Raw genomic sequence first — 48,169 nt, 5'->3', positions numbered from 1 at the left:
CTTATAACCAGGAACATTTATATCGATTGGTTGAGAAGGAGAACCAATAGAACCTGCAGGGACAGTAACTGTAACTGGAGTGTTAGGAGCGTCTTTAGCAGTACTTTGTTTAGTAAGGACAGATCCATTAACATCTTCATCGGTATTATTACCAATCAATTGAAGTGGATGTTCACTGTCGATTACGGTTTTATTACCATCGTTAGTAGTATAAGTAACAACGTTCTTACCATCAACGACATTGGTAGTAGCGATAACAGAAGTAGGCTTATAACCAGGAACATTTATATCGATTGGTTGAGAAGGAGAACCAATAGAACCTGCAGGGACAGTAACTGTAACTGGAGTGTTAGGAGCGTCTTTAGCAGTACTCTGTTTAGTAGTAACTGATCCACTTGTATTTTCAGCAATATCGTCACCGACTAAATCAATAGAAGAAGTAGAAGTACCAACAATAGTAGGATCAGTTGTTGTTGGGCTAATGAATGTTACGTCAACAGATGTTGAATCCGCATCATTCGCTAAATGATAACCAGGAACTAATGTCTTAATTTGGTCATTAGTTATGGTTGTTGATGTAGTAGTTCCAACAGTATCTGTGTCAGTAGCAGTAACGGGGATATTAATTATAGATCCATTACTTGTACTAACTTTTACGCTACCACTTTGTGCAGCTTCTAGACTGTAAGGAACAATCTCTGTGGCTGCTGTCTGAGTAAATCCTAAAGTAGCATTAACCTTTTCAACTGTAGTTGTGTAATCAGGTTTGTTGGGATCAAATGGATATGATTCTGGAACATCAACTTTAACAGAACTGCCATAGGTACCAGTTGCTTTGGCTGTGATGTCTGAGGTAATACCATCGTGAGTTGTGTGTATTGTTACTAGGTTTGTCACAACAGTATTAGCATCTGGAACGCCATTGGCTATATATAATAGACTTATAGGAGTTGATCTGCCTTCATCATTCTGTGAACCCTTTATATGGAAATCGGCATTACCATTGTATAGAAATCCTAACCCATCAGTTAGATTATTATTATCATCATACTTTGGAATACCCGAGAAGTGTTGGTTGTAAGTTGATTCAGTCCAATTAATACCCTTATTAGATGTTAGGGCTGTGTTGGAATCAAATTTCAAGCTAGAGTTGATTTTAATGGATTGAAGATTGGTTCCATCGAACATACCTTCACCCTTAAAAGAGTCACCAGTTATAGTGCCAGCAGGCCAGGCCCAAGTCGTAATATATATGGTATTCAGAGAACTATCATTTTTAAACATACCTCTTAAATCTCTAGTGCCTGGATAAGTATAAAAATCACTACTTACAATCCATGCATTTGTACTAGAAATATTATCGCCTGTGGTTCTGTCATTATTTGGACTTAAAAGTTGGGTTAATGAAATACAATTTGCAAAAGCATAACTACCATTAACTAAACTTCTAAAGACGTCTCCGGTGCGTTCGCTAGTAGTATTGTTAAGACCACCAAATTTTATTGTTGCAAGTTTAGTATCATTCTCAAACATGTGGCTAATATTATTATCTAGGGTAAAGGATACCTTAGAAAAATCTAATGCTGTTAAATTTGAGTCATTTTTAAACATACCTTGTGTATTATGTACATCACTCATATTTAAGTTATCAATGTTGACACTATTTAAAGAAGGCATATTAGCAAACATATAAGATGAATCTGTAGGAGCCGTAACTGGTGCAGATACTGTAATATTGGTGATGGTGCTTGCGTGACCATTCCAATGATCTGTATCTCCGGCCTTGAAGTCTGTTAATGGACCATTAATATCTAGATTTTTACTAGCTGAAGTATAAGTCCAACCTGTACCTTTGTCATCAACATCTGGAACAGGTACAGTAGCTACTTCAGCAACTGGTGTTGCAAGAACGTTGGTATCAGCTGCCAAATCCGTTAAATTAGCATTAAGTACATTGGCATCTGCAGGTACCATCAAAGACATTAATTTAGAATCGGTAATTGTCGATACATCTAAAGGTGTTTTCACATCAGTAACGCTATCACCAGTAACTGGTGTTTCTGGGTCTGCAGGAGCTACAACCGTTTTTTCATCAGTAGAACCGTCAGGAACTGTAGTTTCTTGTTCTGTTCCAGCGGTTGGTGCAGCAGCAGAAAGAGCAGCAACTGCTGGAGTAGGAGTTACTGTTTCAGTACTAGGAGCTTCGACAGGAGCATCTTTTACAGTAGGATTTTCTACTATTGCTGGTGTAGTTTCTTTAGGTGTTGTTTCTGGGGCTGATTCTTTAGTTGAATCTGTAGTGACTTCTGTATCTTTAACTTCAGTATTGTTTTCTACTGGCACTTGTTTAGTAGCAGGTGTTTCAGCAGTTTTAGAACCAGGTGCTACAGGTTTAGTTGGGGCTGAGGTTGCTGGAGCAGTTTGTTTTGAACTGTTTTGCGAAGTAGTCCCCGTACTGGAAGGCGGTGTGGTGCTTGTTAGGACTGTTTTAACATCTGGAGTACCAGAAGTTACCTCGGCCTTAGCGACATAACTTGGTGCTGTCATCATTAACAATCCACCGGCAATTGAAAGGCTGCTTACCACAACCCATGCCTTTTTAGATTTAACTAATTTTTTTCTCATGACTGAATTAGGGTCACGTTTTAATTGTTGAAATCTCATAATTTACCCTCTATCCTCTTATTAAATAAGAAATTCCTATAATGATACTGATAAATTATAATATTTTAAGGAAATTAGATATTTCATATTTTGTAAGAATCTTTTACTAAAAAAGTAGTTTTTATTAATTAATCATTTTTCAGAAAATATATTATGAGATAAAGGGTATAGCTTTGCTAAATTATTTAATTAAAATCTAATGATAATTTAGGACACAAAAAAAAGAAGCCACATTTCTGTGACTTCTTTTTATAATCTACTAATTAGTCTTTAACGATATTAGCAGCTTGTGGTCCACGATCGCCGTCTTCTACGTCGAATGTTACGTGTTGACCTTCGTCTAAAGTCTTGAATCCGTCACCTTGGATAGCTGAGAAGTGAGCAAAAACGTCACTACCATCTTCGCGAGTAATAAAACCAAAACCTTTATCAGGGTTAAACCATTTAACTGTACCATGTTCCATGAATGAGAACCTCCAGCGCTATTTGCGCAAATTTTTTTGCATTTTTAAGCCAATATCAGAAAGTAACCATTCAATCGAAAAATTAAACTTCTAACCAACTATTTAACACAATAGTGGTATTATGCCCCTTTTTTTCCAAAAAAGAAACTGTTTTGTGTTAATTTGTACGATTTATTTTTTTATAGGGTGTAAACCGCATTAAAACCACCATGATATATTGTTATTTGACTTTTTTACAGGAATCTATTTTTCATTACTGTGTTTATAACCATAACTAAAGTAAATAATCAGTCCGATTGCAGTCCACCCGGCATACATTTTCCAAGTGAAGGGTTGTAATTGTGTCATCAAGTAAACACAAGCTATGAAGGAAACGATGGGGAAGACTGGATATAGCGGAACTCTAAAGGCTGGCTTCAAGTCACGAGTATTTTTACTGTGGCGTAGGGAGATAACTCCAATTGATGTTACAGCGAAAGCCAAAAGTGTTCCGATATTAACTAATTCAGTGATTTTTTCAATCGGCACCATGGCTGCGACTGTTGCGGCAACTAGACCGACTAAGAAAGTACTCCGAACGGGAACGCCTTGTTTACTAAGATTTTTGAATTGCTTAGGCAATAATCCGTCACGACTTAATGAGAAAATCAGACGTGTTCCACCATAGATAACGACTAGTAGAACGGTTGTCATTCCCATAATCGCACCTAATGAAACGATTCCTGAGACCCAATTGAGATTTAAAATGTTCAGCGCATGTGAAACTGGATCGGCAACGTTCAATTGTTTGTAATTTACGGCTCCGACTAAAACTAATGAGACCAAACTGTAAAGGATAGCAACTATTAGAAGTGAAGCGATGATTCCAATCGGCATATTACGTTTGGGATTTTTAACTTCCTCACTGGCTGAAGAAACGGTATCAAATCCGAGAAATGCATAGAAAGCGACCGCTGCACCACGACCGATGCCGCCTAAACCAAATGGTAAAAATGGATTGTAATTCTTAGGCTTAACGTAGAACACCGTTACGGCAACGAATAATAAAATAACAAATATTTTGATATAAACCATGATGGTATTAACTTTCATAGATTCAGTCATTCCTTGCAATAACAAAGTTGTCGCGATTAAAACAATCACGAATGCAACGATGTCAAAACGGCCTTCAGGATTACCAACAGTTCCAGCTGCCGATTGCAAAACTTTTGGTAAATGGATACCAAAGCCAGCTAATAGATTTCGAAAGTAAGCTGACCAACTAACCGCCGTTGATGACGCCGCAAAAAGGTATTCTGAAATCAGCGACCAACCAACGATCCAAGCAATAATTTCGCCATAAACTGAGTAAGAGTAGGTATAAGCGCTACCTGCTAAAGGAATTGTTGAGGAGAATTCAGAGTAACAAAACGCCGCTCCAATACAAACTAACGCTGCCAAAAGATACGTCAAAATGACACCCGGGCCAGCATAATTCGCGGCAATAATTCCTGGTTTGATAAAAATACCAGAGCCAACAATAACGCCGACACCCATAATAATGAGGTCTTTGGCGGTTAAAGTTCGAGCTAAACTGGTTTGTTCATGTAGTAAATCATTAACAATATCTTTTTTACGAAACAGCGATGGCATATATAAGCGCTCCCTAATTTAATGTACATTTATTATGACATGTAAGGTATTAAATTTACAGTTTTATCTAATGTAATTAGGTTAAATTTAATGTAAATAAGTATACCGCATTCGGTTTCGAGATAGGGAGCCTGCGCTGGACCAGTTCGAGCCGAAATACACGTCTCGAAACCGGATGCTAAAGTGTTTTTTATTTTCATGGATCGGCGAGAATATTGATGAATTAATACTATAAATACAATTATTTCATTAATATGAGATTCTTAATTTTAAGAATATCCTGATATTTTAATAATTGATGATTAAGATATTGCTTCTATAGATTAACTGATTATAACTAGTCGGAAGAGCTGAGAGTATTCACCAGCAGTGGAAGTGGCGTTATGGCTTTAGCCATTACGTCACCGGGCGTGTTTGGAGACTTGCTGAACTTGCAAGGCTTCAAACCGAGGTTCGAGACCGAACTTTGGCTCGGACCGTACCGCACAGCAGGCGAAATACTCTCAGCTCTGGAGACGGCAGACAGCTTTAGTGATATCCTTTAGGTAAATAAAGAAGGGGTGAGACCAATGCAATTTAATTTTGATAAAATTAATGATCGTCGTAACGCCAACTCTGTGAAATGGAACGTCAAGGAACATGAGCTACCAATGTGGGTCGCTGATATGGATATCCAAACGGCTCCAGCAATTGTAGAAGCCATGCACAAAGATGTTGACCGTGGTATTTTTGGTTATCAATATGTTCCAGAAGCCTATTACAAAGCAGTTGCTAGTTGGTACAAGATTGAACACAACTTTGAGCCAGAGACTGATTGGTTGGTTTTCAGCAACGGAATCATGCCAACGATTGGTTCGATTTTGCGCCACTTAACTGATGTTGGTGACAATATTTTGATTCAAGAACCCAACTACAATTCATTTTTCAATGCGATTGAAAGTAATGGACATCACATTTTGAATAGTGAACTGACTTACAAGAACGGTCAGTACAGTATTGATTGGAAAGATTTGGAAACGAAGATGCTTGATCCTCAAACTAGCGCCATGATCGTCTGCAATCCACACAATCCGAGTGGTCATATTTGGGATAAAGCAACGTTGACTAAAATTGGTCAGATGGCTAAGCAACATAATGTTTTAATTATTTCTGATGAAATTCATGGCGATTTAACTATGCCGGGTCACGATTATATTCCATTTGCTTCACTAGATTCTGATGTGACTGACAATAGTATTTCCCTAGTTTCACCAAGTAAAACGTTTAATGTGGCTATTCTGCACGCTTCAACAATGATTATTCCAAATGAACAATTACGTCAAAGAGCTGTTAGAGCGGTGTCCGTTGATGGTATAAATGAACCCGGAATTTTGGCAGTCGATGCATCAATTGCCGCCTATACTGAAGGTCACGAATGGCTTCACGAATTGCGTAAGTATATCCAAGGCAATCGTGAATATTTGGAAAAATTTGTTCAAGATAATATCCCCGAAATCAAAGTGATTCCGGCTGAGTCAACTTATCTAGCATGGATCGATTGTCGACAATTGACAGATAAGTCGGATGACTTTAACCAATTCTTGCGTGATGAAACTGGTCTGTATTTGGCTGAAGGTACTAAGTATCGTGGCAATGGGAACTGTTTCTTGAGAATGAATTTAGCTACGCCTAGATGTAATGTTGAAGATGGTGTGGAACGATTGAAAAAAGGCATTAATAAATTTGTTAATAGATAATAAAAAGGAGCTGAGGTTTTTACCTCAACTCCTTTTAACATTAATTTATTAGAGAAAAAATAGATTCTATTTAAGGTCTGCAGCGGCAACCCATTCGTTGGTAGCAACACGATACATTGTTTTACCATTGATTGTAGCTTTACGATCAGTTCTCCATGCTGTGTTAGGTGCTAAAGCACGGTCACTAACTAATTTACCATCAGCAGAGTAAAGACGTGCTTGATTCTTAGTTGTTACAGCTGAATTAAGACTTTCAATTTCAAGTCCATCGCTCAATTTAACCCATTCGTTAGTAGCAACACGTAAGTATTGAACACCATTAAGTGTCATTAACTTGTCGGCTTTCCAAGTAGAATTCTTACCTAGAGCACGATCTTTAACGACTGCACCATCTTCTGTATAAAGAACGACATTGTCAGTTGCTGAAGTCATGAAAACCGTTGAATGTGCAACAGTTGTTTTTTCATCAGCTGGTTTTGTTGTTGGTTTGTCTGTATCGGTATCAGCCGGTTTGTTGTTGTGATTACTTGAGTTATTGTGATGATTTGAGCTTGTATTACCAGTATTAGTTCCGGTTGTAGGTTTATCAGTGGTTTCTGAAGTATAAGTATATGTTGTTCCGTCAGGATTTGGGAAAATGTCAGAACCAGGAGTAAGGGCCTTTTCTATTGGAGTTATATATTTTGTATCATATTCGTTTGACTTGGCTTGTGCTTCCTTGGAAGTGGCTGTTTGTCCTTCATTACTTAACCATTCTATATATGTCGGAAGTGCCTCCTCAGCAGCTTTGACTAAGTCGTTTGATTGATCATAAAGCTTAAGATTATCTTGTGTACAGCTTGCCCAATATAGTAAGTCATCTACTGTAGATTTTGGAGTAACGCTTACAACTATACTTTTGCCGTCAAGAACCTTTTTATTGCCATCAACATCGGTTAAAGTAATACTTTTAATTCCACTTGTGTTCTCACTACTATTAGCACCATATTCAATACTCATCGTGCTGCCATCGTTCATCTTGATATTTTGAGAGCCAGATTTGAATATATGGTTTCCCATTGAACCAAAACCGTTAGTATCTCCACCTGTAGCAGAGATATTAGTGGCCGTTAATGTTTTATCACCATCTGTTACTGTTGCATTTAGTACGACATTTTGTTCTAGATCTCTTCCTAGAACTCTTAGCTCGAAAAACTTTGTAGCTAAATCCTTACCGTCTGTCGGAGCTGCCGCTTTTAATTCTGTAACTTGACCTTTTACATAGGTAAGCAGTTCATTTTCACCATTAAGACCATTAACGCGTGTTTCTAAGTTAGAAAGATCGGTATTATACTTAGCAATTGCCTCGTCCCAAGTACCATGCGTAGATTTTGCACCATCTTCTGTAGTTGTAGTATCCGGTGTTTTAGTTTCTGTAGTAGCAGGTTGTTCTTCTTGAACTTGTCCCCCGTCTGTTGCCAAAACGCTAGTGGCACTGGTTACTTGTGAACCAAGAGCTAATGCTGCAAGTCCAAGGACCATAGGTCCGTAGTATAATTTTTTCATAGTTCCCCCTATAAGGATATATTTCGTACAATAAAATATTACCATTAAAAAAATAATTATTATAGGGAATATGAATTTTTCCGCCGCTGTTACATTAAAAAAAACGACCTCTCAAGAGATCGCTTTTTTTAATTATTTAATTAAGACCATAATAATTGGCACAACGATCAAACTCAACAAAGTGGTTTCGGTAACCATGATTGCCGCGTAGTCTGAATCGGCGTGATAAAGTTTGGCAACAACGGGGGCGTTCGTCATAACGGGCATGGCGGCCTGAACGATGAAAACTTGTCTCATCAATGGAGTTGCCGGTATGAAGAGGAACAACGCTGCCATCAATAATGGAGCACAGATAAATCTTCCGAAGAGAATTGCCACGTTATCTTTATGGAAGGAAATGTTCTTGAGACCGGCGTTATAAATTGAAATACCGATGAATATCATTGATAACGGAATAGTTAGACCACCCAAGTATTCAAAGTCAGACATTAAGAAGTTTGGCAGATGAATATTGAACATTACTAAAATCAAACCAATGATAAATCCCAACAATGGTGGTGAGAAAACTTTTTTGAGGGTTGTCTTGAGCTTAAAGTGACCCTTAATTTCACCATCCATTTGGATTAAATATGTACCCAAAGTCCAGAAAAATGTCGTGTTAGCCATGTAATAAACAAGGACGTAAGGTAAACTTTTTTCTCCAAAGAGTGCCATGTTTACGGGCAGACCAACGAAGACGGTATTGGAGTTAAAGAACATGGAAGAGAAGAGTCCTTTATGTTTGGGGTCAATCTTGAGAATTTTAATCAGGAGAATTGAAACGAAGATCAAAATAGTCATTGAGATGACAGGAATTGCCAAGTCCGGCAACAATTTGATCAACTTTGCGGCCGTAAAATCTTTGGTAATGGTCGAAATCATGTATGTTGGCAAAGCCACTTGTGTGACTAACTTGGCGATTAATCTAGTCGAATTTTCAGAAAACCAACCAAGCGAACTGAGGCCATAGCCCACAGCGATTAGGCCAATGATTATTAGAATTCCTTGAATACTGGAAAAGAAAACACCCATATAAAGGACACCTTTCATATTATATATACGCCTTATGTTACACTTTTTTGAAAAATTTTGAAAAGAGAATATTGTAGCAAAAATAGGTGCGGTCCAATGTAAAAAGTGGACGAGTCTAAATTCTTGAAAAATGTAATCGCTGTCTTACAATAGAACCATAAGATAAGTACCTTTTAAATAGGAGGAATTGATTATGGCGTATAAAACAGTCAATCCGTATACAAATGAACTCGTAAAATCGTATCCTGATGCTACATCTGAAGAAATAGAAACAGCATTGAGCACTGGACATGCGCTATATAAACAATGGCGTGATGAACCTTTTGAAAGTCGAGCTGTTATTTTGCACGAAATTGCTGACCGCTTGCGTGAGAATGAAGACGAATTGGCAAAAATTGCGACAACTGACATGGGTAAGCTTTACGCCGAATCAAAGGGTGAAGTTGAGCTTTGTGCCATCATCGCTGACTATTATGCCGACAACGGTGCCGACATGTTGAAACCTACTCCATTAAGCAGTCGCAATACTGGTGATGCTGAAATTTTACATCAAGCAACTGGTGTTTTAATGATGGTTGAACCATGGAATTTCCCATATTATCAAATCATGCGTGTTTTTGCCCCTAATTTCATGGTCGGCAATCCGATGATTTTGAAACATGCTTCAAATACTCCTGGTTCAGCTGCCGCATTTGAAAAAATTTTTAAAGATGCCGGTGCTCCAGAAGGTAGTTTGACAAACTTATTTGCTAGTTACGACCAAGTAGCTGATATTATTGCTGATCCTCGTGTTCAAGGCGTTGCTTTGACAGGTTCTAAGCGTGGTGGTCAATCAGTTGCTGAAACTGCTGCTAAGAGTTTGAAAAAGAACTCAATGGAACTCGGTGGTTCCGATGCTTTCGTTGTTTTGTCAGACGCTGACGTTGATAAAGCAGTCGATTTGGCATGGCGTGTTCGGATTTATAACGCTGGTCAAGTATGTACTTCAGACAAAAGATTTATCGTTGCAGACAATTTGTATGATGAATTCTTGAAGAAACTCAAAGCTAATTTTGAAAAATTAGTTCCCGGCGATCCCATGGATCCAAAGACTACGATTGCCCCAATGAATTCCAAACGTGCTAAGGAAAAGTTGCAAGGCCAAATCGACAAGGCTGTTGCTGGTGGCGCTAAAGTTTACTATGGCAATCAACCAATCGACTTGCCTGGTCAATTTATCCAACCAACTATTTTGACTGACATTGCTCCGGATAATCCTGAATTTTATGATGAAATGTTTGGACCAGTTGCTCAAGTATTCAAGGTCAGTTCTGACCAAGAGGCAATTGATTTGGCTAATGATTCTGAATTAGGTTTAGGCGGAATCGTTGTTTCAGCTGATCCGCAACATGGTAAAGCTGTGGCAGAAAAGATTGAAACTGGGATGGTCTTTGTAAATTCGTTCCTAGTTTCATTGCCTGAATTGCCATTTGGTGGTGTTAAAGGTTCCGGTTATGGCCGTGAAATGAGTCAATTAGGTTTGACAGCATTTACTAATGAGAAGTTAGTGGTTACAGCTCAAGACCCAGATTGGAACAATCCAGCCGGTGGGTTGGCAGTTTTTAAATAATATTCCGCCTGCGGTTGTCAGTAATGTAGTCTGCTGTGCGACCGGCGCGAGCCAAGGTCTCGCGCCTCGTTTTTGAACATCGCAAAAACCGCGAATTTCAAAAGACGTCCTTGTTGTAAGGCCGGAAAACCGCCGGTCTAACAACAACTTCATAGCGGTCTCCATACCTCGGCACCAGAGGCTAATGTAAATTTAACAACTTTGGTTTTAATAAGAATAAATTCAAAAAAGCGGACTACCAAATATGGTAATTCGCTTTTTTACTGTGCTGATAATTTATTGTATACATCGTTGGACATATCTTTTTCGAATACTTCTCTATAAGTGTAGACGTAAGCCCCTTTAGCCGTGACTTCTAGGAAATGACCTTGTTTCAATTTTCCCATACCAGTGAATTTGATGGGATGTTCGTTACCATTTTTGTCATAACTTGTCAGTGTGTAGTCATAGTTGCCATAGCCATCTTCGTCTCGTCCTTTAGCATTGTCGATCTTGACGTAGTAAGGCTGTTTCTTGACCAAAAAATTGTATTGGCCGAGTGCTGAAGCAAAATCATCGGTCTTATCTTTTGTATAGAAACAAGCTCCAACGTAGACTACTCCGACAATTGATATTGTTAGCAAGATTGAATGTAATAATTTTCTCATAGTTAACCACCTCTTGATAATAGTTTAAGATGGCGAGAAATTTTTTCACATTTGATTTCCTAACATTTCACTTACAAATACGTAAGGAATTTTGTCTGAAAACGATTGCGCGGTATAATTAAGATATTAATAATTGTGATGGGAGAAACATTTATGGACGAAACAAAAAAGTTAGTAAACAATGATTTTGAAGATATTATGTTAAACCGGCACTCATATCGTAAGTTCCAAAGTGATGTAGTCATTCCACGTGAAGAGATCACTGAGATGCTCAAGGAGACAATTTCAGCCCCTTCAGCATGTAACTTACAATCATGGCACTTCGTTGTCTGTGACGATGCTAAGGGTAAGGAAAAGGCACACTCAGTTATGATGCCATTCAACTACCCACAAATCGACAGTGCTTCCGCAGTTATATTCGTTTTAGGTGATACACAATCACACTACAAGTACCGTGATGTTTGGAATAAAGCTTGTGAGAATGGTCAAATTTCTCCAGAAGAACGTGACAAAGTCTTCAAGACATTCTTGCCATTGTACGAAAGCGCTGACAGAAGCTTCTTGGAAAAGGATGCTACGATTGACGGCAGTATGGCCGCAATGCAATTGCTATTGATTGCTAGAGCTCACGGATATGAAGCAAATCCTATGTCTGGCTACTTCTTTGATAAAGTTGCCTCAACGTTTGACTTGGATAGCAAGCGTTATATCCCCGTTACAGCCGTTGCTATTGGTAAACCAGAAGGTACATATACAAAGTCAGTTCGTTATGATATTAAAGACGTTAGTGAATTCATCTAGTTATCTCCAGAACTGAGAATATTTACCTGCTATGCGGACCGGCCCGAGCCAAAGAGTGGTCTCGAACCTCGGTTTGAAGCCTAACCAAAAACCGGTAAGTCTTCAAACACGCCCGGTGGTGTAATGGCTAAAGCCATAACACCACACCCGCAGCGGGTAATATTCTCAGTTCTTCCGACTGGGTTACTGTTTTGTAAGTATTTTTTAAATAGGTACACAAAAAAGCTAGTAATCATATGATTACTAGCTTTTTTATATAGAATTAATCCAATTCTTCATCGTCTACTTCTTCTGGTTCTGCAGACTTTGTAACTGGAACTTTATTACGTTCTTTAAAGAAGTAAATGAGCGTCATAACGACTAGGAAGACGACACCAACCATTAGGGAAACAGTTGTTTCTGGATTTAAGAACATGAAAACTAATATAATTAAGAGAGAGATGATTGCTAGGTAATTACTGATTGGATAGAATGGCATTTTGAATGGATGAGTTTCCATCATCTTATGATTGATCTTTCTAAATCTCAATTCACTCAAGAGGATAACGAACCATGGCACCATACCCGGCAAGACACTGGAGCTGTACACGACAACGAAGATGTTGCTTGATGTGTGTAGGAATAGTGGCAATGTGTAGTTCAAAATCAATCCGATTAAGATACCTAAAGAAATAGCAATAACTGGAATATAAGGAACATTATGTCTTGAAAGTTTTACGAATGACTTAGGTAAGTGATTTTCCAATCCAAGTGTGTAAAGCATTCGACTGGAACTGAAGATACCGGAGTTACAACCTGACATAGCAGCTGTTAACATAACAAAGTTAATAATTTCAGCCGCAAATGTGATACCAACTTTGGCAAAAGTTTCGACGAAAGGTGATCCAATTGTACCTAATTTATTCCAAGGATAGATTGAAACGATAACGAAAATGGCACCAATATAGAAAATCAAAATTCTACCAACGATTGAACGGATGGCTCTAACAATATTTTCTTGAGGATTTTCAGCTTCACCAGCTGTAACACCGATAACTTCGATACCTTGATATGAGGCGACAACGATGGAAAGCGCGAAGACAAAGCCTTTCAGACCACCAGTGAAGAATCCACCGTTTGTCCAAAGATTGCTGATACCAACGGGATGACCGCCGTTACCAACACCGAAGACGATAACGAAGAATCCTAAGATAATCATCATAATAATTGTGAAAACTTTGATCAACGCAAACCAGAATTCCAATTCACCGTAAGCTTTAACAGAAGTTAAATTGGCCAAGCATAACGTTACTACAACGATGACACCGGCAATCCATTTGGGCATCGTTGGGAACCAAAACTCAAGATAAGTTCCGACAGCGATAACTTCACTGATACCGACAACTAGATATTGGAAAACATTGCTCCAGGCTGTTAAATAACCAACCACGGGATGCAGATATTCGGTCGCATATTTGGCAAATGACCCAGTAGCAGGGTCAACGTAAAGCATTTCACCCAAAGCACGCATAACCATGTATAAAATCAATCCAGCTAAAGCGTATGCCAACAAGACTGACGGACCAGTCCATTTAATAGTAGAAGCTGATCCCATGAACAGACCAACCCCAATGGTTCCGCCCAAAGCAATCATTTGCATTTGTCTTGAAGATAAACTGCGACTCAGTTTTTCCTTTGCCATATATATACCTCATCCTCTTTTGTTCACGATTTATGAACACTTGTATTAACAATATGGATTATATAATAACGCAGTCTTGTGAAAATGTCATATGTTTTTTCATACTATAATGAAAAAGTTAATTGCTAACTCAAATGCTTAATATTTTTGATAAATATTTTTGTTTTATGATTCAATATAAATTTGTTTATATATATTTACAAATCGACCTATAAATTAGATAATATAAGGTAATAGTAAAGAGACTTTTCGAATCTATATACAATTATGCGGGATATAAGGCAAAACTTTACCTTTTATTCCGCATAATTTATCTAAGGGATTTGAAGATGTAGCGAGGACGAAACTATGGATATTAATATTTTTATTGAACGGAGAAAGTCATTAAAAATGTCGCAGGTAAAGCTGTGCGAGGGTATTTGTACGCAATCGACCTTGAGCAAATTTGAGAATAACGGCCGTGTACCTTCCTTGAATATCTTGAATAAACTTTGTGAGCGCTTAGGATTATCAGTAGATGATCTCTATAAAAATTCAACCGATTCCACAACTCATATGCGTCGGGTGCTAGAACAAATTGAAAAGAAATTTATGATGGAAAGTTACCCTGAAGTAGCTCAAGGTTTGAGTGAAATTGACGTTAATACGATCAATAATCCGACCTTGAAACTCCAGTATTACTACCAAAAAGGCTTATTTACGGCGCTAACTAATGGCAAGTCGGAAGAGATGTTTTTCTACTTCTCACAGATTTTGGACGATTTGGACGAAAAACATCAGACAATTTATTCGTATATCGCTTATATTGGCTTGGGAACCTTCTATTCTCGAATCAATCAAATCAAAGAAGCCAATTTTTATTTTGAAAAAGCTTGGAACTTTATCAAGTTACATGAAAACGAAACTTACCCTAAGAATACAGTGAACGATTATCTGCGTTTATTGACAGTTATCTTTTTCACGGCTTCCTTCTATATTAAGGTGGAAGATTACGATAAGGGGACTGACTTAGTTAACCGTGGAATCAAGTTGTGTGCTGAGGAACATATGACGTACTACTTGCCACGTTTGAAGTTGCTGGCAGCCAAGATTGCTATTGGTCAAAGTAAGCCTGCGGAAGAGGTTAAAGGCTTGTTGACGGAAGCTGCGGCATTTGCCAAAATCAATCGTAATGAAGTGGTTGAGTTGAGAATTAATGCATTGCGTAAACAATATGAAGAAAATAATTAAGGATTTTCTTTTTATATTTGATAGACAATTTTAATAGAGTTTCCACATATTGAAGCGAAACAAACCAGTAATCCTAAGTAGGGTTACTGGTTTGTTTTTGTCGTATTATTTTGATGAGTTTTATAAATTTCAACGTCCTTAGCAAGTTTAGAACTCTCAACGCTATATCCTTTTTTAAATTCTGGATTCTTTAATTCTTTTTTCAATATTTCATTAATACTAATGGTTTTGTTCATATTTGATTTTCCTCATCACTAGGGCAATGCAGTTTTATTCTGGTGATTTTTTATGACCCTATTCTACAATATTTGTTGTAAGAATAGTTTTCTTGAGCTTAAAAGAAACATTGAAAAATGAACACTTAAAATTGTAAAAAAATAGTAGAAAATCTTCCGAATGATTGAAGGTTTTCTACTATTCTTTATGCTCTTTTACGTTTTAGTTCAAAGATTGAAATGAATCCTAAGATCAATACTCCCAAAATTGAATAGAGAATATTGGCATCTTTGGAACCAGTCTGAGGCAAAAGACCATTTGAAGTATTAGTCTTTTGATAAGGAACAGATGGAACCATTGGATTTCCAGGTGTGAAGTCGGTAGTTGTGTTAGAATTACCGCCACCACCGTTATCTGTATTTATTTGGTCGCCAGTACTGCCATTGCCACCGTTGTTTCCATTATTACCACCAGGATTGTCTGGAATAAATGGATTATCTGGGTTATCAGGGTTTCCTGGTGTCTTTGGTGTGTGGGTATTGGTAATCGTTATAACGTTGTTATTGGTTGATTGAGCAGCAGTGTAACCGGAAACAGCATCTTCTTGAACACTGTAGTTGCCATTCTTGTCCAAATTATTCCAAGTGTATGACCAAGCATTGAGTGAACTCAATTGAACCGCTTGACCAATTACTGAACCATTCTTCAATAGACGAACGGTTACTTGGCTAGGACGTAGATTGTCTTTGTTATTGCTGTCGTTCCAAAGTTTATTGACGGTTAGATTGGTTTTATCGTCTTTTGTAGTTGTTGTGCTTGGCGTGTGAGTGTTGGTGATTTTCACGTTGGTGGCGCTTGTCTTATCAATGTTAGATGTGTAACCAGAAACGGCATCTTCAGAAACTGTATAGGTCGAAGCCTTGTCGAGTCCGGTGAAATTATGAGCCCAGTTGTTGTCTGCGTTTAAAACAGTTGAGTCAACTTCTTTACCATCTTTTAAGAGGTGAATAGTAACTTGACTGGGGCGAAGGTTATCTTTGTTGTTACTATCGCTCCAGGTCTTAGTTACATTCAAGTTAGTTTTGCCATCAGTTGTGGTTGTTGAAGGTGTGTGCGTGTTGGTAATCTGAACGTCAGATGAATCAATTGGATCTATATGAGTTGTGTAATTATCAACTTTATCTTCAGTAACATGGTATTTCGTGGACTTATCAAGTCCAGTGAATTCGTGGGTCCAGTTTTTGTCTGAACTAAGTTCAGCTGAATCAACCTTGGTATCATCATCTTTTAATAAATTAACTGTTACTGATGAAGGCCGAAGCTTATCTTGATTATTATTATCACTCCAAATTTTAGTAACCTTTAAGTTAGTTGTTGTGTCACCAGTGTTGCCACCAGGTGTTTTGTCTAACGTATTGGTGATTGTTGTGACAGTATGATCTGTATTATCGACAATTTTTTTGTCATAATCATTAACATTATCTTCATCAGCTGAGTATTGAATAGCTTTGCCATCAGCGTCATTCTTAGCTAAACCAGACCATGTATAAGACCATTTACCATTAGTATCAGGTTTGATAGTTACAGGGTCGCCGGTTTTTGTACCATTGGCTGTTAAGTACACCGTGATAGAACTAGGACGTGTGGGACTATCATTATCGGACCAAACTTTGTTTACGGTGAAGTCACGTGTATCGTCGGTTGGCGTGGTAGGTGATTTATATTTATTGGTGATGGTTTCTTTTGTTTTATCGTTTGAATCAAAATCAGATGACATTGTATATCCATCAGGTACAGTTACTTCTTCGGCTGAGTAAGTTATTTCATTACCATCCGCATCATATTTTGGCAACTGATTAGTTTTACTTGCAGTATTATTTGGATCATTAGCACCAAATTTATAAGTCCATTTATTACCAGAATTCAAGGTAACGGGATCACCGAGTGGCTGGTCACCTTGGTTATTGTCATTTTGATATAGTTGAATTTGAACAGAAGTAGGGTTGGTAACATTTTGATTATCGCCGTCGTCCCAAACCTTGTTTACTGTTAATGTTGTTGCAAGTGTATTTGTAATTGTTTTATCGTAGTCGTTACCATTGTTAGTTGTTTGAGTAGAAATATAACCCTTTGGAGCTGTATTGGTGGTCTCTCCATTGTAACCAACTTCTGAAACGTACCAATAAGTGTCTGCTGGCAAATTCTCAAAAGTATGGGTCCAACCATTTTCACCACTCAAATCGAAGGTATCTGTTCCGGGAGCCATTTTTCCAGATCCGTCATAAACGCCAACTCTAACAGAACTAGGTCGGTCCTTATCCTTATTTTCACCATCGTTCCAAACCTTAGTAACCTTCATATTGGACAAAACGTTAGTAATATTATAATTGGTTAAATCAGGAATAGATGTGAAACCTGTAACGGGAGTTTCTTGAACGGTATATTTATAAGCATTACCTTCAGTATCATATTTAGGTAAGTTATTGAAAACATATGACCAGTTGGTATCAGCTGTAACCGCTTTTGAAGCATAAGGTGCTGCTGAATTACCATTTTGAATCAAATTGATTGTGACAGAATCAGGTAACTTGGTACCGGCAGGAACACTCCAAATCTTGTGACCCATAATTGAAGTTACTTGGTCCCCATCGTGTGCATCACTACCAAGTGTTGTATTCGGTTGGTTGATTGTAATATTTTGTAGTTCATCTTTATTGGAAAGCAAATCACCAGTATTTGAATAGGATGTTGACTTTTCAGCTAAATTATCGATTTTAGTGTAGTAAGTGATGATAGCAGTTTGATCAATAGTGCCTAAATTAACATCAAAACCGTCATCGGTATGTGTTGCTTTGATATTGGCAAATTTATTATCGGTATCATTAGTGATTTTACCGGTCGCATGATCAGCGGTGGCAGAATTGACCGTGATTGGGTGATCAGCATCATTTAATAGAGTTTGATTTTTCCCTAATGTATCTCGATAAACGGCATCATTAATTGTTTCGCCCTTATAGTTAACTCGGACAGTCCATTGAATAATGTCACCATTTTCTATGTAGCTCCCGTACTTGTAAAGAATTTCATTAGGATCAGTTACAGAGGCTTGTCCGACTGAGGCACTTCCGGTTGAATCGGTATTGCTTGTAGCCGTACCATTAACGCCCCAACTAATTGGAACATTTTGGTTTTCTTGAACTTGGGTCAAATTCCAACTAGTGCTGACGAAAAATGAACCTGTCACAGTATCAGTCTTTGATTTATTGGCTGCGTAACTATTGAATGTAATAGTTACAGTCCGATTTGCTTTATTTAAAGTAGCTTTACCAATTTCATTACCACCAGGTATTTCAGTTACCGGTTCTCCTTTAGTAACATCACCAGTGATAACTAATTCTTTGGGTACAGTGACGGTAATTGTGTCGCCATCATTCACGCCACCTTTTGGAGTGGCAAATTCCCAGTAAGCTCGGATAGTGTCGTATGGATCAAATTTATTTTGAGGATTACCATTTTTATCCTGTAATTGAACCTTAGTAATAAGCTGACTACCCCAATCTTTTGAAGTCGTTGGAGTAGAGTCAGTAGCTTGAGCACCATTCGTTGGAGTTATTACAGCTGGAGTCTCTGGAGTGGGACTATCAGCCGCATTAACGATATTTACTGAGCTGGTCATAAAAATAGATAGGATTATGATCAGTAGACTAAATATGTTATTTCCCTTTTTAAACATATTTATTTCTCCCCTCATTCGATAATTCATGATTCGTATATAAAATACTTACAATAATAATCTTACTACTCTTATATAAAATATAAATATATTGATAAAAAAGCTTTACAAAAATTTGCCGATTTATAAGCTATAATTACTTTATCTGCAACAATTTGGAGGAAAACATGGCCACACTTGAAGTTAAGAACTTGCACGTTGAAATTGAAGACGAAGAACGTAAAACCAAAAAAGAGATTCTCAAAGGTGTCAATCTTGAAATGAAGACCGGTGAGATTCATGCCATTATGGGACCCAACGGTACTGGTAAGTCTACTTTGTCGCAAACAATTATGGGGCAATCCAATTATCACGTCACTCAAGGAGATATTTTGTTGAATGGCGAAAGTATCTTGGAAATGCCTGTTGATGAAAGGGCTCGTAAGGGTTTGTTCTTGGCAATGCAGTATCCTGCTGAAATTCAAGGTGTTACTAACGCTGAGTTTTTGCGTGCTGCCATCAATGCTCGTCGACCCGAAGATGACAAAATTTCAGTGATGGATTTCCTCAAAGAATTGGATAAAAATTTGGAACTCTTAGATATGAGTCAAAAAATGACCGAAAGATATCTCAATGAAGGCTTTTCTGGTGGTGAAAAGAAACGTAATGAAATCCTTCAATTATTGATGATCAAACCTAATTTTGCCTTACTCGATGAAATCGATTCAGGCTTGGATATTGATGCGCTAAAAGTTGTTTCCAAAGGTGTTAATTCCATGCGTGGCGATAATTTTGGTGCATTGATTATTACTCACTATCAACGTCTCTTGAACTACATTCAACCTGATGTTGTCCATGTAATGATGGGTGGCCGAATTGTCAAAACTGGTCCAGCTGACCTAGCTTTGAAATTGGAAAAAGAGGGTTACGCCGGTTTGCGGGATGAACTAGGTCTTGATGTTAAATTGGTTGATGAAGATTAGGAGGTAGCGTTATGACGCCGGATAAATTAGTACAAATCGCTACTGAAAATAATGAACCAGATTGGTTTATTCAAAAAAGACGGATGGCTTTGGATGTTATGGATGAATTACCTTTGCCAGAAATCCAACGATTCGATTTTCATAATTGGCAGATGACACCGGATGTTTCTGAACAAATTAAGACATCATTGCCATCCAATCAAAATTACGTATTAACTGATATTTTTGACGCAATAAATGATTATCCAGAATTATTGCAAAAATATTATATGCAAAAAGTTATTAAACCAGATGAAAATAAATTTACTGCTTATCACACAGCCTTTATGAATCAAGGGGTATTTCTCTACGTGCCCAAGAATACAGTGATTGATAAGCCAATTGAAATTAATTTGGAACAGAATTCTCAAGCACCATTTATTTCACATATTTTGATTGTGGCAGAAGAGAATACCCAATTTTCATTTATTCAAAAAATGACTACAATTGGTGATCAAGCTGCTGTTGCCAACTGTATTGTGGAAATAGTTGCCGGAGCTAACAGCAATATTAAATATGCGGCAGTCGATGAATTGGGCGAGAATGTTACTTCCTATCTAAGTCGTCGTGCCTATGTGGGACAAAACGCCTACGTTGATTGGTCAATTGGGATGATGAACAGTGGCAATACTATCGCTGACTTTGACACTGATTTGTATGGTGAAGGTTCGCATTCTGAAATTAAAGTTGTCGATATTACGTCTGGTCGTCAACAACAAGGAATCAACACGCGTGTAACTAACTATGGCAAGCATTCGATTGGAAATATCAATCAGCGTGGTGTCATCATGGATCGGTCGCGACTGATTTTTAACGGTATCGGACACATCATTAATGGCGCTTCAGGTTCCAATGCTGAGCAACAAAATCGTGTCTTGATGATGTCTAGTAAAGCTCATGGGGATGCTAATCCAATTTTGTTAATTGATGAAAATGATGTTTTAGCAGGTCATGCGGCTAGTGTTGGTCAAGTTGATCAAAAGCAATTGTGTTATTTGATGAGTCGTGGAATTGATAAGAAAACCGCTCAACGATTGGTTATTCGTGGATTCTTGGGTGATGTACTTGTTTCAATTCCATCAAAACAGATTCGCGAACAATTAGTTCAGACAATCGAGAGGAAGCTGGAAAATGGACAGCAAGTTTCTGAAAATTCGTAATGATTTTCCAATTCTCAATCAAAAAGTTAATAATGAACCATTAGTATATTTGGATAACGCCGCTACGAGTCAAAAACCGCAAGCTGTGATTGATGAAATGGTTCGTTATTATCAAAATGACAATGCCAATACTCATCGGAGTGTTCATACATTGGGCGAGCGTGCTACTGAAGAATATGAGGCTGCGCGCGGTAAGGTACAAAAGTTTATCAATGCCAAAGAGAGTCGAGAAATCATCTTTACCAAAGGGACAACCGACGGTTTGAATTTAGTGGCGGCTACTTATGGTGAAGAAAATATTTCTGTTGGTGACGAGATTGTTGTCTCTTATATGGAGCACCACAGTAATTTGATTCCATGGCAACAGCTGGCATTGAGAAAACACGCTACTCTTAAATATATTGAATTAACGGCTGATGGTCAGTTGGATATGAAAGATGCCGAACTGAAGATTACTGATAAAGCCAAGATTGTTGCGATTACGCATGCTAGTAATGTGCTGGGAGTTACGAATGATATTCAAAAGCTATCACAAATAGCACACGGTCATAACGCCGTTATAGTAGCTGATGGTGCTCAAGCAGTTCCACATCAACCAGTCGATGTCCAAGCATTAGATGTCGATTTCTATGCTTTTTCAGGTCATAAAATGTTGGCACCAATGGGTATTGGCGTACTTTACGGCAAGAGTGATTTGTTAAAATCAATGTCACCATATCAATATGGCGGTGAGATGATCGATTTTGTCGAAAAATATCAAAGTACTTGGACTGACATTCCTTGGAAGTTTGAAGCTGGTACGCAAAATGTTGCTGGAGCAATCGGATTAGGCAAAGCCATCGATTATTTGACTGAGATTGGCATGCAAAATATTTCTGATTATGAAAAATACTTGGTTGAATATGCATTACCGAAATTATTAGAGATTCCTGGTATAACAGTCTATGGACCACACAATCCTGCCATTCATAACGCCGTTATATCATTTAACCTAAAAAATCTCCATCCACATGATTTGGCAACAGCTTTAGATATGGATGGAGTGGAGGTCAGAGCGGGACACCATTGTGCCCAGCCACTGATGAAATATTTGAATGTTGTAGCAACTGCTCGAGCTAGTTTTTATATTTATAATACCGTTGACGACATTGACCAATTGATTTATGCCATCAAAGATGCAAAGGAGTTCTTTAAAGTATGAGCTTGTCAGGGTTGAACAATTTATACCGTGAAGTGATATTGGACCATTCAGAACATCCACACCACAAGCAAAGTTTGGAACAGTCAACGAATAAAGTGACTTTGAAAAATCCTACTTGTGGCGATGTAATCAACTTGGAACTAAATTTAGTTGATGGAAAAATCGCTGACATCGGCTTTACTGGTGAAGGATGTACGATCAGCCAATCGTCAGCCAGCATGATGACTGATGTCGTGATTGGAAAAACTACTGCTGATAGTCTGGAAATGGCTCAGATATTTTCCGATATGGTTATGGGTAAAAAACGTTCCGACGCTGACTTAGAAAAACTCGGTGATGCAGCAATTTTGTCCAGTGTCATGCAATTTCCAGCACGAATAAAATGCTCCACACTTTGTTGGTGGGCTTTGAGAAAATCATTAGGAGAAGAAGTTGATGATTGATTTAAATGATTCAGATTATGAATATGGTTTTCACGATGACATTGAACCAAAGTATTCTACCGGTCGCGGTTTAACAGAGGAAACGATTCGTCAGATTTCAGCTGAAAAGCAAGAGCCTCAATGGATGTTGGATTATCGTTTGAAATCATATGCGTTATATAAAAAATTACCAATGCCCAATTTTGGACCAGATTTGTCCGATTTAGATTTGGAAAATATGTATTATTATCAAAAAATGACTGATAAAAAGTATCGAGACTGGAATGATGTTCCTGATAAAATGAAGCAGACCTTTGACCGTTTAGGTGTTCCTGAAGCTGAAAGAAAGTATTTGGCTGGTTCGTCAGCTCAATATGAATCAGAAGTGGTCTACCACAATATGCGTGATGAATTTGAGAAGATGGGCATACTGTTCACTGATACTGATACAGCTTTGAAGGAATATCCCGAATTATTCAAGAAGTGGTTTGGTAAATTGGTCAAGCCCAGTGATAATAAATTTGCGGCCTTAAATGGTGCAGTTTGGTCAGGTGGCTCGTTCATCTATGTACCAAAGGGCGTGCGTTCAGATATTCCAATTCAGTCATATTTCCGTTTGAATTCTGAGAACTCCGGGCAGTTTGAGCGAACTTTGATCATTGTGGATGAGGGTGCCAAAGTTGATTACGTTGAAGGCTGTACTGCCCCCAACTATTCATCCGACAGTTTGCATGCTGCCGTGGTTGAAGTGAACGTTCAAAAGGATGCGTATTGCCGTTATACAACGATACAAAACTGGTCCGACAATGTTTATAGTTTGGAAACCAAACGGGCTGCGGCAGAAGAAAATGCCACGATGGAATGGGTTGACGGAAACCTGGGTTCCAAAGTTACGATGAAATATCCAAGTGTATATTTGAATGGCGAAAATGCCCGTGGAACAATGTTATCCATTGCGGTTGCCAGTAACGGGATTCATCAAGATTCAGGTGCCAGAATGATTCATAACGCCAAGAATACTTCGAGTTCAATCGTTTCTAAGTCCATTGCTAAAACTGGTGGATCCGTCGATTATCGTGGGACCGTTCGTTTTGGAAAGCATTCCGATGGCTCAAAAGCGCACGTTGAATGCGACACTATCATCATGGATAACGAATCATCCTCAGATACGATTCCATATAATGAAATTGATAATGCTAACGTTTCAATGGAACATGAGGCTAGAGTTTCCAAGATTTCGGAAGAGCAGTTGTATTACTTGATGAGTCGTGGAATTTCTGAGGCTAAAGCTACAGAAATGATTGTTATGGGATTTGTGGAACCATTTACGAAAAAATTACCGATGGAATATGCGGTGGAATTGAATCGCTTGATCAGTTATGAGATGGAAGGTTCGATTGGATAAAATGGAAAAAATACTTGTATTGGAGTAAATCCAAGCAAGTATTTTTTTTATTTTTGGGCGGAACACGTTTCGCTTTGTGGAATTAATACCTATCAGAGCCCGAAGTAATGCGCTTTCAAAAAAATCCCTGTATACTTTGCGTTGTTAAAAGAAACAAGTACGAAACTAAATGATAGCGAGGAAACCGACATGAAACATGATGTAGATGAAGTCCAGTTGGTAGCTCCTGTGACTGGAAATGTTGTATCAATCGAAAGTGTTAATGATGAAGTTTTTTCTAAGAAGATGATGGGTGATGGATTAGGAATTGAACCCACCGAGGGAAAACTAGTCAGTCCTATAAAGGGAAAAGTAGTATTGGTAGCGAGCACTAAACATGCAATTGGATTTAAAGATGATGCAGGCGTTGAATTATTAGTACATTTAGGAATCGACACTGTTGAGTTAAATGGCAAACCATTTAATTTGAACGTTAATGAAGGAGACACCGTAGAGGCAGGTCAATATATTGGTGATGTAGACCTTGCTCAAATAAAAGCTGCCGGTAAAGATACCACTGTAATTGTTGCAGTAACTAATTCAAAAGCAATTTTAAAGGATTTTAATTATAATGAAGGTCCAATAAAAATTAATGATGACTTAGCAACGATTCAGTTGCACGAAAAGAAAAAGACTGTTAAAAAAGGTAAAAATTTCAAAGAATTGGCCGAGCAAATTGTTGCTGGTGTTGGTGGAAAAGCCAATGTTAAAAATGTTATTCACTGTATTACAAGACTGAGATTTTATTTAAAAGATGAATCTAAAGCCAATGACACTAAAATTAGTAATCTCGATGGGGTAATAGATGTAGCTAAATCGGCTGGACAATATCAGGTAATCATTGGACCAGATGTAAATGATATATTTGATCAAGTTGTCAGAATCCTAGGATTAGATTCAGATGATTACGTTGAAGAAAAGGTTGATAATTCAAACCTTACTTTTGGTCAAAGGATAAAGAATAGTGTTAATACTTTTATCGGAATAATCACAGGATCCATGGCTCCTATTATTGGGATTCTGTCAGCATCAGGTATTATCAAAGGAATGATGTCTTTAATGGTAAGTTTCCATTGGATGTCACCCACAGGAAATGCTAATTTGATTCTTACTGCTATGTCAGATTCAGTATTTTACTTTCTGCCAGTTTTAATTGGATTCAATGCTGCTAAGAGAATGGGTGGAAATCCAACATTGTGTGCAGTTATTGGTGGCGTTATTGCCTATCCTACAATCATTGCTGCCGCTGGAAAGCATTTGAATATTTTGACTCTAGGCAGTTTGAACTTCCCATATGTGTCATATACATATTCTATTTTCCCAATGATTTTGGCAGCCTGGATTGCTACAAAGATGGAAAAATGGTTAAAGACATTTATACCTTCATTTTTACAAGCTCTAGTAAATCCAATGATTATTATTTTAGTAGTTTCTGCAATTACATTATTAGCTACAGGTCCTGTTATTACGTGGGCAGCCTTCGGATTAGCTGGAGGAATTCAGGCATTATTAAGTATCAATAGCGCTATTTTCGGAGCAATAATTGATGGATTCTATCAAGTATTAGTTATCTTCGGATTGCATTGGGGTATTGTTCCGTTATTTGTTAATGACTTTGCAACACTTGGACACAGTTACTTATTTGCAATCGTAAGTATTACTATGGTTGGTCAAGGTGGAGCAGCTTTAGCTGTGGCTATTAAGACTAAGGATGATAGTTTGAAATCGCTAGGGTTTGCGGCTGCAATTTCAGCCTTCTGTGGTGTTACAGAACCAGCTATTTATGGTATTAATCTACGTTACAAAAAGACTTTTATATGTGCCAATATTGGTAGTGCTGTTGGTGGATTTATTATTGGTTTACTTCACGTAAATATGTGGAGTATCGCAGGTTCAATCATCGGATTACCATCATTTATTAATCCTAAAGGGATTGACGGAAGTTTCTATGGAGCCGTTTTAGCAACTGTTGCTGCAATTGCAGTTTCATTCGTTCTAACGTATGTTTGGGGATTTAATGATCAAATGACAGCAAGTAATAAGAGAGAAAAACCAGTTAATCCTGGAAAAGTTACACATAGAGTCGCATAAACTTTATTAGAAAGAGGAGTATTATGTTATCTTTTGAAAAAGAAATTAGTTCTTCCCTACAAAATCATATGGATTACGTAAACAATCAACAATTAGTAGTAGAAATTCCGACAGAAACTTTGAAGCCAATAACTCGAGTTGTCGTTGAATTTAATACTACTAAAATAAAAAATATAAAGTCGTTTATTTTAAGACATGCTTTTAATCACGTAATGTCCGACCTTGTTTTGGATGTGGAAGTAAAAAATCTTAATTTAGAAGATGAATATATATATAAATTTGATACTCCAAAGAGTGCATCACACATACTAATCGACATAGATTCTGATGTTTCTATTAAATCAATAATAAAGAAATTACATGTTTTTGTAGAAGATCAAGAAATAGTTAATACTGTAGATGACAGTGAACATATTGATAGTGAAAGTGTCAGCTATCAGAAAAATGTTTTGACGGATTCCAATAAAGAATATAGTTACTTATTAACTGATGGTTCATTTAAAACAATTTGGCAGGGAGAAAATTATCCAGCTAATATTGATATTAATTTGGGAGCAGTTTATAGATTAAACAAAGTTGAACTATATTTTATTGAAAAACAAGATGTTATCTTTGATGTTTTTGGAAGTAATAACGGAATCGACTACTCATTAATTGAACAATATAACGGTGATGTTACGGATGAAAATGGATTTAAAGTAAGTCTAGAAATTTCGAAAGAGTTTTCTTTTGTAAGGGTAAATATTCTATATAACAGCAGTTCTGAAACCGTTAAGTTAAAGCAAATTCGTGTATTAGGTGAATACCTTCGTGCCCAAGACAAAATCAAACCGTTCCATTTTTTAGAAGATTATGATTTTGAAAAAAACAGTATCTCAACAAACCAGGCTTTGTCTGGAATCATTGAAAGAAGAATTGGATCAGAATATGTAAACTGGTTTGAATTCGAAATTGGTGATCAAAAGGATAATTACTTTAGACTAGAAAATTCAACTAATAAAATCAAAATTATTGGTAATTCAGGAGTCAATATTGCTGCGGGATTGAATTACTACTTAAAAAAATACTGTAACGTGAACATAACCCAAAAAGGCATGGGTGATAAAACAGTCATGCCTTCAAAGATAATTAAGTTAGGCAATATTGTCGAAAAACATTCAACAGCTAAGTATGTGTATAGCTATAATTACACAACATTTTCTTACACTATGCCATTTTGGGGTGAGGAAGATTGGCAGGCCGAATTGGATTGGCTTGCGTTAAACGGAGTAAATTTAGTTTTAGACCCGATAGGTCAAGAAGTTGTCTGGGGATTATTTTTAAGAAAGCTAGGATATTCTGATTCTGAAATTCAAAACCAAGTGTCCTTTTCAACTTATTCTGCTTGGCAGTGGATGGGAAATATATCTGGTGTTGGGGGACCAGTTTCATTAAGATGGATGAACAATCGCGTGAAGTTGGCCCATAAAAATCATGAGTTTATGTACGCTTTAGGAATGAAACCGATAGTAAGGGCCTATGGTGGATTATTACCAGATGATATTCTAGAAAAAAATATCAATTTAGATATTATCGTTCAAGGGCAATGGTGCAGTTTTCATAGACCAGATATGATAAGAACTGTTGGCAGTGACTATCAAAAACTAGCTAAATTATTCTATGAGACACAAGAAGAAGTGTTAGGAAAAATCACCCATTTCTACTCTGTTGATCCATTTCATGAGGGCGGAATAATGGGAAATATGAATCCAGAAGATGTGTCAAAAAACTTAATGGATAACTTATTGAGCTATGATTCAGAGGCTATTTGGATTATTCAATCGTGGCAAGAGAATCCAACCCCGGGATTACTAAAAGGAATTAATAACTATAGGAACCACGCACTAGTTTTAGATTTATATGCTGAAAAGTCACCACAGTGGATAAAGTCTGATGTTAAAGATCACGGTGGTAGAGAATTTTCGAATACTCCTTGGCTCTTCTGTATGCTTAATAATTTTGGTGGTCGTATGGGATTGAGTGGTCATTTAAGTGACTTACAAGATTCATACGATTATGCCTTAAATGATGCTAAATATATGCAAGGCATAGGTATTACTCCGGAAGCGTCTTTGAATAATCCAATTCTATATGATTTTTTCTTTGACCTGATTTGGAGAGATTCAGAAGAGAAGTTCCAAATAGATGAATGGTTAAAACATTATTCTATTAGAAGATACGGTGCTAGTTCATCAGCGTTAGATAGTTTGAGGGCACAACTGAATACTGTTTATAAATCTGAGTTTAATGATTTAGGACAAGGAGCCCCAGAATCGATAATAAATGCTCGTCCTCAAAAAAATATTACGACAGCATCTACTTGGGGTAATGCAGTTATCCAATACCCTAAAAAGGAATTGATAGAAGCATTACAGAAATTGCTAATAGATTATGACAAGCTACATAAAAGTGAAGGGTATAAATTTGATTTAGTAACTCTTGCTATGCAAGTACTTTCTAATTCTGCACAAGAAACGCTGGGTAAAATTAATGCCACAATTGATAATGAAGATTTATCTGGGTTCATGAAGTTGAAACTAGTTTTTATACAGACGATTGAACTTGTGGATAGTCTTGCCGATCAAGTTCCAATATATAGGCTGGAAACCTGGGAGAAACAGGCCCAGTGCATTGTCGAAAATTTAGATGATTTTACTAAAATAAAGGCAATTATAGATGCCAGAGCATTAGTTACTACTTGGGGTAGCTTGAAACAAGCAAATAGTGGTGGCTTGCATGATTATTCTAATCGTCAGTGGTCAGGATTGACTAGAACACTCTATTTAGATAGATGGAGTAAATGGCTATCAGAGCAAGAAAAGAAGCTTAGACACGAAGAATACAGTGCTATCAGTAGTTATGAATGGTTTGATTGCGAATGGCACTGGGTCATTGAAAAAAATAAAATTGAGGGAAATTCCAGAAATAATACTTCATTAGATGATCTTGTACGTAGAACTCTGGAAGTTATTGATTATGGATAATGAAAAAAGTTCAGTTAAACTAATTGCTACCGACATGGATGGTACGTTTTTAGACGACCATAAAAAATTTGATGCAGGCTTATTTCAAGATGTTATGAATAAATTGAATCAAAAAAATATAATGTTTGTTATTGCTAGTGGTAACCAATATCAACACTTGGTGGATATATTTGGTGATACGGATAATGAATTTTCGTACATTGCTGATAATGGTGCAGTAATTGTTGATAAAGGAAAGGTTATTTTCCAAAAGTTTATTAGTACAGAAGATGTTCATCAGTCTTTAAATCTTTTGAAACATAATAGTCAATTGAAGAACGGATTGATTGTTCTATCTGGTCAAAATAGTGCATATATTGAAAAAGGTGTTCCAGATGAATTTGTTGAGGAAGGTAATAAGTATTATCGAAAGATAACTGTTGTGGATTCCTTGTACGATGTTAAGGATAAAATTTATAAGATTGCTCTAGCTTGGCCTAATCAGAGCGTTAGGGTACAGGAGAATATCTTAAGGAATAATCTTCCCAACTCAAATGTGACTTCGAGTGGCTATGGTGGTGTAGACATAATTCCTAAGGGTGTTGATAAAGGAAAAGCTATTGCTGTGCTACAGAAATATATGAATTTAAATAGCTCGCAATTGATGGCCTTTGGTGATAGTGACAATGATTTAGAGTTACTCAAACACTGTGGTAACAGTTATGCTATGAAGAATGCCAACGATATTATAAAAAAGACCGCAAAATATCATACCAACTGGGATAATAATGAAAGTGGTGTTTTAAGAACGATTCAGTCAGTGGTCAAATAAAAAAGCATGATGAAATGAATTAAAATTCAATTTCGTCATGCTTTTTGCTATCTTCATTGACCCAAGATAATATTTTTTCAAAAGAGTTTATACAATCACCAAAGAATGTTGTATATAAAACATTTGCTCCGTCAGATTTTTGTGTATCGTGCAAATGGATAGGCAAGTCTGATTTCTGAGCTATTGTACTGTTTGGATCTGAGGTAAATGAAATTAATTTACCATTAACCTTATTTATTTGTTCAATTTTTTTAAGACATGAGAAGTTCTCACCAGATCTGGAAATTAAGAGAAGAACTGGACTTTGATTACTCTCATAGACTAAAGGTATTTCAATGCCACTTAATAAAAGCGTTTGAAAATGATTAACTAATAATTTTCTATAAATATACTCTGTTACAAATTCATTGAATCCTTCACCATATAAGTAAATATAATTATTTCGATTTAAAATGGTTTTTAGTTTTTCCCTAAATATATGGGGAGGAAGAATACTTAATTCATTTAATTCATTTGAATCAACATTTCTTCCGGATGTGGTAATGATTTTAGCATGGTAAACAAGTTCACTATAGCCAGCATAATCTAATTTCTTTGCCAATCGTTCTATAGAAGCAGGCGATGAAAAACTATCCTCGGCTAATTTTCTAATACCATTTTCTTGGATTTGCGAAGGATCAGCTAGGATGGCTCTTAGGATTCTTTTGTCACCATCAGTTAAGTTTTTGTTTTTGAAGATTCTTTCTAGATTGAAATTTTCTGCCATATCAATCTCCTCATATTTGATACAAATGGGATGTTACTGCTTTCATTATACTAAATACAGGGATGTATATCATGATGAAGCATCCTAAAATAGGGTGCTTTTTTGTTGAACCCTGTATAATACAGTTAAATTGACTGTTTTGAAGAAAGTGGTGAGGAACTTGTCAAAAACAACGTATTCGTTAGATAAAAATGATTATGAGCAGTACCGAGATTTGTTTTTCTACTCGTTTGATGAGCCTGAAAGTGATGCTGAGAAGGAATTTTTGAAACGTGAATTTGAGCATTCAAAAGTTTACGGAATTAAAGATGATGGTCAACTCCAAGTTTCAATTACTTGCGTGCCATTCAAAGTTAATTTCTTCGGCAAAGAGTTTGGCATGTCCGGTATTGCTAACGTCATGAGTGCTCCCGAATATCTACAGAGTAACGGCGTCGATACCTTGATGGATCAGGCATTCACTGATATGTATCAAAACGGCACAACACTGTCATATTTAGGACCATTTTCTTACGATTATTACCGTCGCTTCGGTTATGAGCAGGTCTTTGAAAACCTAAAGATAACTATGCCGTTCACTAAATTATCCCGTTACAGTAAGCCTTCAATGGGGTGTTTGAAACGCTATAAATACTCCCAAGCTCAAGATGTGATTGGTGATTTATTTGCGTCCGTTAATACCTCAGGGACAGTTGCTAGAAAAACTTGGTGGTGGAAAAATCTAGCACTTTGGTATCCTGATGATTTATTGGCGGTATACTATGATGCATCAGATGAAGTTCGTGGTTATATGCGTTATAAATTTCATAACGGTACATTTATCGTCCAGGATATGTATTATCAGACACCGGATGCCTTTTTAGGATTGATGCATTTCATTAATAAACATCGCTCGATTTATAAAGATATTGTTATTAATTCAACGGATACGAATTTACGTATTAATAATTTTTCGACGAATCCAACCGATGCTAAAGTAGAAATCCTACCTGCCAAAATGGCTCGAATCGTTGATATAAAGAAGTTTTTCACTGACTATCCGGTTCAAGTGGATAATATTGATCCAATCAGCTTAGAGGTTAATGATTCTTTGAGTTGGAATAATCATATCTGGGTGTTATCGGTAAAAGATGGTGTGGTCAATATCGAGAAGTCTGACAGTGAAATTCCCGAAGTAATCGTTGATATTCAGACATTGACTAAGGCAATGTTTGGCTATCAATCGTTAGCAGATTCCTTTAAAGTAGGAAACGTTCTAGGTAATACTGATGAAATTGAAACTTTGGATAAACTATTTGTCCACGAAAAGGCTCAACTAAAGGATTTCTTCTAGTTAAGTAATAAAGATTGAGGATACTGAATATGGTAGAAAAGAAAGATCAAGTTAAGGAAGCATTGGAAAAAGTAATTGATCCCGAGCTTGGTATCGATATTGTTAATTTGGGTTTGATTTATGATGTAGAAGTTGAAAACGACCAACGAGCCGTTATAACGATGACATTGACGACAATGGGCTGTCCTTTGAGCGATATGTTGCATGATTCAATTAAAAATGCGGCTGAATCGGTCGAAGGAATCAAGTCCTGTGAGATTCAATTAGTTTGGTATCCCGTTTGGAATATCGGCAAGATGAGTCGTTATGCCCGCGTGGCATTGGGGATTCCTGAGGGCTTTGGTGTTTAGGAAGCCAATGTGGTAACAAAAGACTTATAAATTGAATGTCGTACTGATAAATGATCCGTTTTGATTGTACTTTATTCTTATTATTGAAGTTGTCGCAATTGCCCCAGTTGTATTTAAATATTCAATTGATTAATTATCAAAAAAATAAGTTAGTTGGAAGAGCAGAGAGTATTCATCCGCAGCGAAAGTGGCGTTATGGCTTTAGCCATTACACCACCGGACGTGTTGGAGACTTTTCGGTCTTTGAAAAGGCTTCAACCGAGGCTCGAGGCCGTACTTTGGCTCGAACCGTGCCGCGCAGCAGATGAATACTCTCTGCTCTGGAAACGGCATACTCCACTAAACGGAAGCGGCTTAATAATATATTTAATATCACCTTGAAACATATGTTTGACTAAACTAATATTAGGAATGAGTATAAGAGAATACGGAGGGTTTATTTTGAAAAAGAGTACATCATTACTATTAAGCGGAGTTTTGGTTTCAGGTATGGTACTTGGAACAATTGTTACACCCGCAACAGTTCACGCATCAGACGATGCAGCTGCCGTTACACAAGCTGATAAAGATGTTACAAATTCAGTGACTTATTATGGTAGAGCAGGGGCTCAGTTGCCAATACTCCCAATTAAAGTAACTGGTACTGTAGGAGCTCCCATTACAACGGTTCCAGACGGCTATACTTTAATTGATGGTGAAAAGCCTGTCTTTACAGATAGTAGTACTGGTAGTGTAGGAGTTGAAATCACACCAATGATTTCTGTTAAAGTTAACTTTGTTGATCAAAACAATGGTCTAGTTAAGACAGAAACAATTAACGGCGGTGACGGTAATGCTTACACACTTTCAACATTGCCAGCTGGTTGTTCATGGCCAAAAGATGCCGACAAGACAATTACTTTGGCAGCAGGCAAGGAATATAACGTTCCCGTTGACAGACAAGTTTCAAATACAGTGATTTTCAAAACTTCTGACGCAACTGAAGCCGGAAGAACTCAAGTATTCGGTGATAAAGCTGGCGACAAAGTAACTTTGACCGCTGATCAAATTCCTGCAGGTTACACAGTTATTAGTAATGACCTAACACTTCAAAGCGATGGCAATACACAAATGATCGCCGTTACCAAGAACGTTGAAGGTATCACACCATTTACTGCCACAGTTAGAGTCGGTAGTAACCCTACAACTTTGTACACTGTTGACGGCAAGACTATTACAAACCGTCAATTAGCACCAAAGAGTGACTGGAAGACAGCCAACAAGCTAGTTCTTAATGGCAAAGCTTACTATCAAGTTGCTACAACAGAATGGGTTCCAGCTGATAAAGTAACTGTAGTTTCACAAACAAACGAAAATACTGATACAAATTCAACTGTTGAAAAGGCTGACAGAAAGACTGTTACAACTAAGAATGTTGACTACACACCACTTTATGATGGTAATGGTAAACAAGTAAGTAACCGTGGTTTGGGTAAGAGCTCAGCTTGGGCTACTGATCAAATGCAAACAATTAATAATGTTAAATATTATCGTGTCGCAACTAACGAATGGCTAAAAGCTTCAGATATTGCCTAAGTTAATTGACGAAATGACTGTGAATCGATTTATGATTCATGGTCTTTTTTTTATCCCAAAATCAACTTAGTAAAGAAAATTTACAATTTTCATAATGATTTGGCGAATGTTACTAAGACATTATTTTTAGATTAAAATAATCTGATAAATTGACGCTTACATAATTAAAATATTATGAATTTATAAAAATAAGCTAGTTAAATATAATTGCCTGATTTTAGCTAAATTAATAAAAAACTCAACTAAATTTAAATATGTGATTTATTTATTGCTAAAATATTTCGGATATAATATATTGTTCTTGCCTTATTGAATGTAAGGAATAATTTTTTTTCGGAGGAAAATGAGATGAAATTAGGGAAGAGCTTAATTATTACAGGTTTATTGTTTTCAAGTATTTTAGGTAGTGTGAATGTGGGTAGCATTACTGCTATGGCTGCTGATGGCGATATTCCACCTGTAGTAGCGTCAAATGAAAAAAATAGAACAATCAGTATTAAATATATTGATAAGAATGGGAAAGCCATTACTGACGATGAATTTCTATCAAGTGCTTTGAGTTCAGTAAAAGTTTTGTCTAAAAACGCAACAGTTTCCGCTAGTGATTTGAAATTGCCAGAAAACTATGCTTTAGATGAAGGTGAAGGTATAGACACTGTTTCTGTTTCAGATATTTCAACAGGTATAAATGTTAAGGTAAAAAATGAACCTAAAGATTCAGTGAAAGTTAAATATATTGATCAAGATAAAAAAGATGTGACAGATGCTACATTATCAGCAGTACTTACTTTGAAAGATACAACAAAGCAAGTGAAGTCTGTTAATTTGAATATTCCTGATGGATATGAATTTGTTAAATATGAAGATGGTCTCGTAACTCTTCAGAAAATTACAAGAGTTGATGTAAATATTATTTTTGTAGATGAAAATAATAATCCAATTGGTAAAACTTCAAAGATTACAAATAAGAATCGCAATGAGGCAGTATCCGAAACTGAAGTTACTGCTCCAAACGGATATACAGTATTAAGCGGTCAAAGTGTTACTGTTGGTAAAGCAACAGATAGTAATAAAGGTGATTTTTATTCCGCAAAGATTAAAGTTAGAAAGAATGTGCCAGCCACTTCACATGCGGTCAGCAGACCCGGAAAACATGGTGGTTATGTAACACAAAGATTACGTGTTTCATTTGTAGATCAAGATGGCAATGAAGTAGGTTTCCAACAACTAAATGGTAAAGCAAGCTTTGATACCAAAATCTCAGCACCAAATGGCTATTCACTTGTAAATGCTAACGAAGCAAACATCAAGTTTGATAAGAGTGGCAACAAGGACCTTAAACTTAAGGTTACAAAGAACAAGCCAGTTTCAACTATGGAAGAAGGAATTGTTACAACAAACAGTGGCGACTTCAAACACCTTTACACTATTGAAGGTAAAGATATTACAAACCGTGGTTTAAGTGGTGATTCAAAATGGTACACAGACCAATACGCAACAATCAACGGTGAAAAAATGTTCCGTGTAGCAACTAACGAATGGGTTAAAGCTACTGACGTTTATAAATAACATTTTCAAAAATTGAGTAAAGAAAAACGCAATCCAAAATCCGGATTGCGTTTTTTTATATCCTCTAGAAGTATTGCAACAAGTCAGCCTCAGTTAACTTATTCTTTTCTTCCTGATTCAAATCTAAAATAATTTCACCTTTCTTCAAAACAACCAAACGATTTCCATATTGCAATGCATCGGAAAGGTCATGTGTAATCATCATGCAAGTTAATTCTTTTTCCAAAATGATGCGGTTAGTTAATGCCATCAAGTCTTTGCTTGTTTGTGGATCCAGAGCCGCTGTATGTTCATCTAACAGTAGTAACTCAGGCTTCTGGATAATTGCCATTAGGAAACTCAACGTCTGTCTTTGACCACCTGAGAGCTTTTCAGTAAATGTATTCAAACGATTATCCAATGTTGGCAAGTTTGAAATTAATTTTTTGAATTCTTCCATATGGTCATTTAATTTACGTAATCTTAAACGTCTGGGTAAGCCACGTCTTTTGGCTAACAGTAGATTTTCAGCCACGGTCATTCTGGGAGCTGTACCAGATTTTGGATCCTGATAAACTCGGCTGATGTGACGGCTACGTTTGGCTAGGTTTTCGCCAGTAATGTCGTCGCCATTTAATAAAATTTTGCCAGATGTTAGTTGGTTAGTTCCGGTAATTGCGTCTAATAATGTTGATTTACCAGCACCATTTGTTCCGAGGACAACTAAGAAATCTTTGGGATTAATGGTTAAATTAATATTATTTAAAATGTTTAAATTGTCATCGTCATTGTAAATAGTTTTAACGGCGTCTTTAATTTCTAGTAATGGTTTCATTTCGTTTTAACCCCGTTTCTCAAAGTGTGTAGGAATTGTGCTCGAATTGTTGGTAATGCCAAGCAAAGAGCCAAAATGATTGCTGAAATAAGTTTCAAATCGTTGGTGTTGAACCCTAGTAGCAATACGATCATCAAAATCAAACGGTAGACGATACTACCAATGACAACGGTCATGAGACGTACGCTAAGTGGAACATCAGGGTAAATAACTTCACCGATAATGATGGCAGAAAGCCCGATAACGATGACACCGATACCCATGTTGACGTCGGCAAATCCATTTTGTTGGGCAATCAAGCCACCAGTTAAAGCAACGATTCCGTTAGAAACCATTAAACCGATAAATTTCATGACAGTTGTATTGATACCAAGGGATGCGGCCATTGTTTCGTTATCACCAGTTGCGATAACAGCCTGACCTTTTTCAGTATTTAAGAAGATAATTAATAGGAAAATTATTAAAGCAATAATAATGATGCCTAAGATGATGCCGTTAAAGTTGGTTGGTAATTTATCTAAACCGAATTGGTTAAAGATATTAGTTGATTTAGTTAGTGACATGTTGGCTTTACCCAAGATTCTCAAGTTGATTGAGTAAAGGGCAGTCATTGTTAGGATTCCGGCTAGCAGAATCGGAACGTTGAGTTTGGCGTAGAGAAATGCGGTCGCAAATCCAGCTAAACAGCCAAAGATAAAGGCAATCAATAGTGAATACAATGTTGAGTGACCACTTTGAATCAAGCTGATAGCAGTGACGGCACCCAATGGAAAACTTCCTTCAACGGTCATATCAGGAAAGTCCAAAATTCGGAAGGTAATGAATAACCCGATGGCCATGATGGACCAGATGAAACCTTGACTTATAGTAGATACGATTAAACTCATTTGATTATTTGTCCTTTCTTTTGAGCTTCCTTAACTAGTGAATCTGGGAATTGAATATTGAGTTTCTTGGCCATCTTTTCATTGAGCATTAAGTGACCTTTCTTCATAAATGTAACAGGTGTTGTTGCAGGATCTTCTTTGTGTTCCAAGATACGAACGACATGTTTACCAGTTTCTTCACCGAGTTCATATTGGCTGAGTCCGACTGTAGCGAGTCCGCCGTCTTTAACCATGGTAGTTGCAGCTGGGAAAACAGCGATGTTTTGTTTAGCAGCGATGGAAGAAAGTAATTTCATACCAGAGGCCACAGTGTTGTCAGTTGGAACGTAAATTGTTTGAACGCCTTGTGCTAGAGCTGTTCCGACTTGTTGAATATCGTTAACTGAGTTGATGCTGGAAACTTTAACTGTCAAACCTTGTTTCTTGGCGATTGCTTCCATTTTCTTCATTTGGCTAGTAGCGGAAGCATCGCTGGATGTATAAATAATACCGATAGATTTTAGATTAGGAATAACTTGTTTCATTAATTTCAATTGAGCTTCTAGTGGAGCTTGGTCAGAAACACCAGTGATATTGCCACCAGGTTTTTGGTTGTTACTGATGATACCAGCGCCTTCTGGGTCAGTGACAGCACCCATGACGATTGGAATTTTTGAAGTGGCGTTCTTCAATGATTGAACGGAAGGAGTGGCGATTCCGACTGCTACATCAACGTTATCTTGAACGAATTGTTTACTGATAGTTCTTAGATTACTTTGATCCCCTTGAGCATTTTGAAATTCAATTTTGACGTTCTTGCCATCAATGTAACCATTTTTCTTTAATGTGTCATCAATTCCCTTATTGATTTGGTCCAAAGCGGGATGTGACATCAGCTGGAGAACCCCAACTTTCGGAATCGCGTTTTGCTTTTGGTCATCGGCGCGTCCGGTATAAAAGTATGCAAAAATTAAGAACATTGCTAGTGCAATTAGTGTTACGTAAAGTCTTCTCGTATGTTTCATCGTATATATCCCCCAAATTAAAAAGGCAACCCCATACAGTGTGGGATTGCCTTAAATAAATAAAATACCCACATGGCTAAATTTGTAAAAAAATTTTTCCATGCGGGCTTTGAAATTATCATAGTTTAATAAGCCGACACGGATTCAATCCTATTCAGACTGAATCCATATCGGACCAATCTGAGTTATCGGCTTTGCCAACGATTATTTACGATGTTTAGAGAATTTAGATTTTTCATGATGTCTATCTCCTAACAAATTTGATGTTTCAAATATATTTCAACATGACCATCTTGTCAACCTCAAATTTATAATGAAAAAAATATTAAATATTTTCTGAAAAAACATATAATGTAGAAAGGGGAGAAATTCGAGGCAAGTTCATGAAAAAAAAATTACGAATACTGTTGCTGGTCGGAGTAATTGTGGCATTTGTCACTGGTTTAACATACTTTGACAGCTTCATGTATCACGATCCAATTATCAAGGTTACTCAAGTAAAGCAACTTGATAAGAGTACCTCAACTGACGAATATAAGAATACCGATACTCAGATTACGCAACGAGTAACGGGTCGTCTCCTGAATACGAATAACAAAGGAAAAACAATTTCCTTCAAGAATACTTACTACAATTCTCAGTTAACGGATATTAAATATACGGCCGGGCAGCAAGTTATTCTCACTAAGAGTGGACACACTTATATACCAAAAAATTTGAAGCGTGACACGGTACTAGTATTTACTGTTGGCTTAGTTGTTTTCTTAATGTACTGTATGAAATTTGATCGCCGAAAGTTATTTATCAGTATTCTAATTAATGTCATTATTTTTTATGGGTTTTTAAATATAATTATTAAAACACACAATAGTATTTTGTTACCGCTGACCGTTATAACGGCGTTATTAATATCGGCAGTGGCGTTATTAGTTATCTTGGGTCCTAGTTATCAGGCGTTAATGGCGTACTCAAGTACGGTCATTGCAACGACTGCCGCACTATCTTTGAGTATCTTTGTATTGAGTATGTCTGGGTATAGCGGTGTGCATGTGGAATTGAATGATTTCGAATTGCAACCGTACAAGGGCGTTTTCTTTGCCCAAGTTATCTTTAGTGTTTTAGGGGTTATTTTGGATGAGACGATGGATATTTCTTCATCATTGATTGAAATGAAAAAAGAATTAGCCGATGTTAAAGAGGCAACTTTGTTCAAGTCAGGTATCAATATTGGACGAGAATTGATTGGACCATTGATTAATATCCTCTTATTTATTGTGATTGCTGAGAACTTGAATGTGGTTTTATTGTACCTAAGAAATGGCAATTCAATCGGATATACAGTCGAAATGACTTTAGGCCTAGGGCTGACGCAACTTTTAATTAGTGCTATCGGAATTATTTTGACAGTTCCAGTGACGAGTTTTATTGCCAGTAAAGTAATTACAAAGAGGGTGAAATAATGCTGTATTTATTTTTGACCTTCGTTGTCTTACTACTGTTGGTCACAGGTACGCGTGGATTCACATTATTGTTTGGTTTAGGGATCAATGTTTTCTCAATCATTGCGCTATTGATATTGATTGCGGACGGCTTCAATGCTTTGATTACGACATGTATTATTTCAATAATTATTTTAGTAGTGGCAATTTATATGAACGTCGATAATCCAAATACCGCCAGCACGGCGTTTAAAACTTCCCTGATGATCATGGTCGTAATTTTGTTGATTACGATTCCTTTGGAATATTGGGCCAGTGCTCAAGGGATGGCAGCGGAAAATCAAGATGAACTCGAAGGGTTTTCTTTGGCAGCCGGAATATCATACCCGCAATTAGCAATCTCAATTATTGTCATCAATAGTTTGGGAGTAATTTCCGAAACAAGCGTGGCAATCACCAGTGGTTTGAATGAAATTGTTGAAAACAAACCAACACTGACACCATCTGAAATCTTTGACGACGGATTCTCAGTTGGTAATAAAATTCTAAATACACAAACGAATACGTTACTGTTTAATTTCTTTGCTTCAACATTCCCATTATTTTTCGTAATCCATTCATTAGGATATAAATTTACCGAAGTGTTGAATGATAAGTTAGTTGTTGCGGAAATATTAACAACTTTGATTTGTACGATAGGGGTTATTTTGACAGTGCCAATAACATCTTATCTGGTCTATCAAAAAGCTAATAAGAAAGTAAGCAAACAACCAAGCAAGTAGATGTGAACGATAACAGAATTCTTTGAAACCGTTGCCATAATTACGTAATCCTCCTAAGATAGATGTTATATGAATTGGGAATGTGTTCTTGTTAATTTCTAAAAGTTGAGAAAAGAAGATTTGATTTTTCATCTTATAGAAAATGGACTAGTTGGAAGAGTTGAGAGTATTTATCCGCAGCGAAAGTGGCGTTATGGCTTTAGCCATTACCCCACCGGACGTGTTGGAGACTTTCCGGTCTTTGGAAAGGCTTCAACCGAGGTTCGAGACCGCTCTTTGGCTCGAGCCGTTCCGCGCAGCAGATGAATACTCTCAGCTCTGGAGACGGCACACTTCAATTTCAATTAATTGAAAAAGGGGAGATTAAATAATGGCATACAGTGATTGGTGGAAGAAATCGGTCGTATATCAAGTTTATCCACGTAGTTATCAGGATAGTAATGGCGATGGAATTGGTGATTTACCAGGCTTAACAAGTCGGCTACCTTATATCAAAGATTTGGGCGCTGATGTAATTTGGTTAAATCCAATTTACAAGTCACCTGACAAAGATAATGGTTATGATATTAGCGATTATCGCAGTATCCAACCTGCTTATGGAACAATGGATGATTTTGACAAGATGTTACAAACAGCCCATGTTTTGGGACTCAAAATTATGATGGATTTAGTTGTCAATCACACGTCTGACCAGAATAAGTGGTTCCAAGAGAGCAAGAAATCTAAGGATAATCCATATCGTGATTATTATGTTTGGCGTGATCCGGTTGATGGACATGAGCCTAACAACTGGGGCTCTTACTTCAATGGCTCAACTTGGAAATTTGATGAGACGACTGGTCAATATTATTTACATCTCTTCGCTGACGGACAACCTGATTTGAATTGGGAAAATCCTAAGGTTCGTGATGAAGTTTGGAACGTTATGCGTTTCTGGCTTGATAAAGGTGTCGATGGTTTCCGTATGGATGTTATCAACTTGATTTCTAAGCCAGCAGGTTTGCCAGACGGTGAAAAAGCTCCAGATGAGAAATATGCCGATGTTGGCAAGGTAGTCGCTGACGGTCCACGTTTAAATGAATTTTTACAAGAAATGAATCAGAAGGTTCTTTCGAAATATGACGTTATGACGGTGGGTGAAATGCCTGATTCAACGCCTGAAGATGCGATTAAATATACTGGATTGGATTCACATGAATTGAACATGGTCTTCCAATTTGACCACGTTGGACTTTCAGGTAATCCCGATAAACGTTTAGGTAAATGGTATGACGAACCGGTCAAACTAGTTGAGTTGAAGCATTCTTTGAGCAAGTGGGAAACTGAACTCAATGGCAAAGGCTGGAACAGTTTGTACTGGAATAATCACGACCAACCTCGAGCAGTTTCTAGATTTGCGACTGATGACCCAGAGTATCGTGTTCGTGCAGCCAAGATGTTGGGGACGACGTTACACATGATGCAGGGAACTCCTTACGTTTATGAAGGAGAAGAGTTGGGCATGACGAATGTTCACTATACGAAGCTTTCGCAATATGAAGATTTGGAATCGTTGAATGCTTACCATGAATTTGTCGATGATGAAAAAATTGTCGATAAGGATTCAATGTTGAAGTATTTGTCAGTTCACTCACGTGATAATGCTAGAACACCAATGCAATGGGATAAGAACAAAAATGCTGGTTTCACTAGTGGCAAGCCATGGTTCGAGTTGAATCCTAACTTTGGAGAAATCAATGCTCGTAGTCAAATTGAGGATGAAAAGTTTGTCTTTAGTTACTATAAGAAGTTGATTGATTTACGTCATAACAGCGATTTAATTATTTATGGCGATTATGAATTGTTGGATCCAGAAGATGAGCAAGTATTTGCTTATAAACGCCGTTATAACGATGAAACTTTGCTAGTTATCAGTAACTTTACTAAAGAAACTGTCACAAGAGATTATGGTCAGTCGAAAGGTAAACTGTTGATTGGTAATTATGACGACGATTTGGATATGGAAATTCGTCCTTATGAAAGTAAAGTCTATCTATTTAAATAAATGATAATAAGGTCATGCCAATAAATGGTGTGGCTTTTTTTGTAACAAAAAAGGAAAACCGTAGGTTTTCCTAAAATTATAATTGACCATGTTTATTATTATTCTTTCTTATAAAGTGAAACACGATATCTGATATCAGAAGTATCGGGGTAAACAAAATCAGAAATTTACTATTTATCATAATAAAATAAAACTCTAACAGAGCCATCAATAATAAAATGAATTTTAAGGTAATAACTAAATCTTTATTCACTATAATCATCTTCTTAAATTGATAGTGAATGGGAAAGATGCTTTTGAGTACACTATTAATTTTCATTGAAATTATAGATTCATGCAATGTTGTAATCAATTATCAAATATATACATAATGTTAATCTAAAAAATCATCATCTGTATTGAAATGCAGAGGGTGATTTTAGGATTAACTATTTTTTTCGGCCAATTTTTCAGCCATTTCACCATCAGGATAAACTGTTAGGGTATCTGCTTTACCAGTGAATAAAACTAATCCTGGTTTAGCACCCTTTGGTTTATGTAACTGGCGAACTTTCAAAACATCAACTGGAACTTGTTTCAAACCGCGGCCCTTACTGTAATAGGCAGCCAAACTAGCAGCCTCAAGCAGTGTCTGTTCACTTGGATTAACACTGTGAATAACCACGTGTGATCCAGCCAATTCACTGACATGCATCCAGTAATAATCTTTTTTAGCTGTGAGTGTTAAATGGTCGTTTTGAACGCTGTTTTTACCAACTTCAACTAGAACATTGTCGGTCGTGTAGAAACGACGAGGATGAGCTGGTTCCGGAGCTTTTGATGAATGCAAAACTTTAGTCTTGATAGCATCTTCATCGATTAATTGTTGTTTAACTAATTTAGCTTGCGCCTCATCTTCAGCATCGAATGAGTGTTGACGTTGTAATTCTTTATGTAACGCCGTTTCAGCCTTTGATAAATTGCTTTTGATCGTCTCAAGTCCACGTTTATCACGGTGATATTGATGAAAATATTCTTCAGCGTTTTCCATGACTGATTTGTCGGTATCTAAGTAAATCGTGATGTCCTGATTAGGATGGCTGTAGTCTGGTAAAACCACGTAGCCTTTTTGTTCATCAATTTGATTGACGTAAGTTTTTAGTAGGGTACCTTTAACTTGTAAAATTTCGGCATCACCGACTTTTTTGATTGCTCTTTTCAGTGAAGTAATTTGTTTTTTCGTGTGGTCAATTTGCCAGGCCATAGCTTCGATAACTTCAGCAGCAGTAGATTCTTGTTCAGTAGACATTTTTGGACCTCAATTCTTAACGTTGTACTTTGAGTATAGCATTAAAAAAAGAGCTCTATTTTACTATAACTCTTTTCCGGCTAATTCTGCTTTGGCATAAGCATGATCTAAAATTTCGATAGCGTGCATCGGATCTTTATCCATACCTTCAGCGAAGACACCTGAATAATCATCGACGCCCATCACGTGCAACATAGTTTGTAAATATTGGTCACCTAAATCATAAATCATTGAATCGTTTTGAATTAGGTTGTTGTGATAGTTGCCACCACAAGATTGTAAGTGAATTGCTTTTTTACCATGTAAATTGCCAATCGATAAACCTTCAGAGTTGTAATGGAAAGTCTCTCCGGCCAGCATGACCATATCGATGTACCTCTTCATTTCAGCAGGAATAAAGAGATTGTACATCGGATTGACGAAAATATATTTGTCGGCGTTGACGAATTCATCGACCCATTTTTTACGGGAATAATTGAAACGCTCTTCATCGGAATCCAACTTACTTTTGGCGAGATTCTTGTTATAAATTGAAATCGCGATTTTGTCTAATTTGAAGGGCATATACTCCGAGATGTTATGGACAACAATTTCATCATCAGGATTTTTGGCAGTGTATGAATTGATAAAGTGTTTGTATAACTCATGTGTTGAAGAACCCTTGGCAGTTTCAGGGTGTGCATAAATTACTAGTACTTTTGGCATATTAAGGAAATCCCCTTTCTACAAATTTACTTATATTATATATCTGAATAAAAAAACAAACTCACTATTGTGTGAGTTTATTTAAAAATTCCACCTACAGGTGTGAGAAAAATGAAGTCTGCTGTGTGGACCGGTTCGAGCCAAAGAGCGGTCTCGAACCTCGCTTTTGAGCCGAAACCCATGTCTCAAAAGACGTCCTGTGCTGTAAGGGCGAAACGCCCTAACACCACTACCACTGCGGACTTCATTTTTCTCGCACCCTCCGGTTCGTGTGTCTGTTCGTTGTTTTTTATTAGCAATATTTGTATAGATTACGTTGAATTGTATATCGTGCATAAATAACTTGGATATTACTATTAACCAAAATAGTGCAAAAAGGAACGGAAGAGATCTATGGTAAGTCGTTGCCCGCTGCGAAGTATACGTCGTACCACTCTTGTTTAGTTAATTCGATGTCTCCACCTTTGGCACTGTCAGCGATGTGCTCTGGATTCATTGTTCCGATGATAACTTGGATGTTAGCAGGGTGTCTTAAAATCCAGGCTGCTGCGATGGCATTCTTACTTACGTTATATTTGTCAGCTAATTTTTGTAAAATTTCATTTAATTCTGGGAACTTGTCATTGTTGATAAATGTTCCGGCAAACATACCGTATTGGAATGGTGACCAAGCTTGAATTGTAACGCCCATGCGTCTTGAAAATTCAAGGATGCCGCCATCGTGGTTGATTGAACGTGTGTCAGTCATGTTTGTGTGCATACCGAAGTCAACCATACCTGTGTGCATGATGCTGAATTGAAGTTGGTTGAACATTAATCTTTGGTCAACAGCTTCTTGAACTAGTAAATATTGTTGAGGATTGAAATTTGAAACACCAAAGTGGCGAACTTTGCCAGATTTTTGAAGTTCATCGAAAGCTTCAGCGACTTCTTCTGGTTCCATCAATGGATCGGGACGGTGTAATAGGAATGAGTCCAGGTAGTCAACGCCTAATCGTTCCAAAGAGCCGTCAACGGCATCGAGGATATGTTGCTTAGAAAAGTCATATCTTTTGCCCGAAATAATGCCACCTTTTGATTGAATGTAAAGCTTGTCACGGCTAACACCACTCTTTTTTAATGCAGCACCAAAGACTTTCTCAGAATCTCCGCCACCGTAAATGTCAGCAGAATCAATAAAATTGATACCGCTGTCGTAGGCAACATCAATATCCTTGGCTGCTTGTTCTGGAGTCAGGCTGTTCATGCGCATGATACCAAGTGCTACCGCAGAAGCTTGCCAATTTGTGTCACCAATATAAAGTTGTTTCATATAAATGTTCCTCCAATTTTTATATATCAATTTAATTATTAGGTGTCATTCTATAGAAGTCAACCTAAAAGATTGCGCTTACAATATGTGTGCCTTCTGGAAAGATATAAAACAATGGTCTATATAGATGTAAGAACACGACCAATTTTATGTAAAAATCCCAAAATAATATTCCAAATATGAAATATTATTTTATAAATATTATTTTTTACCGTGTAATATTGAAATTTTGTTCAAAAGTTGTATCATCATAAATGTAAACGATTACAAGAAATTCGGGGGGTAAGAATTATGAAATCATATGTTAAAAGATTTTTAGTTATTTTATCCGGCATCGTAGGGATGTTGGGAATAGCTACGTTTACAGCTACAAATGTGCAAGCTGCTGCAGCTAAGGTTTCACCTATCAGTACAGTAACAACCACTACAATGTATTCTAAAAAAATGCATTTGGATTGGAATTACGATGTTTATTTACCTGCTGGATATAATCCTAGTGCCAATAAGAGATATCCAGTGCTTTACATGATGCATGGATTATACGGAAATCATAGAAATTTACTTGAGAGATTTAACTCTCAACAAATGCTTGATGGTGCGATGAAACGTAACAACACTAAAGCAATCGTTGTCTTTGTCGATGGTTTCAATAGTTTTTACGTTAACCAAAAGGGCGGACTTCAAGTTGAAAGTGCTTTGATGAAGGATTTGGTTCCAAAAATCAATTCAACATACAAAGTTTCTAAATCAAGAAGTGATCACGCCGTTGGTGGTGTCTCAATGGGTGGCTATGCAGCTGCTAGATTGTCATTGAAGTATTCAAACTACTTCTCAAAAGCCATCATGGTTTCACCTTCTGTTTGGTACAAGTTGCCTAAGGATAATTTGATCAGACAAAATATGCACGCCTTTACTAATGGCAAGACTCACTGGTCAGATCAAGTTTATAACAGTTTATTCCCTACAAAATATATCAACAACAAGACTAAACCGGTTAAGTTCTATATCGAAACAACTTCTGGAGATACAACTGTTCCTATCAAGGATGTCAATCATTTCGTGAAAGACGTTAAGAAGGATACTAATAAAGTTTCAATCAAATATGTCAAAGATACTGGCGACAACCATAACTGGACATACTGGACTAAGGCTACTCCAAAAGCATATAACTGGTTGATGAATGAATTTTAAATAGGGGGAGGAAACAAACATGAACAATAAAGATGTTGCTAACGAAATATTAAAAAATGTTGGTGGTAAAGAAAACGTTACTGCTAATGTTGCATGTATGACTAGATTAAGACTAGGCATTAAAGACAATGACAAAGTAAATGTTGATGCTCTAAAGAGAATTGACGGCGTGTTGGCTGTTGTTCAAGCTGATACATTACAAGTTGTCTTAGGTCCTGGTAAAGTTAACAAAATTGCAGAACCATTCGCTGATTTAACTGGAGTTCCTCTTGGCAGTGATTCTGATGATGGTGACGTAGCCGAAGATAGTAAACGTGGCGAAGACATCAAGGAAATCGCTAAAGAAAATAAAAAAGTTAATAAAGCTAAACACGATAAACCATTGCAACGTGGTCTACAACACATTGCTAATGTCTTTATCCCATTGCTTCCTGGTATTATTGCTGCTGGATTGATCAATGGTCTAGCTAACGTTATTGATTATCAAACTGGTCAAGCTTTTGTAACTGACTGGTGGTATATGACTATTAAGACTTTAGGCTGGGGCTTATTCACTTTCCTACCTATCTTTGTTGGTATGAATGCGGCTCGTGAGTTTAAAGGTAGTGCAATTCTTGGTGGTATTGGTGGAACGCTTTGCTTAGGTGTTACTGTTACAGGTTCACCATTGAGTTCACAAGCTATTTCAATGCCATTTACACACGCACCATTTACTGTTGGTGTTGGTGGTTTGATCACTGCTTTACTAATGGGTATCTTCTTTGCCTTCTTGGAAAGAAATTTCCGCAAGATTATGCCTAGTGTTCTAGATACATTCTTCACCCCATTATTGACTGTTATCGTTGGTTCATTGATTGCTGTTGTCTTCCTACAACCTGCTGGTGCTTGGTTAACAACTGCTATCTATGTTGTAATGGATTTCGTTTAC

General features: G+C 37.1%; 37 protein-coding genes (1 of these 37 only partly in view). 21 read left to right on the top strand and 16 right to left on the bottom strand.

Annotated features, from left to right (window positions below):
* The 3 genes from AAA923_RS05340 to AAA923_RS05330 all read right to left on the bottom strand — a co-directional run.
* Positions 1–2,664: leucine-rich repeat protein (locus AAA923_RS05340; protein ID WP_338215232.1), on the bottom strand; the 2,664-nt coding region annotated here is incomplete at its 3' end.
* Between the two features lie 263 nt (positions 2,665–2,927).
* A complete protein-coding gene (locus tag AAA923_RS05335; protein WP_041499062.1) occupies positions 2,928–3,128 on the bottom strand; it encodes a cold-shock protein in 201 nt (66 codons plus the stop codon).
* A gap of 243 nt (positions 3,129–3,371) precedes the next feature.
* A complete protein-coding gene (locus tag AAA923_RS05330; protein ID WP_338215230.1) occupies positions 3,372–4,760 on the bottom strand; it encodes an amino acid permease in 1,389 nt (462 codons plus the stop codon).
* A 569-nt stretch (positions 4,761–5,329) separates the two neighbouring features.
* Between AAA923_RS05330 and AAA923_RS05325 the strand changes: the two genes are divergently transcribed.
* On the top strand, positions 5,330–6,496 hold the full coding sequence (locus AAA923_RS05325; RefSeq protein WP_338215228.1) for a MalY/PatB family protein: 1,167 nt from the start codon (positions 5,330–5,332) through the stop codon (positions 6,494–6,496).
* 66 nt (positions 6,497–6,562) lie between these two features.
* Here AAA923_RS05325 and AAA923_RS05320 read toward each other — a convergent pair whose 3' ends face one another.
* Both AAA923_RS05320 and AAA923_RS05315 read right to left on the bottom strand, forming a co-directional pair.
* Positions 6,563–8,041, bottom strand: a complete 1,479-nt coding sequence (locus AAA923_RS05320; RefSeq protein WP_338215225.1) for an SLAP domain-containing protein — start codon at positions 8,039–8,041, stop codon at positions 6,563–6,565.
* 132 nt (positions 8,042–8,173) lie between these two features.
* Positions 8,174–9,112 carry an AEC family transporter gene (locus AAA923_RS05315; protein ID WP_338215223.1) on the bottom strand — a complete coding sequence of 313 codons (939 nt, stop codon included), beginning with the start codon at positions 9,110–9,112 and terminating at the stop codon, positions 8,174–8,176.
* Positions 9,113–9,305: 193 nt separating this feature from the next.
* Between AAA923_RS05315 and AAA923_RS05310 the strand changes: the two genes are divergently transcribed.
* Positions 9,306–10,721 (top strand): NAD-dependent succinate-semialdehyde dehydrogenase, encoded by a 1,416-nt coding sequence (locus tag AAA923_RS05310; RefSeq protein ID WP_338215221.1) that lies wholly within the window; start codon positions 9,306–9,308, stop codon positions 10,719–10,721.
* A 260-nt stretch (positions 10,722–10,981) separates the two neighbouring features.
* Here AAA923_RS05310 and AAA923_RS05305 read toward each other — a convergent pair whose 3' ends face one another.
* Entirely contained in the window at positions 10,982–11,368 is a 387-nt protein-coding gene (locus tag AAA923_RS05305; protein WP_338215219.1) for a YxeA family protein, read from the bottom strand.
* A 153-nt stretch (positions 11,369–11,521) separates the two neighbouring features.
* Between AAA923_RS05305 and AAA923_RS05300 the strand changes: the two genes are divergently transcribed.
* On the top strand, positions 11,522–12,169 hold the full coding sequence (locus AAA923_RS05300) for a nitroreductase family protein (protein WP_435890162.1): 648 nt from the start codon (positions 11,522–11,524) through the stop codon (positions 12,167–12,169).
* Positions 12,170–12,431: 262 nt separating this feature from the next.
* Here the strand turns inward: AAA923_RS05300 and AAA923_RS05295 are convergent, their stop codons facing one another.
* Positions 12,432–13,850, bottom strand: a complete 1,419-nt coding sequence (locus AAA923_RS05295; protein ID WP_338215218.1) for an amino acid permease — start codon at positions 13,848–13,850, stop codon at positions 12,432–12,434.
* A gap of 348 nt (positions 13,851–14,198) precedes the next feature.
* Between AAA923_RS05295 and AAA923_RS05290 the strand changes: the two genes are divergently transcribed.
* A complete protein-coding gene (locus tag AAA923_RS05290; RefSeq protein ID WP_338215216.1) occupies positions 14,199–15,080 on the top strand; it encodes a helix-turn-helix domain-containing protein in 882 nt (293 codons plus the stop codon).
* Positions 15,081–15,163: 83 nt separating this feature from the next.
* Here AAA923_RS05290 and AAA923_RS05285 read toward each other — a convergent pair whose 3' ends face one another.
* On the bottom strand, positions 15,164–15,316 hold the full coding sequence (locus AAA923_RS05285; protein WP_338215214.1) for a hypothetical protein: 153 nt from the start codon (positions 15,314–15,316) through the stop codon (positions 15,164–15,166).
* A gap of 185 nt (positions 15,317–15,501) precedes the next feature.
* Positions 15,502–19,029: a Cna B-type domain-containing protein gene (locus AAA923_RS05280; RefSeq protein WP_338215212.1), complete on the bottom strand. Its 3,528-nt coding sequence runs from the start codon at positions 19,027–19,029 to the stop codon at positions 15,502–15,504.
* Positions 19,030–19,196: 167 nt separating this feature from the next.
* On the opposite strand from AAA923_RS05280, the gene sufC reads away from it, so the two are divergent.
* The 8 genes from sufC to AAA923_RS05240 all read left to right on the top strand — a co-directional run bounded on the left by sufC (position 19,197) and on the right by AAA923_RS05240 (position 30,182).
* Positions 19,197–19,991: a Fe-S cluster assembly ATPase SufC gene (gene sufC, locus AAA923_RS05275; protein WP_041499074.1), complete on the top strand. Its 795-nt coding sequence runs from the start codon at positions 19,197–19,199 to the stop codon at positions 19,989–19,991.
* Between the two features lie 11 nt (positions 19,992–20,002).
* Positions 20,003–21,190, top strand: a complete 1,188-nt coding sequence (gene sufD, locus AAA923_RS05270; RefSeq protein WP_338215209.1) for a Fe-S cluster assembly protein SufD — start codon at positions 20,003–20,005, stop codon at positions 21,188–21,190.
* Entirely contained in the window at positions 21,162–22,391 is a 1,230-nt protein-coding gene (locus AAA923_RS05265) for a cysteine desulfurase (protein ID WP_338215207.1), read from the top strand. The genes sufD and AAA923_RS05265 overlap by 29 nt, the downstream gene beginning before the upstream one ends.
* Positions 22,388–22,834 carry a Fe-S cluster assembly sulfur transfer protein SufU gene (sufU, locus tag AAA923_RS05260; RefSeq protein WP_338215205.1) on the top strand — a complete coding sequence of 149 codons (447 nt, stop codon included), beginning with the start codon at positions 22,388–22,390 and terminating at the stop codon, positions 22,832–22,834. Before AAA923_RS05265 ends, sufU begins: the two co-directional genes overlap by 4 nt.
* On the top strand, positions 22,827–24,218 hold the full coding sequence (gene sufB / locus AAA923_RS05255; protein WP_338215203.1) for a Fe-S cluster assembly protein SufB: 1,392 nt from the start codon (positions 22,827–22,829) through the stop codon (positions 24,216–24,218). Before sufU ends, sufB begins: the two co-directional genes overlap by 8 nt.
* A gap of 189 nt (positions 24,219–24,407) precedes the next feature.
* The gene (locus AAA923_RS05250) at positions 24,408–26,348 is read left to right on the top strand and encodes a PTS sugar transporter subunit IIABC (protein WP_338215201.1); all 1,941 of its coding nucleotides are present in this window, start codon (positions 24,408–24,410) and stop codon (positions 26,346–26,348) included.
* A 23-nt stretch (positions 26,349–26,371) separates the two neighbouring features.
* Positions 26,372–29,371 (top strand): alpha-N-acetylglucosaminidase, encoded by a 3,000-nt coding sequence (locus AAA923_RS05245; RefSeq protein ID WP_338215199.1) that lies wholly within the window; start codon positions 26,372–26,374, stop codon positions 29,369–29,371.
* Positions 29,364–30,182 carry a Cof-type HAD-IIB family hydrolase gene (locus AAA923_RS05240; RefSeq protein WP_338215197.1) on the top strand — a complete coding sequence of 273 codons (819 nt, stop codon included), beginning with the start codon at positions 29,364–29,366 and terminating at the stop codon, positions 30,180–30,182. The genes AAA923_RS05245 and AAA923_RS05240 overlap by 8 nt, the downstream gene beginning before the upstream one ends.
* Positions 30,183–30,201: 19 nt before the next feature.
* Here AAA923_RS05240 and AAA923_RS05235 read toward each other — a convergent pair whose 3' ends face one another.
* Positions 30,202–30,948: a MurR/RpiR family transcriptional regulator gene (locus tag AAA923_RS05235; RefSeq protein ID WP_338215195.1), complete on the bottom strand. Its 747-nt coding sequence runs from the start codon at positions 30,946–30,948 to the stop codon at positions 30,202–30,204.
* 160 nt (positions 30,949–31,108) lie between these two features.
* On the opposite strand from AAA923_RS05235, the gene AAA923_RS05230 reads away from it, so the two are divergent.
* The 4 genes from AAA923_RS05230 (at position 31,109) to AAA923_RS05215 (ending at position 35,775) form a co-directional block, all read left to right on the top strand.
* On the top strand, positions 31,109–32,281 hold the full coding sequence (locus AAA923_RS05230; protein WP_338215193.1) for a GNAT family N-acetyltransferase: 1,173 nt from the start codon (positions 31,109–31,111) through the stop codon (positions 32,279–32,281).
* A gap of 29 nt (positions 32,282–32,310) precedes the next feature.
* Entirely contained in the window at positions 32,311–32,631 is a 321-nt protein-coding gene (locus AAA923_RS05225; RefSeq protein ID WP_041499080.1) for a metal-sulfur cluster assembly factor, read from the top strand.
* A 441-nt stretch (positions 32,632–33,072) separates the two neighbouring features.
* Complete coding sequence (locus tag AAA923_RS05220; protein WP_338215190.1) at positions 33,073–34,206, top strand: SLAP domain-containing protein; 1,134 nt, start codon at positions 33,073–33,075, stop codon at positions 34,204–34,206.
* Positions 34,207–34,554: 348 nt separating this feature from the next.
* A complete protein-coding gene (locus tag AAA923_RS05215; RefSeq protein WP_338215188.1) occupies positions 34,555–35,775 on the top strand; it encodes a MucBP domain-containing protein in 1,221 nt (406 codons plus the stop codon).
* A 64-nt stretch (positions 35,776–35,839) separates the two neighbouring features.
* Here the strand turns inward: AAA923_RS05215 and AAA923_RS05210 are convergent, their stop codons facing one another.
* Genes AAA923_RS05210 through trpX form a run of 3 tightly spaced genes read right to left on the bottom strand, consistent with a single transcriptional unit; the run spans position 35,840 to position 38,480 of the window.
* A complete protein-coding gene (locus AAA923_RS05210) occupies positions 35,840–36,589 on the bottom strand; it encodes an ABC transporter ATP-binding protein (protein ID WP_041499084.1) in 750 nt (249 codons plus the stop codon).
* Complete coding sequence (locus AAA923_RS05205; RefSeq protein ID WP_338215185.1) at positions 36,586–37,476, bottom strand: ABC transporter permease; 891 nt, start codon at positions 37,474–37,476, stop codon at positions 36,586–36,588. The genes AAA923_RS05210 and AAA923_RS05205 overlap by 4 nt, the downstream gene beginning before the upstream one ends.
* Entirely contained in the window at positions 37,473–38,480 is a 1,008-nt protein-coding gene (trpX, locus tag AAA923_RS05200) for a tryptophan ABC transporter substrate-binding protein (RefSeq protein ID WP_338215183.1), read from the bottom strand. The genes AAA923_RS05205 and trpX overlap by 4 nt, the downstream gene beginning before the upstream one ends.
* Before the next feature lie 383 nt (positions 38,481–38,863).
* Here trpX and AAA923_RS05195 point away from each other — a divergent pair, with 383 nt between their 5' ends.
* From AAA923_RS05195 to AAA923_RS05185, 3 genes are all read left to right on the top strand, one after another.
* Positions 38,864–39,940, top strand: coding sequence for a YibE/F family protein (locus tag AAA923_RS05195; RefSeq protein ID WP_338215181.1), 1,077 nt, complete (start codon positions 38,864–38,866; stop codon positions 39,938–39,940).
* A complete protein-coding gene (locus tag AAA923_RS05190; RefSeq protein WP_338215179.1) occupies positions 39,940–40,701 on the top strand; it encodes a YibE/F family protein in 762 nt (253 codons plus the stop codon). Before AAA923_RS05195 ends, AAA923_RS05190 begins: the two co-directional genes overlap by 1 nt.
* 370 nt (positions 40,702–41,071) lie before the next feature.
* A complete protein-coding gene (locus AAA923_RS05185) occupies positions 41,072–42,745 on the top strand; it encodes a glycoside hydrolase family 13 protein (protein ID WP_338215177.1) in 1,674 nt (557 codons plus the stop codon).
* Between the two features lie 424 nt (positions 42,746–43,169).
* Here AAA923_RS05185 and AAA923_RS05180 read toward each other — a convergent pair whose 3' ends face one another.
* From AAA923_RS05180 to AAA923_RS05170, 3 genes are all read right to left on the bottom strand, one after another.
* On the bottom strand, positions 43,170–44,033 hold the full coding sequence (locus AAA923_RS05180) for an NFACT RNA binding domain-containing protein (protein WP_338215175.1): 864 nt from the start codon (positions 44,031–44,033) through the stop codon (positions 43,170–43,172).
* 63 nt (positions 44,034–44,096) lie between these two features.
* A complete protein-coding gene (locus AAA923_RS05175) occupies positions 44,097–44,738 on the bottom strand; it encodes an FMN-dependent NADH-azoreductase (RefSeq protein WP_338215173.1) in 642 nt (213 codons plus the stop codon).
* A gap of 391 nt (positions 44,739–45,129) precedes the next feature.
* Entirely contained in the window at positions 45,130–46,050 is a 921-nt protein-coding gene (locus tag AAA923_RS05170) for an aldo/keto reductase (RefSeq protein ID WP_338215171.1), read from the bottom strand.
* Positions 46,051–46,341: 291 nt separating this feature from the next.
* Between AAA923_RS05170 and AAA923_RS05165 the strand changes: the two genes are divergently transcribed.
* The gene (locus AAA923_RS05165) at positions 46,342–47,241 is read left to right on the top strand and encodes an alpha/beta hydrolase (RefSeq protein ID WP_338215169.1); all 900 of its coding nucleotides are present in this window, start codon (positions 46,342–46,344) and stop codon (positions 47,239–47,241) included.
* A 19-nt stretch (positions 47,242–47,260) separates the two neighbouring features.
* On the top strand, positions 47,261–48,169 hold the 5' portion of the coding sequence (locus tag AAA923_RS05160) for a PTS transporter subunit EIIC (RefSeq protein WP_338215167.1). The gene runs 540 nt beyond the window's last position; the window shows 909 of its 1,449 coding nt (coding positions 1–909); its start codon is at positions 47,261–47,263; the stop codon falls past the right edge of the window.

It is taken from the genome of Companilactobacillus muriivasis, assembly GCF_036246245.1.
Taxonomy (GTDB): Bacteria; Bacillota; Bacilli; order Lactobacillales; family Lactobacillaceae; genus Companilactobacillus; species Companilactobacillus muriivasis.
The sequence above is the reverse complement of the archived record's forward strand: the minus strand, read 5'-3'. Positions and strand labels throughout refer to the sequence as shown.

Bases quoted from the DNA above. Each gene is read 5' to 3' on its own strand.
- AAA923_RS05335 (WP_041499062.1), bottom strand. From the start codon at position 3,128: ATGGAACATGGTACAGTTAAATGGTTTAACCCTGATAAAGGTTTTGGT.
- AAA923_RS05330 (WP_338215230.1), bottom strand. From the start codon at position 4,760: ATGCCATCGCTGTTTCGTAAAAAAGATATTGTTAATGATTTACTACAT.
- AAA923_RS05325 (WP_338215228.1), top strand. From the start codon at position 5,330: ATGCAATTTAATTTTGATAAAATTAATGATCGTCGTAACGCCAACTCT.
- AAA923_RS05320 (WP_338215225.1), bottom strand. From the start codon at position 8,041: ATGAAAAAATTATACTACGGACCTATGGTCCTTGGACTTGCAGCATTA.
- AAA923_RS05315 (WP_338215223.1), bottom strand. From the start codon at position 9,112: ATGGGTGTTTTCTTTTCCAGTATTCAAGGAATTCTAATAATCATTGGC.
- AAA923_RS05310 (WP_338215221.1), top strand. From the start codon at position 9,306: ATGGCGTATAAAACAGTCAATCCGTATACAAATGAACTCGTAAAATCG.
- AAA923_RS05305 (WP_338215219.1), bottom strand. From the start codon at position 11,368: ATGAGAAAATTATTACATTCAATCTTGCTAACAATATCAATTGTCGGA.
- AAA923_RS05300 (WP_435890162.1), top strand. From the start codon at position 11,522: ATGGACGAAACAAAAAAGTTAGTAAACAATGATTTTGAAGATATTATG.
- AAA923_RS05295 (WP_338215218.1), bottom strand. From the start codon at position 13,850: ATGGCAAAGGAAAAACTGAGTCGCAGTTTATCTTCAAGACAAATGCAA.
- AAA923_RS05290 (WP_338215216.1), top strand. From the start codon at position 14,199: ATGGATATTAATATTTTTATTGAACGGAGAAAGTCATTAAAAATGTCG.
- AAA923_RS05285 (WP_338215214.1), bottom strand. From the start codon at position 15,316: ATGAACAAAACCATTAGTATTAATGAAATATTGAAAAAAGAATTAAAG.
- AAA923_RS05280 (WP_338215212.1), bottom strand. From the start codon at position 19,029: ATGTTTAAAAAGGGAAATAACATATTTAGTCTACTGATCATAATCCTA.
- sufC (WP_041499074.1), top strand. From the start codon at position 19,197: ATGGCCACACTTGAAGTTAAGAACTTGCACGTTGAAATTGAAGACGAA.
- sufD (WP_338215209.1), top strand. From the start codon at position 20,003: ATGACGCCGGATAAATTAGTACAAATCGCTACTGAAAATAATGAACCA.
- AAA923_RS05265 (WP_338215207.1), top strand. From the start codon at position 21,162: ATGGACAGCAAGTTTCTGAAAATTCGTAATGATTTTCCAATTCTCAAT.
- sufU (WP_338215205.1), top strand. From the start codon at position 22,388: ATGAGCTTGTCAGGGTTGAACAATTTATACCGTGAAGTGATATTGGAC.
- sufB (WP_338215203.1), top strand. From the start codon at position 22,827: ATGATTGATTTAAATGATTCAGATTATGAATATGGTTTTCACGATGAC.
- AAA923_RS05250 (WP_338215201.1), top strand. From the start codon at position 24,408: ATGAAACATGATGTAGATGAAGTCCAGTTGGTAGCTCCTGTGACTGGA.
- AAA923_RS05245 (WP_338215199.1), top strand. From the start codon at position 26,372: ATGTTATCTTTTGAAAAAGAAATTAGTTCTTCCCTACAAAATCATATG.
- AAA923_RS05240 (WP_338215197.1), top strand. From the start codon at position 29,364: ATGGATAATGAAAAAAGTTCAGTTAAACTAATTGCTACCGACATGGAT.
- AAA923_RS05235 (WP_338215195.1), bottom strand. From the start codon at position 30,948: ATGGCAGAAAATTTCAATCTAGAAAGAATCTTCAAAAACAAAAACTTA.
- AAA923_RS05225 (WP_041499080.1), top strand. From the start codon at position 32,311: ATGGTAGAAAAGAAAGATCAAGTTAAGGAAGCATTGGAAAAAGTAATT.
- AAA923_RS05215 (WP_338215188.1), top strand. From the start codon at position 34,555: ATGAAATTAGGGAAGAGCTTAATTATTACAGGTTTATTGTTTTCAAGT.
- AAA923_RS05210 (WP_041499084.1), bottom strand. From the start codon at position 36,589: ATGAAACCATTACTAGAAATTAAAGACGCCGTTAAAACTATTTACAAT.
- AAA923_RS05205 (WP_338215185.1), bottom strand. From the start codon at position 37,476: ATGAGTTTAATCGTATCTACTATAAGTCAAGGTTTCATCTGGTCCATC.
- trpX (WP_338215183.1), bottom strand. From the start codon at position 38,480: ATGAAACATACGAGAAGACTTTACGTAACACTAATTGCACTAGCAATG.
- AAA923_RS05195 (WP_338215181.1), top strand. From the start codon at position 38,864: ATGAAAAAAAAATTACGAATACTGTTGCTGGTCGGAGTAATTGTGGCA.
- AAA923_RS05190 (WP_338215179.1), top strand. From the start codon at position 39,940: ATGCTGTATTTATTTTTGACCTTCGTTGTCTTACTACTGTTGGTCACA.
- AAA923_RS05185 (WP_338215177.1), top strand. From the start codon at position 41,072: ATGGCATACAGTGATTGGTGGAAGAAATCGGTCGTATATCAAGTTTAT.
- AAA923_RS05180 (WP_338215175.1), bottom strand. From the start codon at position 44,033: ATGTCTACTGAACAAGAATCTACTGCTGCTGAAGTTATCGAAGCTATG.
- AAA923_RS05175 (WP_338215173.1), bottom strand. From the start codon at position 44,738: ATGCCAAAAGTACTAGTAATTTATGCACACCCTGAAACTGCCAAGGGT.
- AAA923_RS05170 (WP_338215171.1), bottom strand. From the start codon at position 46,050: ATGAAACAACTTTATATTGGTGACACAAATTGGCAAGCTTCTGCGGTA.
- AAA923_RS05165 (WP_338215169.1), top strand. From the start codon at position 46,342: ATGAAATCATATGTTAAAAGATTTTTAGTTATTTTATCCGGCATCGTA.